Raw genomic sequence first — 57,064 nt, 5'->3', positions numbered from 1 at the left:
GGCCACGATTCCGCTTGCGGTTATTGCGCGTCAGACACGTTCGGCGATGCTGGAAGTGCTGGGTGAGGATTATGTCCGCACGGCACGCGCCAAGGGCTTGCCGCTTCGTCGCGTCATTGGTCTTCATGCGCTGCGTAATGCGATGATTCCTGTCATCACAACAATCGGCCTTCAGGTCGGTGTGTTGATGGCCGGTGCGATCCTGACAGAGACCATTTTCTCCTGGCCCGGCATTGGCAAGTGGATGCTCGATTCGATTTCGCGACGCGACTATCCGGTCGTCCAGAGCGGATTGCTGATCATTGCGTTCATTATCATGATCGTTAATTTGGTCGTCGATCTGCTTTACGGTCTGATCAATCCGCGTATCCGGCACAAGTGAGGGTATCATGACACACCCAACAAATCAGCCGGCGACAAATCAGTCGGCAGCTATCCAGCCGGAAGTGACAAACGAAGTCGGGAAACTCCGGGCTTTGAAAGATTTCTGGTTTTATTTCAGCGTCAATCGTGGCGCTGTGATCGGTCTATTTGTATTTCTTGCAATCATTCTGGTGGCGATTTTTGCACCGTTGATTGCGCCGCATAATCCGGTCGAACAATATCGTGATTTCGTGAAGGTGCCTCCGTTCTGGGAGCAGGGCGGTAGCACGCAGTTCCTTTTGGGGACGGATGCGGTTGGCCGTGATATTCTGTCTCGCCTGATCTATGGTGCTCAATATTCGCTGCTCGTGGGCTTTGTCATCGTAATTATTTCGATGTGCCTTGGCATCACGATTGGCGTTATTTCTGGCTATTTCGGCGGCGGTATTGATACGGTTTTCATGCGTATCATGGACGTTATTCTGGCGTTCCCGTCATTATTGCTGGCTCTGGTTCTGGTGGCTATTCTCGGACCAGGCCTGATCAACGCGGTGCTTGCGATTACGCTGGTTTTGCTGCCGCACTTTTCGCGTCTGACGCGTGCTGCTGTGATGGCCGAAAAAGAGCGGGAATATGTAACCGCTTCAAGGCTTGCTGGTGCAAGCAGGTTCCGTCTGATGTTCAAGACGATCCTGCCAAACTGTCTTGCGCCGCTGGTCGTTCAGGCCACCATGTCCTTCTCGAATGCGATTCTGGACGTGGCCGCACTTGGCTTCCTTGGTATGGGCGCGCAGCCGCCAACACCTGAATGGGGCACGATGCTTGCGGAAGCACGCGAGTTCATTTTGAGTGCGTGGTGGATTGTTACTTTCCCTGGTCTTGCGATCCTGATCACTGTTCTTGCGATCAATCTGGTCGGCGATGGTCTGCGCGATGCGCTTGATCCGAAACTGAAGAGGAGCTGATCGATGGCTTTGCTTGAAATCAAGAACTTGACGGTTTCGTTCGACACTTCGACTGGGCCTTTTAAAGCGGTTGATGGCATCGATATCTCGGTGGATAAAGGCGAAGTGCTGGCAATCGTGGGAGAGTCCGGTTCTGGCAAATCGGTGGGCATGCTCGCCGTGATGGGTTTGCTGCCGAAGACTGCGACTGTTACCGCCGACAGTATGACATTTGACGGGCAGGACCTGAAAGGTATGTCCGACAAGGAACGCCGCAAGATTATCGGACGCGATATTTCGATGATCTTTCAGGAGCCGGTCGCAAGTCTCAATCCGTGTTTCACGGTTGGCTATCAGCTTGAGGAAGTGCTTAAGCGCCATCTGGGGCTTAAGGGTTCCGCGAGCCGTGCCCGTGCGATTGAGCTGCTTGAACTGGTCGGTATCCGCGATGCGGCTGAACGCCTCTCCAGCTTCCCGCATCAGATGTCGGGTGGTCAGTGCCAGCGTGTGATGATAGCGATTGCGATTGCGTGTAATCCCAAACTGCTGATTGCCGACGAACCGACCACTGCGCTTGACGTGACGATCCAGAAGCAGATTCTCGATCTGCTGATGCGTCTTCAGGTCGAACATGGCATGGGTTTGATCATGATCACCCATGATATGGGTGTTGTTGCTGAAACGGCTGATCGTGTGATTGTGCAATATAAGGGGCATAAGATGGAAGACTCCGACGTGTTGTCGTTGTTTACCGCGCCTAAGCATCCTTACACCCGTGCGCTTCTTTCGGCTTTGCCGGAAAATGCGACGGGCGACCGTCTGCCCACGGTTTCCGATTTTGTCTTTGCAGATAAATCCGCAGGAGAAGCGTGATGAGCGAGATTGTTCTCGAAGCGCGCGACATCAAGCGCGATTACCATGTTGGTGGCGGTCTCTTTGGCAAGCCGAAAGTCGTCCATGCCGTGAAGGGTGTGAGCTTCAAGGTGGAGAAGGGCAAAACACTCGCAATCGTCGGTGAATCGGGTTGTGGCAAGTCGACGCTTGCCCGAATCCTCACCATGATCGATCCGCAGACATCCGGCGAATTGCTGATCGGCGGACAGGATGTGAATATTGCCCGTGATGGTCTGACACCAGAAATGCGCCAGAAGGTGCAGATCGTGTTCCAGAATCCGTATGGCTCGCTTAATCCGCGCCAGAAGATCGGTGATGTTCTGGCTGAGCCTTTGCTGCTCAACACGAATATGTCTGCTGCCGAACGTCGTGAAAAATCGATGGAAATGCTTATCAAGGTTGGCCTTGGCAAGGAACATTTCAATCGCTACCCGCATATGTTCTCTGGTGGTCAGCGGCAGCGTATTGCAATTGCACGCGCACTGATGCTCAATCCGAAGCTGCTCATTCTAGATGAGCCGGTTTCGGCGCTTGATCTTTCGGTGCAGGCACAGGTGCTGAATATTCTTGCTGATCTTCAGGAAGAGTTTGGCCTGACTTACGTGTTCATCAGCCATGATCTTTCGGTGGTTCGTTACATCGCGGATGATGTGATGGTGATGTATTTCGGTGAAGTTGTTGAATACGGCTCACGTGACGATGTGTTCAACAACCCGCAGCATGACTACACCAAGAAACTGTTTGCAGCGACGCCGCGTGCGGATGTGGATGCAATCCGCGCCCGGGTTGAAGCGCGTGCGGCAGCACGTCAGGCTGCACAAGCTTAAAGCTCTTTAAATTGAAAATGAAAACGCCGCCTTTTTTAGGCGGCGTTTTTTTTAATGCTGTCCGCGCTGCTGATGCCAGGAGAGCGCCCGAACAATGTCATCGGCGTTGATTTTTCCGATAATAGCACCATTCTCGACAATGCCCACATCGCCGCTGCTGTCCGCGACGGCATTCATCAGTTCCCGAACAAGCGTTTCTTTTCGTGTGGTTGCTGCAAATGGGCGAGGGGCTGCATTGCGGTCAAACGGGGTCATGATGTCGCCCGCTTGCAACACGCCGAGCGGGTTCATATGGGCGACGAAATCCGCCACATACTGATTGGCGGGTTGCAGGAGGATGTCCTGTGGTGTTCCGCACTGGATAATGCGCCCGCCTTCCAGAATAGCGATCCGATTGCCGATCTTCATCGCTTCGTCAAGATCATGGCTAACGAACACAATCGTTTTCTTAAGCCGGGACTGGAAGGTCAGGAGCTCGTCTTGCAAGCGTGTACGGATCAGCGGATCAAGCGCTGAGAATGGTTCATCCATCAACAGGATGGGTGCCCCTGTAGCAAACGCGCGGGCAAGGCCTACGCGCTGCTGCATGCCGCCGGAAAGCTCGCCCACCTTGCGGGTGGCCCATTCCTGCAAACCGACCAGTTCAAGCTGGGCGCGTGCGTGGTTGAGCCGTTCCTGCTTGCCCATACCGGATATTTCCAAGCCAAAGGCGACGTTTTCTTCAACCGAACGCCATGGCAGCAGGCCAAATTGCTGGAACACCATTGAGACAAGTTCCGTCCTCAGGTGACGCAGTGTCTTGCGGTCGGCATTGCCAACATCAATCGTGCGTTCGCCATCGCGGATCAGAACGCGACCACGCGAAATTGGATTGAGCCGATTAATGGCGCGCAGCAGCGTTGATTTTCCCGAACCGGACAAGCCCATCAGGACGAGAATTTCGCCTTCCTGAATATCGAGCGAGCAATCATGGACGCCTAGGACGAGATCGGTCTCAGCCTGAATTTCCGAGCGTGAGGCACCACGATCAGCCAGTTCCAGGGCGCTATCGACATGCTTGCCGAAGATGATGCTGACGTCTTCTACAGAAATGATCGTCATAACCGGCTCTCCTATTTCTCGCGCCCGGCGCGGAAGATGCGATCAAGCACGATGGCGACCACGACGATGACGAAGCCCGATTCAAAACCGAGCGATGTATTGACGGAGTTGAGCGCACGAACCACTGGCACACCCAGGCCATCTGCCCCCACAAGGGCCGCAATCACCACCATGGACAGCGAGAGCATGATTGTTTGGGTCAGCCCTGCCAGAATTTGTGGCATTGCGTAGGGCAGCTCGATTTTCCACAGAAGCTGACGACGGGATGCGCCGAAAGCTTCACCAGCTTCGATCAAGGAGGAAGGTGTCGATGAGATGCCCAGATGTGTCAGCCGCACCGGGGCTGGTAGCACGAAAATTGCTGTTGCCAGCAATCCGGGCACCATACCGATGCCGAAGAAGACAATTGCCGGAATGAGATAAACGAAGGTTGGCAGCGTCTGCATCAAATCGAGAATTGGGCGCATGACGGCATAGAGCTTTGGTCGATGCGCTGCTGTAATGCCGAGCGGAACGCCGATAGCCATGCAGAGAAAGCAAGCTGACAAAACAAGTGTCAGTGTCTTGAGCGTTGCATCCCAATAGCCTTGATTGATGATGAACAAAAAGCCGATAATCGTGAGGAAAACCACAGAAATGCGGCGCTGTATGAACCACGCAATAGCTGCAAAAATGGCGATGAGGGCCAAAGGATGCGGCAGTTGTAATAAATACAACAAACCATCGATGAGCCACTGCATCACAGATGCCAGCGCATCGAAAAAACCGCTCATATTATCGGTAAGCCAGTCGACCACCGACTTTGCGGTCGGTCCAACCGGGATTTTATAGTCCGTCAGCCAGTTCAACGATTGTGACTCCTGCTGCGTTCTTTCTGGTTTTGATTTTGTGCAAACGAGCAGGCCGCAGGATGCTGCGGCCCTGTCTTGTCAAAAATTACAGGCCGAGTTCTGCCTTGACGGCTGGGAGACCTTCCTTGCCGTCCACCGTGGTCACGCCGTCGAGCCACTTGTCGAGCACGGCAGGATTTGCCTTGAGCCATGCGGTCGCAGCTTTTGCTGGTTCTTCGCCGTCATCCAAGATCTTGCCCATGATCTCGTTTTCCATTTCAAGCTGGAATTCGAGATTGGTCAGGAACTTGCCAACATTCGGGCATTCCTGCGCATAGCCAGCGCGGATATTGGTTTCGACCGTCGCACCGCCGAGGTTCGGCCCAAAGAAATCATCGCCGCCGGTGAGATAAGCGATTTCAAAGCGCTTGTTCATCGGATGTGGCTCCCATGCGAGGAAGACAACCGGATCTTTGCTCTTAATGCTGCGAGCGACCTGCGCCAACATGCCCTGTTCCGATGATTCAGCGAGTTCGAAGGACTTGAGGCCAAAGGCATCCTTGGTGATCATGTCGAGGATCAGGCGGTTGCCGTCATTGCCTGGCTCTATGCCGTAAATCTTGCCGCCAAGCTTATCCTTGAAAGTCGCGATGTCCTTGAAATCTTTCAGGCCTTCGTCATACGCATATTTTGGAACCGCGAGTGTGTATTTCGCACCTGTCAGATTGGTGCGCAGCGTTTCCACGCTCTTGTCATCCAGATAAGGCTTGAGATCGGCGCTCATCGACGGGTTCCAATAGCCGAGGAACACATCGATGTCTTTCTTGCTCAGCGACGCATAGGTCACTGGCACAGAAAGAACCTTGATATCGGTTTTGTAGCCAAGGCCCTTGAGTATCTCTGTCGCCACAGCAGTCGTCGAGGTGATGTCGGTCCAACCGACATCGGAGAAGCGAACGGTCGAGCAGCTTTCAGCTTCGGCAGCCTGTGCCGCGGCTGGAAGGGCAAAGATGGCCGTGGTAACAGCCAGCATTTTCAGGGCGTGTTTCAGCGAAGGCGTCGATGTGGACTTCATTTTTCTCTCCATTAACCGGGCCGTTTTGACGGTTGATTGTTTTTCCGGTTCCAGCTTTTAGCAAACACCAAAGATTTCGCCGATCAAGTACCATTGCGGCGAAAATATTTCTGATTGCGACTTCCGGGGGTGTTGTACTCGTTTTTCTGGACCGACGGGCAAAAAATCGGCGCGTAAAGAATTCTGGCCGAAGCGGGGTGACTGAGTGCCATGTTACCCACCGCTTGTTTCGTTTCAACCCTCGCAACAGGAAAAGCTGCGATAATTGGCGCGAGGTGCTGCTCAATGGTTGTCGAAAAGCTCGCCACACTCTATTTGAAGAATGAGACAAGCGGCAGTATTTTCCGGCTGGTGATCGTTGCATTTCAGATGCAGTGTTGCTGGTTGAACGAGAGCGCCAGAGAGCCTGCAATTGCAGGCAGCAGGAAGGATTTTATATCGTGTGGAATGCAGTTCAGGGCTTTTTCTCCTTCCTTGGCCGTTTTATTGCAGCACTGGCGCGAGTGATTGCCGTGCCGCTTGGCGCGATGTGGCGGCTTTTTCTTAAACTCGGAAATTTGTGGAAAGTTGCAATTGCGTTGCTCGTGGTCGTCTTTGGCGGTCTTTATGTCTATTTCATCTGGCAAACGCAGGTCTGGACGAATTTCAATCCTGATTACCCCGCCAAATACAGCTATCAAGATGCTGTGACGCCCGGTGAGCAAGTGTCGACCGCGCCTGTTGCGCCGTTGGCTGCAACGCCCACTCCTTCTGACAACAGTGCAAGCGGGACTGACACGACACCTGCTGCCGGCGATGCCGATGCGACAACGCAGCAGGAGACTGAGACGCAGCCTATGCAGGCGGCGCAAATTCCGTCGACCGCGCGCAAGTGTTCGCCATCTGCTATCGCCGAAGTTGCCGCTGATCTGACTGATTTCAACGTGAATCAGAATGCATGGATTTCGTCCATGCTGCTTTACAAGCTTGGTTTCTTTGGCATCGACTGGGACCGCACGCCGTTTCTCGATAACAAAGCGTCGTTCCAGCGCGGTATCAATGCCGCTGTTAGACGCACGGCCATTGAACTCGTGGACAATATCGGGCGTCTGCGCGGCACCTCGCAGATCGACAATGATTTGCAGAAGGCACGCGGTAACCTCCAGTTTGCTGAAGATTCATGGTATTTCGGCTTGAGTCCATTTGGACCAAAGACACCGACGCCAAGCTATTATCGTTCAGCGATTAAAGATTTGCGCTCGTTCAATACACGTCTGGAAAATTGCCAGGCAACCTTTGATGCGCGTGCAGATAACCTGATCCAGTTTGTTGATCGTATCGCGAGTGATCTTGGTTCGACGTCCGCAATCCTCAAGGATCGCGCAGAGAACTATCATGCGGGATGGTTCGATACGCGTGCCGATGACCGTTTCTGGTTCGCTTATGGCCAGCTTTATGCCTATTACGGCCTGCTGCGTGCAGCCCATTCCGATTTCCGTGGCGTGCTGGCGGAAAAGCACCTCGATGGAGTCTGGGACGAAATGGAACGGCAGTTGCGTTCGGCGCTCGATATGCAGCCATTTATCGTGTCCAACGGCAATCCTGACGCGTGGTTTACGCCATCGCATCTGACAACGATGGGTTTTTACATTCTGCGCGTGCGTTCCAATCTGGTGGATATCAAGCAGGTTCTGGAGCGCTGATATAGAATGGAGTTGCCATCAAGACTGCGTCAGGCCGTCGATACTGCGCTTGAGGGCGTTGCATTGTCGGATTTGAAACGCGCATCCGAGGTTTTGTCGCGGCGTTATCGCGCGGAAACCCGCGATGGACGGCTGCATATTTCGGATGATCTTGCTGCCAAGGCCTATCTGGCGGCGCGTCTTCCTGCGACCTATGCCGCCGTGCGTGCAAGCTTGGAGAGTGTTGCGGACGTCTGCCCCGACTTCGTGCCCCAGACAATGCTTGATGTGGGGTGCGGTCCGGGGACTGCACTGTGGGCCGCCAGCGATTGCTGGCCTGATCTGCAATCCGCTACAATGATCGAAGCAAGCCCGGCAATCCGCACTGTGGGCAGCAAACTTGCAGAAAACATCGGAATTCAAACCGAATGGCGGGCCGCAGATCTGATTAAAGAAAAGCCGGATCTGCCGCAGGCTGATCTGGTGACGATTGCTTATGTGCTCGATGAACTGGCACCGCTTGACCGCAAGGCACTGGTGGAAAAGCTCTGGACTTCGGCGCAACATTTGTTTGTGATTGTGGAACCGGGAACACCAGCTGGCTGGCAGCGCATTCTTGATGCGCGTGCTGTGCTTTTGGAACAAGGCGCACATATCGCAGCCCCTTGCACCCATCAGTTTGATTGTCCGATTGTCTCACCCGACTGGTGCCACTTTTCCCGCCGTGTTGCGCGTTCGCGGATTCATCGTCTGACCAAAGATGCAGACGTGCCGTGGGAAGACGAGAAGTTCGTCTATCTCGCGGCGACGCGTGATCCTTCGCTTGCGGCATCAGCACGGGTCATCGCGCCAACACGTGTTGGCGGCGGCAAGGTGACCATCAAACTTTGCAAGGATGATGGCTCTGCCGAAGATGTGCTTCTGACCAAGCGAGACGGTGAGCTTTTCCGTTGGGCTCGTCGCGCTGATTGGGGCGATGCTCATTATGACGCTTGAAACGCTGTTTGCAATTTCGGGCGATTGATCAGGAACACCATCGCGGCAGCTGCAAAACACATCGCTCCGGCCAGAATGAGAGCTGGCGTGTAGCTGTCGTAATCCGTGCGGACGACGCCTGCAAAGGCGGCTGCTGCTGCGGCTCCCACCTGATGGCCGGTGAAGACCCAGCCAAAGACCATTCCCGCTTTTTCAGGGCCGAATTTCTCCGCTGCAAGCTTGACGGTTGGGGGTACGGTTGCAACCCAATCGAGGCCGTAGAAGACCGCAAAGAGTGCGAGTTCGTAGATCGAAAAATCAGTGAAAGTCAGATAAATTAGCGAAAGACCGCGCAACGCGTAGAACCAGAACAGAAGCCAGCGATTATCATAGCGGTCGGTAAGCCAGCCGGACGCTATGGTGCCGATCAGATCGAAAGCACCGATGACTGCCAGTATCCCGGCAGCACCGACAGGAACGATGCCATAATCGCCGCAAAGCGCTATCCAGTGTGTCTGGATCAGGCCGTTCGTCGAAAAACCGCAGACGAAAAACGTGAGAAACAAGACCCAGAAAGTGGTTGTCGATGAGGCTTCACGCAGCGTCACGAGTGGAGACAGCAGCATGGCGCCAAACTGTTTCTTTGGTTCCGGTGCAGGCATCGGCGCTGTACGGCCATAGGGCTTGAGGCCGACATCCGAAGGTTTATCCCGCATCAATACCAGCACTAGCACGAGGGCTGCCAGCAGAAATGCAATGACAATGACCAGTGACGAACGCCAGCCGATATTCTGGCTGACGCTTGCCAGAATTGGCATGAAAATAAGCTGACCTGTTGCATTGCTGGCCGTCATCATGCCCACGACGAGACCGCGACGCTTCTCAAACCAGCGCGCAGCAACTGTAGCACCAAGGACAAGCGCCGTCATGCCGGTGCCAAGACCGATGATGACACCCCAGAGTGCTACCATTTGCCATTGCTCAGTCATGAAAATTGAGCCAACAAGCCCAAATGAGATCATGAAAAGCGCCGTCATGACCACGCGGCGCAGGCCAAACTGGTTCATGAAAGCAGCAGCAAATGGACCCATCAGACCGAACAGCACGAGGCGCAGCGCCATAGCGAATGAAATATTGGCATTGGTCCAGCCAAACTCCTGTTGGAGTGGCTCAATCAATATCCCAGCGGATCCCATGGCCGCCGCCGTCGCCAGCATCGTCAGAAACGTGATACCGGCAATGACCCATCCGTAATGAATGTTTCTCTGTGCAAGAAAGCTGGCTAGGCGGGAAGAGATCATCTTCGGTACTTTCTGTTTCGGCTGGATTTCGCCCGGTAAGAAATTTCAAGGGGAAGCCGCAGGCTATTTAGAAACGTTGCAGGTTTCAGTCATTGTTTTCAATCAAGCCCAATGGGCAATCATCACAAGGCATCGAGAAGAGTTTGAAGTTGTTCGACACCTTTGGGCCCAAGTCGCACTTCAATTTCTTTTTGTGCCTGATCCCACAAAGGTTCACCTTGTTTGACCAGTCTATAGCCCTCATTGCTCAGTGCTATCGTGGTTTCACGATGATCATCGCTGGAAGCAGGCTCAATCAAGCCCAGTTTCTGCAAGACCTTTGCATTGCGTCCCATTGTCGAACGATCAAGTTCGGCAATGCCTGCCAGTTCTGTGAGCGAGATCGTTTTGGCACGCGCGATTTTTCTCAGCAGACTGAACTGCGCCACGCTGATACCAAGCGGTGCCAGTGCCTCGTCATAAATGGCCGAGGTTTTCCGTGCTGCCTGACGCAAATGAATACATATGCAGGAATTTGTCATAATGCGGGTATATACCCGTATGATACCTCTGGCAATATATCAAATTAAGTCTGTATGCCGTGTTGGGTGGTGTGCGAAGAAAGGCCGACGCTAAACTAAACCGCAATATGCGATGTTTCTTTGACTTCTTCCATCACTGCGTAGGTATGGGATTCGCGCACGCCGGGAAGGGAGAGCAGCGCTTCAGAAAGAAATCGCCGATAGTGGTCCATATCTGTAACCCGCGCTTTGATCAGATAATCGAAGCCACCTGCCACCATATGGCATTCCAGAATGTCGGGATTGCTGCGTGTGAATGTGGAGAAGGTTTCAAACACTTCCGGCGTGGTGCGGTCCAGCTTGATTTCAATGAAAACCAGCATTGAGCGATCAAGCATTTTTGGCGACAGATGCGCCGAATAGCCCAGAATATAGCCTTCACGGGTCAAGCGTTTGACGCGCTCAGCAGTTGCTGTTTGCGAAAGATTGATACGATCAGAAAGTTCAGTGTTGGTCAGTCGGCCATTTTCCTGAAGTGCAGACAGAATGCTTCTGTCCACCCCATCGAGATTCTTCATTGATGTCCCCATTTGACCGCCTGCAAGAACGGCTCTTTTTGTTTGTTTGCAAATGATCTGCGACGGAAATGAATCCGAAATTGGCGGCGGACGCAAGGCGAAAATGTTTAATCGCTCATACAAAACTCCTGATATATCATTTTTTGTTTGTTTCTTGTGAAGTGCTGATAACGTTGACAGCTCGAAATATGCGTTGCCAACGGCCGATATAAGTCTGTTGATCAATTTAATACACTTTATAGTTGCAATGAATATACAACCTATGGTAATGTCCCTGCATATTAAAAGTCATATTATACTTATACATTTGGCATTTTGGGCGGTGCCCGTTTAGGCTTGATGAAAGGTGCCTGCTAACTTTCATCATAGTTGTCCTCATTAAGGGCAAAGGGAAAATCCGGATCGCTTCATTGGATCCGGATTTTCTTTGTGCAGTCAGCGTTATGCTTAGTGTGAAGAGAGCGAACAAGGCTTGAATTTTCCAGTTGCAAGCGATGCAAGGGAAGGCTAACAGTATCGCCATGAACATTTCGCGCATTGAAACAAAAATCTGGTGGTGGGCTCGCTAAAAGCGGCCACGCAGGCGTTTGTGCATTTGCGTTTAGAAACAGGCCGCTGGGATTATCCGGGCGGCCTTTTTGTTTGGCTGTTTGAATAAGACCATCACATGTCTCCCAAAAGTGGAAACCGGTTATGGGGGAAATGCATGTGAGCATAAAAAGCCGAAGCACGGTGCGCTTTGGTTGAGGGGCCTGAGCCTTGGAAGTGCTCGATAACGAATAACACTTGGGAATTGCCAGTCATGAATGCGAAGATTGCGGATAGCGAGATATTCACGCACGAAACAGCGGGCGGCATTGTTGTCGAACGTGTGCGCCATCTGACTGCTTATAAGGGAGCCATCGAGACTTATATCGATGCTCTCAATGAGCGGCGCGGCGCGGTGTTTTCTTCCAATTACGAATATCCGGGCCGCTATACGCGATGGGATACGGCAATTGTAGATCCGCCGGTCGTAATCACGTCACGCGCGCGTCAGATGCGCATTGAAGCGCTGAACAAGCGCGGTACAATCTTGCTGCGTCCCGTCTTAAAGACGGTTCAGGCGCTGGCCGAAGTGAAGGTCGATAAGGCCGATGAAGATCGTATCGAGCTGACGATTGCTGAACCCACCGGCACATTCACCGAAGAAGAGCGTTCGCGCATACCTTCGGTTTTCACCGTATTGCGGGCAATTGTAGGCCTTTTCTTCTCCGAAGAAGATGCAAATCTCGGCCTTTATGGTGCGTTCGGCTATGATCTCGCATTCCAGTTCGATCCGATCCAGTACAAGCTGAAGCGTCCCGACGATCAGCGCGATCTGGTGCTGTTCATCCCCGACGAAATCTTTGTGGCGGATCACTACTCGGCGCGCGCCTGGGTGGATCGCTACGAGTTCAGCTGTGGCGGTTCCTCGACGCATGATCTTGCACGCGCGACGCCGGTACAGGCTTTCAAACCTGCCGAGCGTGACCTGCCACGCGGCGATCATAATCCGGGCGAATATGCCAAGCTGGTTGAACGCGCAAAGGATAGCTTCAAGCGCGGTGATCTGTTTGAAGTCGTGCCGGGACAGACTTTTTACGAGCGCTGCCATACGGCACCATCAGAGATTTTCCGTCGTCTGAAGTCGATCAATCCATCGCCTTATTCGTTCTTCATCAATCTGGGTGAAAACGAGTATCTCGTTGGCGCATCGCCGGAAATGTTCGTGCGTGTCAATGGTCGCCGTATCGAGACCTGCCCGATTTCGGGCACGATCAAGCGCGGTGAAGATGCAATTTCAGACTCCGAACAGATTTTGAAGCTGCTCAACTCCAAGAAGGACGAGTCCGAGCTGACGATGTGTTCGGATGTGGATCGTAATGATAAGAGTCGGGTCTGTGAACCGGGCTCGGTACGTGTGATCGGTCGCCGTCAGATCGAAATGTATTCGCGTCTGATCCATACAGTGGATCACATCGAAGGTCGACTGCGTGATGGCATGGATGCTTTTGATGGCTTCCTCAGCCATGCATGGGCTGTGACTGTGACTGGTGCGCCAAAACTTTGGGCCATGCGTTTCCTCGAAGAATACGAGCGCAGTCCGCGTGCATGGTATGGTGGTGCTGTCGGTATGATGCACTTCAACGGCGATATGAATACTGGCCTCACGCTGCGCACCATCCGCATCAAGGAAGGCGTGGCAGAGATTCGCGCCGGTGCAACGCTGTTGTTCGATTCCAATCCGGAAGAGGAAGAAGCAGAAACCGAACTGAAAGCATCCGCAATGATCGCTGCTGTGCGCGAAGCGCAGAAGAGCAACCAGGTTGCCGAGGAACGCGTTGCGGCAAAGGTCGGCGAGGGGATTTCGATCCTGTTGGTCGATCATGAAGATTCCTTCGTGCACACGCTCGCCAACTACTTCCGTCAGACGGGAGCAACGGTTTCGACGGTGCGCTCGCCTGTCGCAGATGAGGTGTTCGACCGCATTCAACCTGATCTGGTCGTGCTGTCGCCCGGACCGGGCACGCCGCAGGATTTCGATTGCAAAGCGACTATTGAGAAAGCACGAAAGCGTGAGCTGCCGATCTTCGGCGTCTGTCTTGGTCTTCAGGCACTCGCGGAAGCCTATGGCGGGACGCTTCGCCAGCTTCGCATTCCGATGCATGGAAAGCCGTCACGCATCCGCGTTTCAAAGCCGGAGCGTATTTTCTCAGGACTGCCAAAGGAGATAACGGTGGGTCGTTACCACTCGATCTTTGCTGATCCTGAACGGCTGCCCGATGATTTTCTGGTTACGGCAGAAACGGAAGACGGTGTCATCATGGCTTTTGAACATAAGAAAGAGCCTGTTGCGGCGGTGCAGTTCCATCCCGAATCTATCATGACGCTGGGTCATAATGCGGGTATGCGAATGATCGAAAATGTCGTCACGCATCTGGCGGGCAAGCACAAAGCGCGTCGCAGCAACTACTAACTGCGTTTTTGAGTTGCAAAACAAAAAGCCGGCCGTGGTGAAAGCTGCGGCCGGTTTTGTATTTATCTGGTTATAAAATCATGGTTTTTTAGATCTGCTTTAGCGAACCATTTGCAACTGTAATGCATTGCATTCGCAAGAGAAAATTAAATGCGTGAAGTGAAAAATCAGGGTTTCGAATTCTTGATTTTATGCGCTATAGAACGCCCATCGAAATGCTGCTTGCCGGCTTTGCCGGAGTGAATGCGCAATAGGCCTCTCGTTAGCCTGAACCCGCTTGTCGGGATAAGAATTAAAGTATCTGAAGGTTCATGATGAACGCGAATGTAAAAGTTCGGCGGCTCGCCGCTTGGTCGATTCCTGTTGCACTGGGCGTTATGGGGCTGAAATATCTGGCCTATGCGCTGACCGGCTCTGTCGCGCTTTATTCGGACGCTCTGGAATCCATCGTTAATGTCATCGCGGCCTTCGGTGCATGGTGGGCGATCAGTGTCAGTCATAAGCCTGCAGACGGTAATCACCCGTTTGGACACCACAAGGCTGAATATATTTCAGCAGTTGTCGAAGGTGTTTTGATCACGATTGCGTCTTTGCTGATTGTGAAAGAGGCATGGTCTGCGCTGCAGGCACCCCACCAAATGGATGAACCATGGCTTGGCCTTGCGATCAACATGGGCGCCGCCGCGATCAATGCTCTCTGGGCAACGCTCCTGATCCGCACGGGGCGGAGTGCGCGTTCACCTGCTCTTGAAGCAGATGGACAGCATATTATGACCGATGTTTTCACCTCGGTCGGTGTGCTTGTTGGTCTTGTCGGTGCGGTTCTTACGGGTTGGGCGATCCTTGATCCGTTGCTGGCAATTCTGGTCGCAATCAACATTCTCTGGCAGGGCTGGGGTGTTATCAATAAATCCGTACAGGGCCTGATGGATATCGGTGTCGAGCCGGCGGAAGAAATGCGCATTCGTGATGTGATTTCGGCCAATGCCGGTGGTGCGATTGAGGTGCATGATCTCAAGACCCGCATTGCGGGCCGCGTTACCTTCATTGAGTTTCATCTGGTTGTGGCCGCAGATATGAGTGTTGGTGATGCGCATGTTATCTGTGACCGAATCGAAGATGCGCTCAAAGCGCAGATCGATAGTGCGCGAATCGTGATTCACGTTGAACCGGAAGACGAGGCAAAGCTGCCGATTGGCACGAGTTCTGTGCCGTTTGCATAAGACAAATTAGCAGCTTGCACGTTTCAAACCTCAGGTGTAAAAGCATCGACATGGTTATGAAGGACGCAACATCTTTGGAACATTCTGCCGCCGCTTTCAGCGCGCGCGTGAACGTTTGCGTTCTAAACTCGCTTCTTACACTCGGCCTTAGCGGCGATCGCCGGGCTCGTTGAAAGGAGCGTCCGGCGGTCGATGAAGTCCCGCTGACGCATGCTCCTTTCCCAAAATCCGAATTTGAATTTTAAGAAGCTATGACCGGGTCGTTATGACAGTACAGAACTGTTGAGTACGCCGGGAGGATGAGATGACCATGAACCATAATCCAAATACGACTGTCTCCGCCGTGAAGACTAAAGGCATGCCTGATGCGGCTGTGAAATATACGCCATTCCCGTTCCCGAAGCTCGATGATCGCACATGGCCTGCAAAGCGCATCGAAAAGGCACCGATCTGGTGTTCAGTCGATCTGCGCGATGGCAATCAGGCGTTGATTGACCCGATGGGCCACGACCGCAAAGAACGTATGTTCCGTCTGCTGGTCGATATGGGTTTCCCGGAAATTGAAATTGGCTTCCCATCGGCTTCTCAGACCGATTTTGACTTCTGCCGCTGGGCAATTGAGCAGGGCGAAACACCCGATGAAGTCGATTTGCAGGTGCTGGTGCAGTGCCGCCCTGAATTGATCACGCGCACTTTTGAAGCGCTGGAAGGGGCCAAGACACCGATCATCCACTTCTACAATTCGACCAGTGAATTGCAGCGTCGCGTTGTTTTCAACAAGGACGTCAAGGGCATCAAGCAGATCGCGACCGATGCCGCCAAGATGATCATGGATATGGCGGCGAAAGCAGGCGGTGGCTATCGCTTCCAGTATTCGCCGGAAAGCTTTACCGGCACCGAGCTGGATGTGGCGCTGGAAATCTGCAACGCGGTGACGGAAATCGTCAAGCCAACTGCTGAAAACAAGCTGATTTTGAATTTGCCATCGACTGTCGAAATGAACACACCCAATGTTTATGCCGACCAGATTGAATGGATGTGCCGCAACCTCGACAATCGCGAAAACCTGATCATTTCGCTGCATCCGCATAATGATCGTGGCACGGGCATTGCTGCCACCGAACTGGGCCTGATGGCTGGTGCTGACCGTGTTGAAGGCACCTTGTTTGGCAATGGCGAGCGCACCGGCAATGTCGATGTGGTGACGCTGGCTCTCAATATGTACACGCAAGGAATCGATCCTGAGCTGGATTGCCGTGACATCAATCGCATGAAAGATGTCTACGAATATTCAAACCAGCTGAAGATTGCCGAGCGTCATCCTTATGTGGGCGAGCTGGTCTATACGGCTTTCTCCGGTTCGCATCAGGATGCGATCAACAAGGGCATGAAGGTTCGCAAGACCGCCAATTCGCCGATCTGGGAAGTGCCTTATCTGCCAATCGATCCGCAGGATGTTGGCCGTTCTTACGAGGCGATTATTCGCATCAATTCGCAGTCGGGCAAGGGCGGTATCGCTTATATCTTGCAGGCGGATTACGGATTGAATCTGCCGCGCAATTTGCAGGTTGAGTTCCGCGAAATCATCCAGAACATCACGGATGATGAAGGCAAGGAACTGCCGTCGAAGCGCATTCACGAAGAGTTCCAGAAGCTCTATGTGGAGCAGGCAGAAGGCCGTATCAAGTTTGTGGATCACCACACCTATCCTGATCCGGATCAGAAGGGTCGTCGTATTCTCACGGCTGAAATCACCGATAACGGCGTGACGAAGAATATCGAAGGCAAAGGCACAGGTCCGATTGATGGCTTTATCGATGCGCTGTCGAAATATCTCGGCGTGAAGATGTCGGTTATCGATTATTCCGAGCATTCACTCAAACAGGGTTCGGATGCAGCCGCTATTTCCTATGTTGAGGTCGCTTATCCAGACGGAAAATTGTTCGGTGTGGGGATCAACGACAACATTGTGAGTGCTTCGCTTGAAGCGATTGTTTCAGCGGCCAACCGCGTGGTTGCAAAGTAGTTAAACAAAGAAGGCGGCATACATGCCGCCTTCTTCATTTATACTGGCAATTTATTATTTATATTATATCTTTATATTGAAGTTATAATATTTCCATCAAAATACCATATTATTAAATATACCTAAATTATTATTTATTTTAATTTAGGTGTTCGATGAGCAAACTTATACTATTATTGTGCCCGCTATTTTTTATAAACGGATGCGCTTCGCGTGCGAGTAAGATCGAGCCAAGTTATATATCATCAGCCCCTTATGAGACGCTTTCCTGCTCCTCATTGGCTGGTGAGGGCATTCTTCTTTCCACGAGCGCAGCAAAGGCTATGGGCCGACAAAATACAGCAGCAACTGAAGATGCGATCAAGACGGGCGTTGGTTTGGTGATCTTCTGGCCAATATTGTTCTTTAATGAAGGCAATGGAATAAAGGCTGCGGAAGTTGCGCGATTAAAAGGCGAAATGGCCGCATTGCAGCGTGCCGCAAAGCTCAAGAAGTGCGATTTTTCATTTCGCGAGTATTAAAGTGTAGTGTGTGAACTGCATGAGACCGACCAAGTGGTTAGCTTGATTGATCTATAGGCATTCTGAAATACTGCCGCTATTTCAGGATGCCTTAGTACAATATTTGCTCTGAAATTTTGATGATGCGTTCGCTCTCATCTTCGATGCCGTGTTGTTTCCAGTGGCATGACCAGCCGCCTTCCGGCTTCCGGTCTATATCGAAGATGTTATAACGTGCAGGTGGTTTATGCCCGCCAAAGTTCTGACTGGCTGATGGAACACAGATAACGGGCACTTTGCCGTTTAGCCCATCAATGTCATATCGCGTTGCAAGATGTGTGTGGCCATGGATGACCAGTTCGGCACCATGCTTGGCTATGACTTTCTGAAAGCGGCGAATGCCATAGAGCCGTTTGTGCGCTGGCGTGGCGCCATGGATTGGTGGATGATGGATCATCACAACGCGGAACAGTCCGCGTGACCCCGCTTCATCCAGCGCAAGCGCAAGACGTTTGGCCTGTGCCGAGCGGAAATCGCCGCTCGCCATAAATGGCGCTGTGGCACGCGCAGATGATACACCGATCATTGCGACGGGTCCGCGTTCGCGCATATAGGGAAACAGAGGTCGCTTGCCGTGGTTATCCACGCCATCGCCACGCATCCATGGTTCCCATTTGCGGCAGGATTTATCCAGCGCACCGGGCACATAGGCATCGTGGTTGCCGGGGACGACCGAAACATTGTTCGGGTCCCCTAGTTTCAACAGCCAGTCATGTGCAATATCGATTTCGAGATTGAGGGCCAGATTGACCAGATCGCCGGTTACAGCAATATGATCTGGGTTCTGGGCCAACATATCGGCAATAAGATTATCCAAAACGGTCCCATGCATCGCACCTTTGCGATTGCGCATCCAGTTAATGTAGCCGGTGATGCGCTTTGATGCCAGCTCGCGATAGCGAATGCGGGGCAGCGGCGACAGGTGGATGTCTGAAATATGGGTGAGGCGAAACATAGTTTCGGTGTACTGTATTATTTTTTAAATCGAAACCGTATTTAGCGACTTTTTATTGATGTCTTTGGTGCAATGATGCGTGCAGGACATTTGCTCAGGATTGACGGTATGCGCTTCCGCCATTTTTTATTTCATACTTATTTTCTGCTGCGACGCCCAATGACGCTCGGTGTCAGGGCAATTGTCTTTGATGAAAAGAACAATTCCGTTTTTCTGGTGAAGCATACCTATGTTCCGGGCTGGCAATTGCCGGGCGGCGGGGTGGATAGCGGCGAGACCTTCGGGCAGGCGCTGGAAAAGGAGCTGCGTGAGGAGGGCAATATTCGCCTGACAGGACGACCTGAGCTGTTCGCGCTTTATAAGAATGCGCATGCATCCAAACGAGATCACGTGGCGCTTTATGTCTGTCGGGCTTTCGAGCAGACCGAACCAAAGCAGCGTGACAGGGAAATAGCGGAAGCAGGCTTCTTCCCGCTTGATAATTTGCCGGTAGGAACGACTTCCTCCACCAAGCGCCGTTTGCAGGAGGCATTGCATGATCTGGAGCCACTGCCAAACTGGTAAAGTGAAGGGCGCTTTCGCGCCCTTATCTCTGTTTAGAAGCGGTAGGTGATACCTGTACCGATCAGCCAAGGATTGAGCTTGGCCTTGCCGGTCATCGGTTGTCCGGCAACTGTGACATCAAACTTTGGTTCGAGGAACAGCTTTTTCACGTCGAAGTTGATACCCCAATGCTCATCAAGCATGTAGTCGAAGCCGACCTGAAGCGCGCCGCCAAAGGTGTTCTTTACTTTCAGATAATCAACGCCTGCTGCATCCTGATTATAGAAAATTGTATAGTTCACACCTGCGCCAACATAAGGCTTGAAAGCGCCAAAGTTGGTGAAGTGATACTGCATGGTCAGCGTTGGAGGCAGCATCCAGACCTTTCCGACCTTGCCGAGACCTTCGATTGAGCCGGTGCCATTGATATTGGCATAAGTGGTGCCGAGGATGAGTTCAGCAGCCAGATTGTCGGTGAAGTAGTAGGTGATGTCGAGTTCCGGTGTGATCGACTTCGAGTAATCGAGACCAGAACCATCAACGCCGTTTACGTAGCCCTTGTTTTCAGCGACAACACCAAGTGCGCGCACGCGGATCTGCCATGGTGACAGCGCCTGCGGAGCGGCAACGATTTCGGTCGCGGGCTGAGCGACAATCGCGTCAGCAGCGAACGCTGCGGGTGCTGCAAATGTCAGTGCTGTTGCTGCGAGAAGCCCTTTGGCAAAGCGGTTCATCAGTCTCTCCTGAAGTTCTGAGTCTCAAAGTCTTGGGTAGTGATGGGTGCACTCTGGACTGCACAGCAAAGCGCCCCATTGATCAGGATCAAAGAGGCGCCCAAGATTTTAGAAAACAAAGCTGTTCTGAAAGGACTGTTGCAGAAAAGGCTCAGTTAGCGAACCTGCCCCGGTCATGCGGTGCTGCAAAGTCGATCTCAGGCCCGAGCGGAACGACACCTGTCGGGTTGATCGTCTTATGGCTGCGGTAATAATGGCCCTTGATGTGCTCCATATTCACGGTTTCAGCCACACCGGGAACCTGATAAAGCGCACGCGTGTAGTTGGAGAGATTTGGATAATCGGCGATCCGGCGCAGATTGCATTTGAAATGCCCGACATAGACGGGGTCAAAGCGCACAAGCGTTGTAAACAGACGCCAGTCGGCTTCGGTAAGGTTTGAAACTGTCAGATAGCGATTCTTTGACAGCGTCTCTTCCAGCGTGTCCAGCGCGCTGAATACCTGCCCGAAGGCTTCCTCATAGGCGTCCTGTGTCGTGGCGAAGCCAGCGCGATAAACGCCGTTGTTGATATTTGGATAGATGAAGTCGTTAAGCGTATCGATTTCGCTACGTAGATCTTCCGGGTAGAAATCAAGCGATGCATCGCCGAATTGGTCAAAAGCACTGTTCAACATGCGAATGATTTCAGACGACTCGTTTGAAACTATGGTTTCTTGCTGCTTGTCCCAAAGAACAGGAACCGTCACACGGCCCGAGTACTGCGGATCAGCTTTCATGTAAATTTCGTGCAGACGTTTTGCGCCATACAATGCGTCACCCGTGCTGCCCGTTGTGCCATAGAAGGTCCAGCCTTCTTCAGCCATCAGCGCATCCACTACGGAGACAGAAATGACGTCTTCGAGCTTTTTCAAAGCGCGGAAAATCAGGGTTCTGTGCGCCCATGGGCAGGCATAAGACACGTAGAGATGATAGCGGTCAGCTTCGGCTTTAAAGCCGCCTTCGCCGCTTGGGCCTGCGCTTCCATCTGCTGTGACCCAGTTTCTGAACTGCGATTTCGAGCGCTCGAAACGGCCTTTAGTGGCTTTCGTGTCATACCAGACATCCTGCCATTTGCCGTCAACCAGAAGTCCCATGTGATTTCTCCTTTTGATAAGGAAAATAGGGCAAAAACTGCCAATTGACAGCCTAACAAGGCGTGAACAGTGCGTAACGGTGCCAAAAAGCTAAATTTAAACCGCCGTTTTGAAAGATTTTGTTTTACCTCTGATCAATTTGGTGTTAGGCAACTTTCAAATCGCGGTATCGTTTCATCACGCCGCACTGGAGAGAATAATGGCCGGAATGCGCTTCATCCGACGATGAAAGTTAGAACTGCGCTCAAACTGCGCAGATTGCATTCTATTGGGCTTTTTAGTCCGCCAGCTCTCTCTTCAGGCAAATCCACCATGCAGCAACTTGAACTGACCTACGCACAGGAAAATGCGGCGCACGACATCGAGATCGAAGCGATTAATGCCGAGGCTTTTGGTCCAGCACGTTTTACCAAAGCGGCACATTTCATTCGTGAAGGTGGTCCGCACGATCTGAACCTGTCCTTCGTCGCGCTGATGGGGGGCATCGTTGTCGGATCGGTACGACAGACGCCTGTTATGGTTGGCAAGACGCCAGCCTTGCTGCTTGGACCGCTTGCTGTGCGGCCTGAATGGAAGAAGCGGGGCATTGGCGGCAAGCTGATGCGTATGTCGATTGCGGCGGCTGAAAACGCGGGTCACAAGCTGATTGTTCTGGTGGGGGACGAACCTTACTATGCACCTTTTGGTTTCAAAATGGTGCAACCAGGTTCAATGATCATGCCTGCGCCGGTCGATCCGCGTCGGATGCTTGCCTGTGAGATTGTGCCAAATGCGCTCAATGGCGTGAGCGGCGTTGTTCAGCACGCAAACAGAGTTTGAGAGTTAAAAAGAGGGGAAGCGAGGGATCGGTTTACCGACCCTCGCGATACCACATTCCGCCAAAGATAAAGAGCAGGGCGGCCAGCGCAAACAATCCTGAAAATAGTGGCAGACGATTGACGCTTTTAAGCTGTGTGTCCGATGTTTCGCGCAATCCAATCCAGCCGCTGCCGCTTGCCGCGCGGCCTGCCGCAACAGCTGTGATCGCTGGAACCTCAACAGAACTTTCCGCACTCTCATGCACGCGATGGATCGAGCCGCCAGTGGCATCTGCCACTGGTTGCAGGCGTTCAGTGGTCGATATGCTGTCTGAAAATTCAGGCGCATCCACAGGTCCGACATGGGCAAGCGTTTCCAGATCGCCATTCTTCACACGGAAAATACCGATTTCATCGGTCTGCAATGTGCCGTCGAATAGGCCGGGTTTGCCCTGTGTGAGGTTGACCTGCAATTCTTTGCCCGATGGCGTGGTAACTGTTGCCTGACCGGGATTATCGCCCATGGTTTGGCGGTGGATTGCGAGCGTGCGGCCATTGCCGCCAGCGGTCAGCGCTTCTTCTTCCAGTTCCGGTTCCTGCATCAGCCAGTGCGCGATGCGACGATAAAGCGAGGCATAGGGACCACCACCTTCAAAGCCACGTGCCCAGAGCCAGCCCTGATCAGACAGGAACATGCCAACGCGGCCTTTGCCGACGCGGTCGAGCACCAAAAGCGGCTTACCATCAGCGCCGTTCATAACGGTTTCGCCACGTGGCTCACCAATGTCGATGGTGCGGAACCAGCGGCTCCAATGCGGTGGTTCCTGATCGCTGCCGTCAAGACCACGTGTGACCGGATGACGTTTGCCCAGCTCTGTCAGGCGCGGATAAAAGGCTTTTTCCGTGATGGTGCCGGTCGGCATGGCGGGCAGAGCACTGTAAAGCGGAGTCCGCGCGATTGACATATCGCTTGCATATTCCGGGCCTGCTGCTACCAGCAGCGCGCCGCCATTTTCAACATATTGCGCAATATAATCATAATAGAGCAACGGCAGCACATCGCGGTGCTGATAGCGGTCGAGAATGATGAGATCGAACTCATTGACCTTATCGACGAACAGTTCGCGTGTTGGGAAGGCAATCAGCGACAATTCGTTGATTGGTGTGCCATCCTGCTTTTCCGGCGGGCGCAAAATCGTGAAGTGGACGAGGTCCACGGCGGCATCGGATTTCAGCAGATTGCGCCATGTGCGTTCGCCATTATGTGGCTCGCCCGAAACCAGCAGTACGCGGAGATTTTCGCGAATTCCGTCAATGGTTGCGACTGCGCGGTTATTGGCATCGGTCACTTCGCCGGGAAGTGTTGGCGTGGTTATCTCGACAATATTGACGCCAGCGCGCGGCAGTTCAATCGTGAGCGGGGTTTCCTGCCCGACCCTTGCCTGTTCTTCGCTGACCTTCTCACCATTAACGCGAATTTCGACAGGTGCGGATTGTCCTAAGCTTTTGCCTTCATCAATGACAGTGAAAGACATTTCCAGCGGTTTGCCGCTGATGCCATAGCGCGGCGCTTTGTTGAATTTGATGCGGCGGTCGAACTCATCCGGCCTGCCTGTAATCAACGCATGAACAGGTGCGTCAAAACCGAGCGCGTTCTTACTGGCCGGAGTATCATGCACCTGACCATCTGTGATCAATATGGCGCCAGCAACGCGCGATGGCGGAACATCCAGCAAGGTGCGTGCAAGCGGTCCGAATAGCCGCGTTGCATAACCATCATCGTTCTTGCCGGGTTCCGCTGCTTCCACCACACGCGTTTCAAATTGCGGCAGGGCGGCAAGCTGATCCTGCACGCTTTTCAGCGCTGCATCTGTATCGGCGCGGCGTTCGCCCAGTTGCTGGCTCTGGCTGCGATCAACAACAACGGCCACAACGCTTTTCAGCGGTTCACGTTCTTCGCTGACGATGACAGGGTTGAGGAGTGCCAGCGCAAGAGCAATGGCGGCAAGGCCACGAATAACTCCGCCGCGCATACGTAGGAATATCGTTATCAAAACGAGTAGCGCCAGCGGTGCGAGAATGCCAATCAGCCATGGCAACGAGAGGAAGGGTTCAAACTCTATATTCATATTAGTTCCCCAGCCGTTCCAGCAGGTCGGGAACATGGACTTGATCAGATTTGTAATTGCCGGTGAGCATATACATGACGATATTGACGCCGCCACGAATGGCATAGATGCGCTGCATCGGATCATTGGGCACGGTTGGCAACATCGGGTTGCCCTGTTCGTCGACTGCCCAAGCGCCTGCAAAATCATTGGCGGTGATCATGATAGGCGAGACGCCATCGCCGGTGCGCACGGGCCGGTCGCGTGTCGCATCGGGTGATGCCGTTGCTTCAACCCAGAGCGGACTGCCTTCATAGCGACCGGGAAAATCCGGCATGATGAAGAAAGATTTGGTCAGCACATGATCGTCGGGAACAGGCTCAAGCGGCGGCACATTCATGCCGTCGAGAATCGTGCGCAGGCGCTGATTGGCGGGGGAGGCCGATGCATCAAGGCTCGCACCGGCCTGCAATTGGTCACGCGTATCAAAAAGTACGGTTCCACCCTGCTGCATATAGGCGTCCACCTTGGCGATTGCTTCAGGCGTCGGCATTGGCGCATCGGGATCAATCGGCCAATAGATCAGTGGATAGAAGGCCAGCTCGTCCTTGGCCGGATCAACGCCAATCGGATCACCCGGCTCTAACGCTGTTTTATCGCTAAGCGCAAAAGTCAGTCCGCGCAGACCAGCTTTGCTGATGTCATCGGTCGCTGCATTGCCAGTGATGATATAGGCGAGGTGGGTTTGTGAGACGGAATTGATAATGGCTTCATCGCCGGGCTTGCTGTCATCGTGGGTTTGAGCGTGTGCGGAAGGCACAGAGACCGGCATCAGGCTGATAGCAGAAGCCGCAGCGATTAGAATGGCGATGCCTGCAATTTTCGAGCGGATTTTCATGCGACGACGGAACGCGCCACGCAGCCAGAGCATTAGCAATGTGTCGAGCGCCAGAAGCATCGCGGCAATTGCGAAGAATGGCCCGCGCAGCGAAATGGACTGATCTGCACCATAGAATGCAGGCGTTAATCCAACAGAAAGCGCGGGCGGCGTAATCGGCAGCAGTTTGATGTTGCTTCCCTCAAAAATATTGAGCGCTTTCAAACCGTCTTCATTGCCGTAAAAGCCGGGTGGCGTGTTGATGCTGACATCGGGCAGTTTGTCTTTTTCAACCACAATTGGCTTTGCTTCTGATGAGGGCGGCGTTAGCTCGCCAGAGGCAGAAAGAAGCTGATACGGTGGTAACGAAACGGATTGCTGGTCGCCTTTTGCATTGGTGCGCTGCGAAAGCGATACGATGCGGCGTAGCATTTCAACAAAAGAACCGGAAATAGGCAGGCTCGACCATGTGGCATCGGGCGAACTGTGGAAGAGAACCACATTGCCACGACCTCGGCTTTCACCTGTCACAAGCGGCGTACCATCGGCAAGCGTCGCATAGGCTTTGTCGTTGAGATCAAAGGAAGGCTCGGCCAGAACCTGTCGTGAGACGGTCACATCGTCCGGGACTGTCAGCCCAGCAAATGGACCTTTGTCGGAAAATGAACGAAGCTTTTGCGGCTCGGACCAGGACAGTGTCCCGCCCAAAGCGCGTTCGCCCTTGCGCAGACGTACCGGCAGAAGCGGGTCGTTTTCGTTGGCGCCGGCAAGGCGCGGTCCGGCAAAACGCACCAGCGTGCCGCCATCTTCAACCCATTTGGAAAGCTGTTCCTCTACAGGTTGCGGCAGGGTACCAATATCGGCCATGATCAGGACGGAGGGCTTTGCATCCAGCAGCTCCGGCACAGTTTTCATGAGGTCTGCGGAACGTGGTTCGATCAGGTTTGCGTAAGGCGAAAGCGCACGCGAAATATAATGCAGCGGCGATAAAAGCGGCTGTGCAAGGTCACCATCACCACTGGCAAGAAGGCCGATATTGCGGCGCTCTGACCCTGCATCGATCAGACGTGTGGCTCCCGCTTGCTGGATGCCATCAATGCGGATGACGCGGAAGTCATTGCGCAATTCCACCGGCAGATTAAAGCGCGCTGTCGCTTCTGAATTTCCTATAGCGAAGGACAGTGGCGCTTCTGCAATGCGACGACCTTTATCGTCAAAGGCAGAAGCCGTCAGCGTGCGCGGCATGGTTATGCCTTCAGGGCGAATTGCTTTTGCTTCTAGGCTATCGACTTTGTTTTCAATGCTGGTCAGCGCCACAACGCGGTCGAGATCAGCCGCATACCAGAGCACTGAGTCCAAACGATCATCCCGATTGAGCTTTGCGAAAGCATCGTTGTCAGTCGTCTGCGACAGACCATCATTCATGAAAGCCAGCCGGATTTTTTCGCCCTGTGGCACCGTCGATGCCAGGCGATCCAGTGCTGCCTTGCGATCAACAGGGATCGGGCGTGGCTGTACGGCTTGCAAGCGTTCCAATGCGCGGCTGGCATCATAAGGGCCAATCTCGGCATTGGCAGGCTCTGCCGTGCCAAGGACGTAAATTTGCGCGTTCGAGCTTTCTGCATCGGCAATCAGTTTTTCAGCCGCCGCAACGCGCTGTGTCCAGTCTTCCGCCGAAGCCCAGCCATTATCAATGACGATGGCCAGCGGTTCATTGCCGGATAGGGCAACAGGACGCGGGTTCCAGATAGGTGACGCAAGTGCGAGTATAACAAGAGCTGCAATGAGTAGTCGCAGCAGCGTCATCCACCATGGGCTTTTGGATGGCACTTCCTCGCGTTTGAAAACCTGTGCCAGAATGCGCAATGGCGGGAAGGTTTCCTCCTGCGGGCGCGGCGGCGTCATGCGTAGTAGCCACCAGATGACCGGCAGCGCCAGAAGACCGGCCAAAATGAGGGGGGTGCCAAAAGCAAGTGGCAGAAAATTCATCAGCGGGCACTCCCGGATGATGCGCTTAGAGCGTCATGCAAGCGTGACAGAGCTTGCGTAGCCGGTGTGTCGGTGCGATGCACGGTAAAGCTCCAGCCAAGGCGGCGGCAAAGATCGGCCAGCGTATCGCGGCGCGCGATATAAAATCGGCGATAGTCTTCCGCATAGGTTTCGGCTCGGCCTGCTACAAGCGTGTTGCCTGTTTCGGGATCACGAAACTCGGTACGACCGGAATAGGGAAACGTCTCTTCTGCCGGGTCGGCCACTTCCACCAGATGCGCGCGAACACCACGGCGTGCGAGATTATCAAGCAGGTTTGTCAACTCATCGAGCGGTTGCAGGAAGTCTGACACCAGCACCACTTCAGAAAAACGTTGGATCTGATCAATATCAGGTAAGGGGCGTGAGGCGGTGTCATGCATTAAAGCGCTTGCTAAGCGTTCAGCACCATTGCGCGCTGAAAAAGGCTGCAACAGTGATGGGAATGCAATGCGCTCACCCGAACGGGAAAGAAGTTCTGCCAGTGCAAGGGTCAGTACCAAGGAACGGGCTTCTTTGGAAACGGATGAAAGCTGCGAGCGGTAAAGCATCGAGGGCGAGAAATCGCACCATAGCCAGACGGTGTGTGCGGATTCCCATTCGCGATCACGCACATAGGTATGATCGTCGCGCGCTGAGCGTCGCCAGTCGATATGGGCCAGTGTTTCGCCCTGAACATAGGGCCGGAACTGCCAGAAATTTTCACCGGGACCGCGTTTGCGACGGCCATGCCAGCCATTCATCACGGTCTTCACGACACGTTGTGCTTCGACCAGCAGATCGGGAATACTGGCTGCACGCGCTCGGGCACGCGCCAAAGTATCCTTGCGGTCTGCCGATGAAACTTCTGCGCCAATCACCATTAAGCAGCAGCCTTCACCAGATTGGCGATGATATCACGTACATGCATTCCATCGGCACGCGCTGCAAAATTAAGCGCCATACGATGTTGCAGAACTGGTTCAGCAAGCGCTTTCACATCATCGACGGATGGGGCGAGACGGCCTTCATAAAGAGCACGTGCACGCGCGCAGAGCATCAGCGCCTGACTTGCACGTGGACCCGGACCCCAGGCAATATGCTTCTTTGCATGTTCATTGTCGGCATCAGGACGCGCCGAGCGCACCAGTTTCAAAATAGCGTCAACGACGCTTTCCGAAACAGGCATACGGCGCACCAGCGCCTGCATTTGGCGTAGCCTTTCGGCATCAAGAACCGCATGCGGCTTTGCCTCAGTAACGCCTGTGGTTTCGAGCAGGATACGGCGTTCTGCATCGAGTTCAGGATAGAGAATATCGATCTGCATCAAGAAGCGATCAAGCTGTGCTTCGGGTAGCGGATAGGTGCCTTCCTGCTCCAGCGGGTTTTGGGTTGCCAGCACATGAAAGGGCGCAGGCAGATCATAGCGCTGACCGGCGACGGTCACATGATACTCCTGCATGGCCTGCAAAAGGGCTGACTGCGTGCGAGGCGAGGCGCGATTGATTTCATCGGCCATCAGAAGCTGCGTGAAAATCGGGCCTTTGAGATAGCGGAAAGAGCGGCGTCCGTCGGCATCCTGTTCCATCACTTCCGAGCCGATAATATCGGAGGGCATAAGGTCGGGCGTGAACTGAATGCGCTGACCTGAAAGGCCAAGCACTGTTCCCAGTGTTTCTACAAGTTTGGTTTTCGCAAGGCCCGGAACGCCGACGAGCAGCGCATGACCGCCAGCAAGAATCGCAACGAGCGTGCGTTCGATAACGCTTTCCTGCCCGAAAATAACCGTTCCGACATTTTCCTTGATGCGAGCGATGTCAGCGAGTGCTGCTTCTGCTTCGGCAACAATCTGGTCGGGATTGGCGATTTCGGGGCTAACAACTACGCTCATAAGGACCTCGCAAAAATATCCGCACCTGCAATATAATGTTAAAAACACTATATATGCTGACAAGCCGTGAAACGGTGACTATTTCATGACTTTAAGAGTTAAATTCACATTCGGACAGGGATAACCGAGTCGGATGATAAAAATCACCCCCGAAGGCAACGAAACGCCGCAAAGCGTTGAGCGTGATGTTGAAAATATCGGCGGATTGGAAGCGCTGATTGCGCGTGCCCAAGAAGATGCAACCCGTGGACCCGCCACCAAAGAGCGTGGGATTCCGCCGGTTGAACGCTGGAACCCCGCGTTTTGCGGTGATCTGGATATGGAAATCCGCGCCGATGGAACATGGTTTTATATGGGTACGCCGATTGGTCGCCCGCAGCTTGTGCGCCTGTTTTCGACCGTGCTGCGCAAGGATGAAGACGGCAGAACCTATCTTGTAACGCCGGTGGAAAAAATTGGTATCCGCGTTGAGAACGCCCATTTTATTGCTGTTGAAATGCAGGTCTCGGGTGAGGGAGAGGCACAGATACTGACTTTCCGCACCAATGTTGGTGACGTGGTGGAGGTGGATGCGGAGCATCCGCTACGCTTTGTTATCGATGATGAAAGCGGCGGTCTCAAACCCTATATCAATGTGCGTGGACGACTTGAGGCGCTGGTCGGACGTGCAGTGATGTACGATCTGGTGGCATTGGGTGAAGAGATTGAGGTGGATGGCGTGACGATGTTTGCGGTTCGATCGAATGGTGTGGTTTTCCCGATTATGCCTTCGGATGCGCTGGAGGCAGCACTGCATGAATGAACATGTGCAAAATTTGTTTTCGGCCAATGATTTTGCGCAACGCGTGCGTCACTGGACGCCGGATCATGATGATCTGACGGGCGATCATTCTCTCAATCCTGACTTCACGCAATCAATGGTAACGGCAAAAATGCGCGATGCGGCTGTGTTGGTTCCGGTGGTGGATCGCGGCCCGGAGGCAACTCTGCTGCTCACGCGGCGCACGGAAAAGCTGCGCAAACATTCCGGCCAGATTGCCTTTCCCGGCGGTGCCATCGATCCGGAAGACGGCACGGCTGAAAATGCAGCCTTGCGCGAGGCCAATGAGGAAATCGGACTGGTGTCTGATCGGGCCGAGATCATCGGACATATGCCGCGCTATCTTACAGGCAGCGGCTTTTCCATCACGCCGGTTCTGGCGGTGGTCAACACGCCGTTTGATGTGTACCCGAACCCGGACGAGGTTGCGGATATTTTCGAAGTGCCACTTTCTTTCCTCATGAACCCGGACAATCATCGTCGCGAAAGCCGGTTGTTTAATGGTCAGGAACGATTTTATTACGCTATGCCATATCACGAACGATTCATCTGGGGCGTGACAGCAGGCATCATTCGCGGACTTTATGAAAGGCTCTACCGTTGAGCGATACAGTGAATATTTCTGACAAGGCCAAGTGGCTGCATGCGAAGCCATTGCAGGCGCTTTTCGCCGCTTTTAATCGCGATGGCGGCGAAGTGCGTGTGGTGGGCGGTGCGGTGCGCAATACGCTGCTTGGAACAGCTGTCAGTGATATTGATCTTGCAACGACCCATCTGCCGGAAGAGACGGTGCGACTGGCCAAAGAAGCCGGTTTTAAGCCAGTGCCAACTGGCATTGAGCATGGCACTGTAACGGTGGTTGTTCACGGTCAGCCTTTTGAAGTCACGACTTTGCGCAAAGATGTTGAGACCGATGGCCGTCGTGCCAAGGTTGCTTTTGGGACAGACTGGAAAGCGGATGCCGAGCGGCGTGATTTCACCATCAATGCGCTTTATGCAACGGCGAATGGCGATGTGATCGATTATGTCGGCGGTCTTGCCGATATTGAAACGAAAACCTTGCGCTTTATCGGAGATGCGGAAGAACGCATCCGCGAAGACTATCTTCGCATTCTTCGCTTTTTCCGCTTCTTTGCCTGGTACGGAACAGGGCGTCCCGAAACAGAAGGTCTGCGTGCCAGTGCGCGGCTGAAAGACGGCCTCGATCAGCTATCCGCCGAGCGCGTCTGGTCGGAACTTAAAAAGCTTCTGGCCGCACCTGATCCCTCGCGCGCGCTGCTCTGGATGCGACAGTCCGGTGTACTGAGCGCAATTCTGCCTGAAAGCGAAAAATGGGGTATTGATGCTATTCATGGCCTCGTGCGCACCGAAGCTGATCTTGGCTGGCCGGTTGATGCGCTGTTGCGGCTTGAAAGCATTGTGCCGCCAGATGCCGCGCGGATGACGGAACTGGGCAAACGGCTCAAAATGTCAAATGCCGAGCGTGCGCGGCTTGAAGCCTGGGCGCGAGCGGACGCAGTTAAGTCGGAGACTTCTGAGCAGGCATTGAAGAAACTTATTTATCGCGGCAGCTCGCAGGCGATACAGGACCGCATCCGGCTTTCTTATGCATCGGCGCGTCAGGAAGCAGCCACCAGCGATGAAGCGATGATCCGCGCGGGTGGCTATTCACGGCTGCTGGATTTGACGCAAAAATATCAGCCGCTGGTGTTTCCGGTGACGGGCAGTGATCTTCTGGAACTTGGCATTGAAAAAGGTCCGGGGCTCGGTGAAGTGCTGCGCAACCTCGAAACTTTATGGATTGACTCCGGTTTTAGTCTTGACCGCGAAACGCTTCTGGACAAACTTGATCTCAATAAAATGAACGGCTGATGACTTGTAAAATTCAGCAATGGTTTCATTAGATTATGGCTGAACGTTTTTTAGTTTTGTTTTGAAAGTGTCTTGGCATGTCCAATCCTGATCCTTCGATTTCGCAGAATGCTTCTTCTGATCCCAAGCAAAATTTTGGCACGCAAGGCATTGCGCCAATGGAGCGGCCGGGTGCGGTAACGCGTTTCTTCATGGGCATCGTTGCATGGGCGGAGCGGCTTAATCTGAAATATGCCAAGCTCGGCAATCCGCCAGTTTATGACAATGCGACATTCCCGTGGGCGGCTGAGGTTGAGAAGGCCTATCCGGCAATCCGTGCGGAGCTGGAAAAGGTGTTGCTGCGTCAGAGCGAACTGCCATCGTTTCAGGATATTTCGTCAGATGTGAAGACGATCTCGACCGACAATCACTGGAAGACATTTTTCCTGCTGGGCTTTGGGGTGAAGTCGGAACAGAACATCAAGGCCTGTCCCAACACGTGGAATGCGGTGCAGCATATTCCGGGTCTGACGACTGCCATGTTTTCAATCTTCGAGCCGGGCAAGCATCTGCCGCCGCATCGTGGACCTTATAATGGCGTGCTCCGCCTGCATATGGGCATGATCGTACCGGAGCCGGCTGACAAGCTTGCGATCCGCGTGGATAAGCAGATTTGTCACTGGCAGGAAGGCAAGGTTTTGATTTTCGACGATGCCTATGAGCATGAAGCATGGAACCACACCGAGCATACGCGTGTGGTGTTGTTTGTCGATTTCGTGAAGCCGCTGAAATTCCCGGCCCGTTTCGTCAACTGGGCGCTGATGAATTTGGCGATCTTCACCCCCTTCATCAAAGAAGGGCTGGATAACCACAATGAATGGGAAAAGAAGTTTTATGCGCAGGCTGAGAAGCTTCGCAATCAGCCAAAAGCCTGAGCGATTTGACTTTGAACTACGCCGTTCTTAAATAATCCTCTGGAGGGTTTTCCCTCCAGTTGTCTTTGCCCCGGCGAATGGGGTCGCGCTTCGTGTTCCGAAAACCGGTTTTCATTTTTCGGGATGCGCCTTAGAAGGAATTGTTGATGCCGGAGATTGCAGGACGCCTCTGATCGTTCCGAACGGTAATTGCGCCGTTGTTACAGCGCAGATGTTTAGGGACGGAAATGGCATTGGCCGTGGACAGGCATTTCTGTCCACGTGTGCTGATGTTCGTCGTGGTTTCCATCCAGGCATAACAACAATGAATATTTCACGTATTGAACAGCGCGTACTTCACGTGCTGGCGCAGGGCGGCTACATTCGTCATCTGCGCGAAGACGGACGTATCTGCGAAATCGAGTGCTACACGCGTGAAGGCTATGTGCTTTCCGATTGCACGATGGCTGTTTTCCAGCAATTGCGGCGAAAACGGCTGATCGAATCACGTGCAGGAAGTGCCTACCGCATTTCGCTCAAAGGACGCATCAACGTCCGCGCTCAAGCCAACAACCGGTGAGGGGGGTGCTCAATGCATATCCGTGAAGAACAGCCGAAGGATTTTTCCTCGATCCGGTATGTGACTGCTGAGGCATTTCACACGATGCCATATAGTACTCAGAAAGAGGCGGAAATCATCGATGCTCTTCGTGCCGCATCGGCTTTGACCTTATCGCTGGTTGCCCTAGAAGGGGACACCGTTGTCGGGCATGTGGCATTCTCACCGGTTCTCATCGATGGCGCTGATTGTGGCTGGTATGGGCTTGGTCCGGTATCAGTGCAGCCGGAAAAGCAAGGGGAGGGGATTGGTCGTGCGCTTATCTGTGAAGGTCTGAAGCGGCTGAGGGAAGATGGCGCTTACGGCTGTGCTTTGGTTGGGGACCCGGCCTATTATCACCGGTTTGGTTTCAAAGCTGACCAGCGGCTGAAGCTTAAGGGCGTTGGAGCCGAGTATTTCCAATGCCTTTTGATGAAGGGTCATATGCCATCCGGTGAAGTGACCTTTCACGCAGCGTTCGATGTATAAAAAAGGGCGGGAAATTCCCGCCCTTTTGTCTGCTTCATCCTCCTGTTACGGCCACTTCACCACAGGCGGCATGGACGAGAGGATAGAATTCACATTGCCGCCGGTCTTAAGACCAAAGATTGTGCCACGATCATAAAGCAGGTTGAATTCGACATAGCGTCCGCGGCGGATCAGCTGTTCTTCGCGATCCTGTGGTGTCCAGTCCTTGTTGAAATTCTGGCGCACAAGATGCGGATAGACGACCGAGAAGCCACGCCCGACATCGCGGGTGAAAGCGAAGTCCTTTTCCCAGCCGCCCTGTTCTTCGGATGAGTGCAGCCAGTCATAGAAAATGCCGCCAATGCCGCGTGCTTCATCGCGATGCGGCAGATAGAAATATTCGTCGCACCATTCTTTCAGGCGCTGGTAGTCGACAATGTCTTTATGCTTTTCGCAGATGAAGCGGAAAGCCTTGTGGAAAGCGAGTGTATCTGGGTCCGCCTGCGTGCGACGACGATCAAGCACTGGGGTAAGGTCTGCACCACCACCGAACCACTGGCGCGAAGTCACGACCATGCGCGTGTTCATATGCACGGCTGGCACATTCGGGTTCTGCGGATGCGCGATCAGCGAAATGCCGCTGGCCCAATAGCGTGGGTCTTCTTCGGCACCGGGTATCTGCTTGCGAAATTCCGGGGTGAATTCGCCATGCACCGTTGAGACATGCACACCGACTTTTTCAAAGACACGGCCATGCATGATGGACATGACCCCACCGCCACCCTTGCCTTCATCCTTTTGCCAAGGTGTGCGGACGAAACGTCCTGGTTCCTGATCGGAAAGCTGGCCCTGCAGGTCGTCTTCCAGCTGCTCGAAGCTCGCGCAGATACGATCGCGCAGTTCTTCAAACCAGTTCTGCGCGGCCAGTTTTTTCTCTTCGATATCTTGCGGGATGATTGCCGGAATTTCGTCGCGCTGCATTTTTGTATCCTCTTACGCAATGTATCGTCATCGTTTTATAGAAAAGAGACTTAGCAAAGTCCTGTGCGCTGGCATAGCGCGAAGACAAGATGAGTGGCAGGGGCAATTTCCTCTCCCCAAGAAAAGACTCGTCATCAGCGTGTTGCTTGCCTATCTTAAGTCCTTACGGGATCATAACGTTCCTAACAGGGAGGCAATTGCATGAACGCATCACCGCCCAAACCGCCGCTTGAAGGCTTGCGCAAGCAGCTTGAAAAAGGCCGTGCCAATAAAAGCCGACTCCCGCGTGATGGCTTTGTCCGGGAGACATTTGCCTTGCCACGACAGGCGGCGCGCGACAAAGCACGTGAATGGTTCGAGAGTTTTCCGAAAGCTGCCTATTGGACGGAAATCGAGAGTTGGTGCGAGCGTCCCGATGATGTGATCGAATTCACAATGCGACGGTTGCCGACATCGGATTAGAGAACTGATTCAATTTCCGTCGCTAAGTCGTTGAAACAGGATTCAGAATAGCCCTTTTGCGATAGCACGCATTTTATCCGAAAACCGTTTCGCACTTTTCGGGATGCGCTCCCATAAAAGCGCCTTCCGATGTGATCGAAAGGCGCTTTGATTTTTGAGTCGTTATAGCATTACAGGCTTACTTGGCGTCAGTCTGCGGTGCCTGTTCCCAAGACTTCCAATCCTTGATGATGCTGTCAGCATAGGTCTTGCCAACGCGATAGGCATTGGTCGTTGCGAGTGGGAAACCACCCGATTTTGCAGCGAGTGACTCGGATGCTGTCTGGTCTTTACCCTGACGATCAAAGTTAGAAGAGGTGCGCAGAAGTGCAACGCGATTGAAGTCGAGCTTGCCTGCATCACCTGCGCGTTTGAGCGCGGTCAGCGTGGCATTGTCTTCCATCTGCGAAGTGCAGTATTCGCCCTTGCCATCTGTCAAGAGCTTGGTCCACTGTTCGGTTGCCTCAGCAAGCTTGGTGCCGTGCCAGTAGGTGTCAGCCGATGCGGTGTCGCAGATCGTGACTTTTGGTGCGCTGGTTGCAGCTTCTTGCGTGTAATGCTTGCGATATTCCTTCGCATCATCGCTGTCGAGAAGCTCAACGCCTTTGGTTGTTTTGAGCGCGTAATCGGCAAGCTTGCCATTGAGTTCAAAGACTTCCGTGCCAGCCGCCCATTTTGGCTTTTCACCCGGCTTCGATGCGCCAAGTCCGAAGAAGTCTGTCGGCCAGCCTTCCGGGGCTTCACGAATATCAATGCGATGGTTGAGGTTGGCGTCGACGGCGTATTTCGCCCAATGCGCAGAACCAAGTGTGCCGTGTTTTGGATCAACGCCTGCAATGCCGGCAATCAGGAAATAGGTGTGCTTGAGGTCAAGCTTATCGCTCAGCGCCATGGCAGCAACCGCGCTTGCGGCATTGGCAAAGCCCATCGCGGTGGTCATGTGGCAAAGGCCTTCCGCCGTGCAATCAATCTCAGGATATTCAGGGCTTAGACCTGCAAGCTTGATCTTTTGCGTGAACTTTTCACCCTCCAGCCATGGCTTTGCTTCTTCGCCAAACATGGTGATGACCATGACCTTTGGCGCAATGGTCTCGGAAGCTTGTGCCAATGCGGGTGTAGCGAGTGCGGTCGCAAGAATCGAAGCTGTTAGAGTAAAAGTGCGGAACGATGGTTTCACTGGAGATAGAACCTTTCTGGCCGGATATTGGAATTATTTATTCTGTGCTGCCGACAAGATTGCGGCGCATTCAAATCTGCTTCGGGAACTGATTCCGCTTCATCTTTTATGGGATTGAAAAAGAATCGCTTTCGAGATTTCGCTGGCGCATAGCTTCGCCTGCAGTGAGTGCAACAGAAACCGCAAGATTGAGGGAGCGCGCACCCGGTACCATCGGGATGATCAGCCGCGCATCCGCGATGTCCTGAATGCTGTCCGGAACGCCCGCAGACTCCCGTCCAAACAGAAGAATGTCATTCTCCTGAAACTGATAAGCCGTATAGGGAACAGCTGCCTTGGTGGATAGCAGCACCAGTCGTTTGCCTGACTGAAGGCGCCAGTCATTGAACTGCTGCCAATTGGCGTGGCGGGTGAGGGCTGCCTGTTCAAGATAATCCATGCCAGCGCGTTTCAAAGAACGGTCGGAGACGTCGAAGCCAGCAGGCTCGATCAGGTCTACCGCGAAGCCGAGGCATGCGGCCATGCGCAGAATTGTTCCGGTATTGCCGGGAATGTCGGGCTGGTAAAGAGCGATGCGCAGATCCATACAAGCCGGGTAACGCACAAATCAGCAGGCTGCAAGAGTAGAGCTCAGCCGAAACGCTCGCATCAACATATCTCTGCTCAGTAACGTGCGGGGAATACGGTCTATCCACACATCACAAAAATATTCCCTTTTTGTTCCTGTTGTTGTCTTCCATATTTTATAGGGTGCAAGTAAAAGAGGCGCCATGTTTACATGGTTTGAAAAACGACTCGACGCTTATCCCGAAGAACCGCCTCGCGAGCCTCCGCGTGGGCTTGTTGCCTTCTGCATGTATTATACCCGTGGCTCATGGCCATGGATTATCGGCATGGCAATTTTTACGACCCTAATCGCGATTATCGAAGTGTCGCTGTTTGCCTTCATGGGCAATATTGTTGACTGGCTTTCGCACCAGTCGCGCGAGACATTTCTAAGCAATGAAGGCTGGCGGCTTTCGCTGATAGCGGGCGTTGTGCTGGTTATTCTGCCGGGTGTCGTGTTGATCCACTCGCTGCTTATTCACCAGACATTGCTTGGCAATTATCCGATGCGTGTGCGCTGGCTGATGCACCGCTATCTGATCCGTCAGTCGATGTCTTTCTTTCAGGACGAGTTTGCGGGGCGTATCTCGACCAAGCTGATGCAGACAGCACTCGCCGTTCGTGAAACAGTGATGAAGCTGCTGGACGTGCTCAATTACGTGATCGTCTATTTTGCCGGTACCCTGTTTATTGCGGCATCAGCCGATATTGTTCTGATGATCCCGTTTGCGGTTTGGCTTGTGGTGTATCTGATCCTGCTTCGTTATTTCATTCCGCGGCTGCGGGTGATTTCAGAGCAGCAGGCGGATGCGCGTTCGTCCATGACGGGGCGCATTGTTGATAGCTATACCAACATAGCGACCGTAAAGCTGTTCTCGCATTCAAGCCGAGAAGAGTCATATGTCAAAGAAAGCCTTGATGGCTTTCTGGGTACTGTGCATCGCCAGATGCGCATGATTACGATGTTCCACTTCACGCTCTATCTGTCGAATTGCATTCTGCTGTTCGCGGTGGGTTTGATCGGCATCAATCTCTGGATGAACGCCTCAATCTCTGTTGGTGCTGTGGCTGTGGGTATTGGCCTTGTGCTGCGCCTGAACGGCATGTCGCAGTGGATCATGTGGGAGATGTCTGCGCTGTTTGAAAATATAGGCACGGTGGAAGACGGCATAACGACGATCTCGCGTGCTCATAATGTTGTCGATGTTCCGAACGCGCCTGTGCTGCATGTGACGAAGGGTGCACTGGATTTCGACAAGATCGGTTTCCATTACGGCAAAGGCAAAGGCGTCATCGAAGGTTTGTCCCTTGACGTTAAGGCGGGTCAGAAGATCGGACTTGTGGGGCGTTCGGGTGCGGGTAAATCGACGCTGGTCAATCTGTTGCTGCGTTTCTACGATCTGGAGAAGGGGCGTATTCTGATTGACGGTCAGGATATTTCAAAAGTGACGCAGGATTCCCTTCGCGCAAGCATCGGTATGGTGACCCAGGATACCTCGTTGCTTCATCGTTCGGTGCGCGAAAATATCATGTATGGGCGCCCGGATGCGACGGATGAAATGGTTGAGCGGGCCATTCGCTTGGCACAGGCTGACCAGTTTATTCCGTTGCTGACCGATGCCAAAGGTCGGCGCGGACTGGATGCGCATGTCGGCGAGCGCGGGGTGAAGCTTTCCGGTGGTCAGCGTCAGCGTATCGCGATTGCCCGCGTGATGCTCAAAGATGCGCCTATCCTTATTCTGGATGAGGCAACCTCTGCGCTCGACTCGGAAGTGGAGGCAGCCATTCAGGACAGTCTCAACACCTTGATGGAAGGCAAGACGGTTATCGCGATTGCGCATCGCCTTTCCACTATTGCGGCTCTTGATCGTCTCGTTGTGATGGACAAGGGCCAAATTGTCGAAGATGGCACGCATGAGGAACTTGTTGCGCTCGGCGGCATTTATGCTGGATTGTGGGCGCGTCAGTCGGGTGGCTTCCTTGGTTTTGACGACCAGAGCGAACCAGAGCTGGTAAACTGAGGAATAAGCAATTGATGAATGCGGTTTACAGCCTGTTCGAGCGCTGGGTTAACCCCTTCCGCGAACCGGAACAGCTGAGACCGCCGTCAACGACGCTGGCCTTCCTCTGGCATTATGCGCGGCAGGCCAAATGGCCGCTTGCAGCGGCACTGGCTGTGGGCGGTCTCGCGCCACTGGTTGAAGCTGGGCTGTTTTATTTCACCGGCAGGCTGGTCGATATTCTTGATCAGGCGGGGCGTGCGGGTGTCGAGCGCAGTTGGTCAGAGCTGTTTCAAGCCGCGGGCCCGGAACTGCTGTTCATGGCTGTTACGGTTCTTGTTATCCGCTTTTTGGTGACAGCGCTCACGACGATGCTCGAAGGCCAGACGCTGTCTCCGGGCTTTTACAATATGATCCGCTGGCAGGCGAATTCTTATGTCCAGCGACAGTCCTACGCATTCTTTCAGAATGATTTTGCAGGACGTATTGCCACAAAAGTCTGGCAGGCAGGCCAGTCTGCTGGCGATCTGATTGAAAGTCTCATTCAAGTCGTCTGGTTCATGGCGATTTATAGTATCACGACGCTGGTTCTGGTCGGGCAGCTCGATTGGCGCCTGGCGGCGGCAGTCATTGTCTGGATCGCAGCCTTTGGTCTGATCGCAAAGCACTATCTGCCACGCATCCGCAAGAATGCGGAAGCCTCTGCCGAAGCAGGCTCGATGATCAACGGACGTATCGTTGACAGCTATTCCAATATCCAGACAATCAAGCTGAACACTGCTGATGATGATGAGCGCTATATGCGTGATGGCTTTAAGCGCTATCTCGCGGCGGTCTTTCCATTCATGCGCTCATTGACAGGCGTGCGGCTGGCCATGACTGCGCTTTCGGGCGTGATGATTGTGGTGATTGCGGGCATTACCATTGATTTGTGGACGAAAGACGCGATCACCGTCGGGCAGGTTTCTTTCACACTGGGTTTGATCCTGCGTCTTAATATGTTGCTCGGGCGTTTAATGATGCAGTTGAACGGGATGTTGCGACAACTCGGACTGATCGAAAATTCCATGAAGCTTTTGTCGGCGCCGCTTGGTCTGGAAGACAAGCGCGGCGCAAAGCCGTTGCACATTACCGATGCGCGTATCGACATAAAAGATGTCACTTTTCATTACGGTAAAGCAGCCGGAGTTCTTGATAATATAAATTTTTCCATCAAGGGCGGCGAACGGGTGGGGTTGGTTGGACATTCGGGAGCAGGGAAGACTACGCTCGTCAATCTGATCCTGCGGCTCTACGATGTTGAGAAGGGTGCTATCCTCGTTGATGGGCAGGATGTTCGCGATGTCACGCAAGCCTCGTTGCGACGCGCCTTTGCAGTTGTCAGTCAGGAAACAGCACTGCTGCATCGCTCACTGCGTGATAATATTATGCTGGCGCGCGATGATGCGACGGATGACGATCTTGCGGATGCCGCGCGACAGGCGGAGGCGGATGAGTTTATTGCAAGGCTTGAAGATTTCAACGGACGCAAGTCGTTCGATGCTTTTGTAGGTGAGCGCGGCGTCAAGCTATCGGGTGGTCAGCGACAGCGTATTGCGATTGCTCGCGCAATTCTCAAAGATGCGCCAATCCTTATTCTGGATGAAGCAACGTCTGCGCTCGACTCAGAAATTGAAGCCTCCATTCAGGACAACCTACGTCAGCTGATGGATGGCAAAACAGTGATTGCAATCGCGCATAGGCTTTCCACTATCGCAGCGCTGGATCGTCTGATTGTTATGGATAAGGGGCGTATTGCAGAAGAAGGCACGCATGATGAGCTTATCGCGCAAGGTGGTATTTATGCTGGTCTGTGGGCGCGGCAATCCGGCGGTTTTCTGGGCATAGATAACTAATTTAAGGCTATTTTCTTCATCATAAAAACCTCCGCGCACCATGAGGTTGGCGCGGAGGTTTTTGGTTGAGAGCATTTGAAAGTTTGCCAAAAGGCTCCCTGCGACATGGTGCCGTCCTATAGGGTTGGCGTCTGGACAAGGCTTTTCAACCTGCCTACACCTTACTGTCGAGATGGAGGGAATTTCGTTCTGCAAGCATTTGTGGAACTGCCAGTTGCGTGTGAGCGCAAAGGGCGGGGCTGCTTTTGCACAAGTGCATCGCAGACGAGGGGAGTTTTCAATTGGATATCCAGGTTAAAAAGGAATTGGCACGTGAGCGAACACGACACGGCTGAGCCGACACGACGTGATTTTTTGTATATTGCGACGGGAATGGCCGGTGTCGTTGCTGTCGGTGGTTTTGCATGGCCGTTTATCGACCAGATGCGTCCTGACGCCTCGACACTCGCGGCAGCGTCTATCGAAGTTGATGTTTCTTCCCTTGAAGAAGGAGCTTCAATGACCGTTAAGTGGCGCGGCAAGCCGATCTTCATTCGCAATCGTACTGCCAAGGAAGTTGAAGACGCCAAGGTGACAGCCTTGACCGATCTCAAAGACATTGCTGCGCGTAATGCCAATCTTCCATTGGATGCAGAAGCAACGGATGTCGCGCGTTCGGCGGGTGAGGGCAAGGAAAACTGGATCGTCATGGTCGGTGTCTGCACCCATCTCGGCTGCGTGCCGCTTGGTGAGTCGGGTTCATTCGGTGGCTGGTTCTGCCCGTGCCACGGTTCGACCTATGACACTGCCGGACGCATTCGCAGCGGCCCAGCTCCGGAAAATATGTATATTCCGGAATATGCATTCACTTCCGATACGGTCATCAGGATCGGCTAAAACAGATCTTGGGGAGAGAAAATATGAGTGGTCATCACTCCACATATACGCCCTCGACCGGCATCGAAAAATGGGTCGACGAGCGGCTGCCTTTGCCACGCCTTGTCTATGATTCCTTTGTTGCCTATCCGACACCGCGTAATCTGAACTACATGTATACGTTTGGTGGCATTCTGAGCTTCATGCTGATTGCCCAGATCATTACCGGTATCGTGCTGGCAATGCATTATGCTGCAGAAACGACAATTGCGTTTAACTCGGTCGAAAAGATCATGCGCGATGTCAATTCCGGTTGGCTTCTGCGTTATATGCACGCAAACGGTGCATCCTTCTTCTTCATTGCGGTTTATCTTCATATTGCCCGCGGCCTTTACTACGGTTCCTATAAGGCCCCACGTGAGCTTTTGTGGATTCTCGGCGTGGTCATCTTTCTTCTGATGATGGCAACGGCGTTCATGGGCTATGTGCTTCCATGGGGTCAGATGTCGTTCTGGGGTGCAACGGTTATCACGGGCTTCTTTACCGCCTTTCCGGTGATAGGTGAGCCGATCCAGCAATTGCTGCTTGGTGGCTTTGCGGTCGACAATCCGACGCTCAACCGATTCTTTTCGCTGCATTATTTGCTGCCGTTCATGATTGTGGGTGTTGTTATCCTGCACGTATGGGCATTGCATGTAACTGGCCAGACCAATCCAACCGGCATTGAAGTAAAATCGAAGACCGACACGCTGCCATTCACGCCTTATGCGACGATCAAGGATGCGTTTGGTGCGCTCGTTTTCTTCGTCTTCTTTGCATATTTCGTGTTCTATATGCCGAACTTCCTGGGCCACCCGGATAACTATATTCAGGCTGACTCGCTCAAGACCCCGGCGCATATCGTGCCTGAATGGTACTTCTTGCCATTCTATGCCATGCTGCGTGCAATCACTTTCAACATTGGTCCTATCGACTCGAAGCTTGGTGGCGTCCTTGTGATGTTCGGTTCGATTGCGATCCTGTTTGTCGTGCCATGGCTCGATACATCGAAGGTTCGTTCGGCAGTTTATCGTCCGTGGTTCAAGCTGTTCTTCTGGCTGTTTGTCATTAATGCAATCTTCCTTGGCTGGTTGGGATCGCGTCCGGCGGAAGGTGTTTACACGATGATGGCGCAGTTCGGCACGCTCTACTACTTCGCTTTCTTTATCGTCATCATGCCGGTTCTTGGCCTGATTGAGACACCGAAGCGTATTCCGAATTCGATCACGGAAGCGGTTCTGGAAAAGAACGAAGGCAAGGCCGAGATTACTCCAGTAGAAATCAACGGCTGAAGCGCGAGATGAAGGACGTAAAAATGAAAAACATCCTCAAGAGTTTCGCTGTCTTCGGTATTGCTCCGCTGGTAGCGCTCGGTGTGACGATGGGCGGTGCTTTTGCCGCCGGTGGTGGCGAAGGGGAGCCTGAGCATTATCCCATCCATCATCCCAAACAGGAAAGCTGGAGCTTCGCCGGCCCCTTCGGCACTTACGACAAGGGACAGCTCCAGCGCGGTCTCAAAGTCTATAAGGAAGTCTGCTCAGCCTGCCATTCGATGAATCTGGTGGCTTTTCGTAATCTGGAAGCGCTTGGTTATTCGCCGGAACAGGTGAAAGCTTTTGCTGCGGAATATGAAGTCACAGATGGACCGAATGCGGATGGTGAAATGTTCACTCGCAAGGCCATTGCCACAGATCATTTTCCATCGCCGTTCCCGAACGTGAATGCAGCCGCTGCTGCCAATAATGGTGCTGCGCCTCCGGACTTCTCGCTGATTGCCAAGGCGCGTGCCGTTGAACGTGGTTTCCCGACCTTTATCTTCGATATATTCACGCAATATGCCGAAGCGGGTCCGGATTACATTCACTCGCTTCTGACCGGCTATGACGAGCAGCCACCAGCGGGCATGCATATTCCTGAAGGCACGCATTACAATCCGTATTTCATTGCGGGAAAATCGCTTGCCATGGCAAAGCCGCTCAGTGACGATCAGGTCACTTACGACGATGGTTCGCCGCAGACGGTTGATCAGTATGCGCGGGACGTTTCGGCGTTCCTGATGTGGTCCGCAGAGCCGCATCTGGAAGAGCGCAAGAAGCTGGGCTTCAGGGTTCTTATATTCCTGGTGCTCTTTGCTGGTCTTGTTTACATCGCCAAGCGTGCGATCTGGTCAAATGTGAAGCATTGATAAAATAACCAGAGCAATGAGAAGGGCATCGTCAGGTGCCCTTTTTTGTTGGCAGCGCATCACAAGTTGCTCAAAACAGCGCGAAGCAGCTTGGCGTGCCAGCCATATCGTGGTTGAAGGGTGGTCAATACAATTGATCGGGCTGAAGCCATAAGCTTCTGCTCTGAAAGGACTGACAATGGAATCGACGCTCAAAGCCACTTTGAAAGACTCGATCAGAACAATTCCCGATTATCCGAAGCCGGGCGTTCAGTTCCGTGATGTCACCACGCTTATGGGTGACGCGCAGGCGTTCCGCCGTGCCGTCGACGAGCTGGTTTATCCTTATGCGGGCAACAAGGTCGACAAGGTTGCTGGTATCGAGGCGCGTGGCTTCATTCTTGGTGGTGCAATCGCACATCAGCTTTCGGCTGGCTTTGTGCCGATCCGCAAGAAGGGCAAGCTGCCGCGGGATACCGTTCGCATTGCCTACAGCCTTGAATATGGCATTGATGAAATGGAAATGCACCGCGATGCGATCGAGAAGGGTGAGCGCATCATTCTGGTTGATGATCTTATCGCAACGGGCGGCACTGCAGAAGCCGCAGCCAAGCTGCTTCTCCAGATGGGAGCCAATATCGTCGCGGCCTGCTTTATTATCGACCTGCCCGACCTTGGTGGACGCAAGAAACTCGAAGCGCTTGGCGTGCCGGTCCGTACACTTGTGGAATTTGAAGGCGATTGATTCACCTCACCCTCAGATGAAAAGGCCCGGAGTTTTCCGGGCCTTTTTTGTTAAGCGGGTAGCTTCACCATAGCGGCGTTATCGAAGGATAGGACCTTGTCGCCATTTTGGTTGTAAGCGCTGCTGCTCATGTTGAGCATTGACCAGCCGGGACGCGAGCCGAGCGGACGAATGGAATGGACGGTGCGCTTATAGGTGATCGTGTCGCCAGCATAGACCGGGCGTAGCCATTTGAGGTTCTCAAAGCCGGGCGAGGGGCCGAATGTTGGCGGGACTTCACCGCTTTTCATTGCGTTTTTGGTTGCCTCGAAAATGGATGCCACGTTCAACTTCATGAAGACTGCTGTGGTATGCCAACCCGATGCGCAGAGGCCGCCCAGCACGCTGCTCTTGGCAGCTTCTGCATCAAGGTGAAATGGCTGTGGATCGAACTTTGAAGCGAAGTGGATGATTTCCTCGGCGGTAAACGTATAGCTGCCGATGGTCAGTTCTTCTCCAAGATGCTCTTCGATAAAGCTCATGTGTCGTCTCCTTCGCGCTCAGGGTTGCGAAGACCGACCATGGCCGTATGTTGAAGCTCACAAACGACCTCGCCACGCTGATTGACGATCTCGTTATAGACGGTCAGGAAACCTACATGCGGCATGGATTTTGAGCGGCGGCGATCAAGCACGGTCGAGAAGCCGCTTAGCGTGTCACCTGCCAAAACGGGACGTTTCCAGCGGTTAAATTCGATGCCCGGACTGCCCTGTGAAGTCGAATCTTTGAGATAGGCGTCCCAGACCATGCGCATGAAAAGCGACACCGTATGCCAGCCCGAAGCAGCGAGGCCACCGAGCACGCTTGCCTTGCCTGCTTCTTCATCAAGATGGAAAGGTTGTGGGTCGAATTCACGGGCGAATTCGATAATCTCTTCTTTGGTGATCGTGCGTGGACCGAAGGGAAGCTTCAGTCCTTGCGTAAAATCTTCATACGCATATTTGGGCGTCTTATCAGTCAATCCGGTCTCCTCCCACCAGAGCGGCGTTGCCGCTCTGTTTCTTTGCCTGCGCATGTCTATACCCCCAAAACCGGTTCCCACTTTTGGGAGACATGCGTAGAAAAAAGGCCGCTATTTTGTAGCGGCCTTTGTTGTATCAGGTATTGAAGCGGAACAGCATCACATCGCCGTCATGGACGATATATTCCTTGCCTTCGTCCCGTGCTTTGCCAGCTTCCTTGGCGCCGACTTCACCATTGAACTTCACATAGTCTTCATAGGCGATGGTCTGTGCACGAATGAAACCGCGCTCGAAATCCGTATGGATGACACCTGCAGCGCCCGGAGCTTTGGTGCCGCGACGGATGGTCCACGCACGGGTTTCCTTCGGCCCTGCCGTGAAATAGGTGATGAGGTCGAGAAGCTTGTAGCCTGCACGAATAAGACGGTCGAGGCCGGGCTCCTCTAAGCCCATGGCGTCGAGATATTCCTTGGCTTCTTCGTCAGCAAGCTGGGCAACTTCAGCTTCAATGGCGGCGGAAATGATGACGCTCTCAGCACCCTGTTCAGCAGCCATTTTCGCAACAGCTGCGCTATGTGCATTGCCATTGGCAGCGTCGCTTTCAGCGACGTTGCAGACATAAAGAACTGGCTTGGAGGTGAGCAGATTAAGACCCTTGAGGATCAGCAGATCATCTGGTGCAATGTCTTTGAGCATCAGACGAACCGGCTTGCCGTTTTGCAGCAGTTCCAGCGCCTGTTCCATCACTGGCAGAACAGTTGTTGCTTCCTTGTCTTTCGACGAAGCGCGCTTGCGGATTTGCACAATGCGACGCTCAATGCTTTCGAGGTCCGACAGCATCAGCTCCGTTTCAACGGTTTCAGCGTCCGACACAGGATCGATGCGGCCTTCGACATGGGTGATGTCGTCGTCTTCAAAGCAGCGCAGAACATGCACGATGGCATCGACTTCGCGAATATTGGCAAGGAACTGATTACCCAGACCTTCACCCTTGGATGCGCCGCGCACCAGACCAGCAATGTCAACGAAGTTGATGCGGGTCGGGATGATTTCCTTCGAGCCAGCGATTTTTGCAATACTGCTCTGGCGAGGATCGGGAACTGCAACTTCACCGGTATTCGGCTCGATGGTGCAGAAGGGATAGTTTGCAGCCTGTGCTGCCGCAGTCTTGGTCAGCGCGTTGAAAAGCGTGGACTTGCCGACATTAGGCAGGCCGACGATGCCGCATTTGAAACCCATGATCTTACCTGTCAGACTAGAATAGAATTAATGCCGCTAAGCGACTTGGATAAAGCTGGTGTCGCTATGCGACATGTAGCTATGAAGCGTCAAGAGTACCGCATAAAAGTCGCGGCTCAATCCTTCTTGCCCAAGAGTTTCTTGAGCATTTCAGCCATTGGGCCACTCGCCGGAATATTTGGCTTGGCAGCGTTCTGACGCGCCTGCCGGATATGGCTCTGTGCTTTTGGCGGTGCCTTTGCTGTCTGTGCAGGGTCAGCTTTGAAGCCGTTGGGCCGCTGATTGCCATCTCCCATGACAACTGCCACGCGGTTCATGAAGCTGTTGTCTTCTTTTTTGGCCAGCAGGCCAATATTGTCTGCGATAGCGCCAAACAGCTTGTCCAGCCATTCATTATCGACTTTGGCGAAGTCGCCAAGAACATGGTTGTGCACCAGTTCTTTCGCGCCTGGGTGGCCGATGCCAAGGCGCATGCGGCGATAGTCTTTACCACCGTCGAAACTCTGCACATGCGCGTCGATAGATTTGATACCGTTGTGACCGCCTGAGCCGCCGCCGGTCTTGATGCGCAGCTTTGCAGGCGCAAGATCAAGCTCGTCGTAAATCACAACGAGATCGGCAGAGGTCAGTTTGTAGAAGCGCATGGCTTCGCCAATCGACTGGCCGGAAAGGTTCATGAAGGTCATTGGCTTGATGAGAAGCACTTTTTCGCCGTCGATCACGCCATCGGCGATCTCAGCTTTGAACTTCTTCTGCCAGTTGGAAAATCTATGGCGGCGGAATATTTCATCCACCGCCATAAAACCGATATTGTGTCGGTTACGCGCATATTGAGGGCCGGGATTGCCAAGTCCTGCGATGAGCAGCATGGTTGTCTGACCCTCTTATGCAGACAGCGATTATTCGCCGTCCTTGCCTTCTTCTTCGCCGTCTGCGTTTTCTTCCGACTTGAGAGCGGCAGGCGCAGCGATTGTAGCGATTGTGAAGTCACGATCCTGAATGACAGGCGTTGCATTCTTTGGCAGCTTGATAGCCGAAATGTGCACAGAATCACCGACTTCAAGACCTGTGAGGTCAAATTCGAGTGCTTCTGGAATTGCATTCGCAGGTACAATCAGCTCAACATCGTGACGAACGATGTTCAGAACGCCGCCTTTCTTGATGCCAGGAGCTGCGTCTTCATTCTTGAAGTGAACCGGAACGTTGACAGTAACAACTGACTTCGCGGAAACGCGCAGGAAGTCAACATGCTGTGGGAAGTCACGAACTGGATCCAGCTGGTAGTCCTTAGGGAGAACCTGAATCTTCTTGCCGTCTACTTCGATCGTTGCGATCGTGGTTTTGAAACCGCCGCCGTGGATCTTGTAGAAGATTTCCTTATAGGAAACAGCAATCGAGATTGGCTCCTGCTTGTCGCCATAGATGACTGCAGGAATTAGGCCGTTGCGGCGAAGTTCGCGGGAGGACCCCTTACCAACCCGGCTGCGCAGATCGGCCTTGAGCACGTAAGTATCGCTCATGGCATTACCTTTCAAAGTTACTGGAGTGTCGTTTTTGATTTGATTCAGCAAACGACATGAAACAGTCCGCAACGCCTTTCACAAGGTGCAAGGCCGGACCGATCCATTCCGCGTTGCCTCCAAGGGTGTCTACGCGGATGGCGGTGCTATAGAACAAAGGGGCTTTTCATGCAAGGCGTTCCACAGCTTCTGTGGGCTTTTGTCTTAACGGGTGGCATTGGCCGCGTCAAAAATGTTAAGCGCATGGCAGATCGATCGTAGGTTCTGCCTGCCGAGTCGTCGCAAGATTCACAAAATAAAGGAAACGAGATGCAGGTCGGTATCGACATGGGTTCTGTTGCTGGAAGCGGTTCTGCCTCGGCAGCGGCGCTTGGTGGTGGCAAACAGGCCATGCTTGATCTTGAAGAGCTTCTCGCAACCCGCCTTCTGGTGCAGGGCAATTCAGGGTCCGGCAAGTCGCATCTGCTTCGCCGCTTGCTCGAGCAGAGCGCGCAATGGGTGCAGCAATGCATTATCGATCCCGAAGGCGATTTCGTAACATTGGCTGATCTTCACGGTCATGTGGTGGTTGATGCTGCGCGTTCGGAAGCTGAACTCACCCGCATTGCAAGCCGCATTCGCCAGCATCGTGTTTCGGTCGTTCTCAATCTTGAAGGTTTGGACGTCGAGCAGCAGATGCGTGCCGCCGCAGCCTTCCTGGGTGGCCTTTTCGATGCCGAGCGCGATTACTGGTATCCGATGCTGGTGGTGGTTGATGAGGCGCAGCTTTTTGCGCCCGCCGCTGCCGGTGAAGTGTCGGACGAGGCGCGCAAACTCTCGCTCGGTGCTATGACGAACCTCATGTGTCGTGGTCGTAAGCGAGGCCTTGCCGGTGTGATCGCTACACAGCGCCTCGCAAAGCTTGCCAAGAATGTGGCTGCTGAGGCATCCAACTTCCTGATGGGCCGTACTTTCCTTGATATTGATATGGCGCGCGCGTCTGATCTTCTGGGGATGGAACGCAAGCAGGCGGAGCAGTTTCGTGATCTGCAACGTGGTCATTTCATTGCACTTGGACCTGCTTTGTCGCGCCGCCCGTTGCCGATCAAGATCGGTAAGGTTGAAACCTCGGCGCGTTCGTCGTCACCAAAGCTCATGCCATTGCCAGATGCGCCGGAAGATGCGCGAGACCTGATCTTCACGCCCGCACCGGAAGAAATCCGTACGGTTGTGCGTCGCATACCACCACCGCCTCCGGCACCATCGACGGCAGAAATTCTGGCACAGGTGGCAAAGCCAAAGCCGGAAGCTGAGCCTGTTGAGGCGCCTTTGTTCCCCGGCATTGTGGAAGCCGAGCGCGACAGCCTGCTTGAAAAGGTGATGCGTGAGATTGTGGACGATCCCGAAGCATCGTTCCGTTCAGTTGCGGTGCTTTATCAGGATTTTCTTGTGCGTTGCCGGATTCACCGCGTTCCGGGTGAGCCACTGGCTCTGCCTGCGTTCCGTCGTCGTCTTGCTGTTGCGCAAGCCAGTATCGAGAGCGATGTGGCAACCGGTGAGACATGGCAGAAGGCACTGGCGCTGTCTGAAAGCCTCACTGATGATGTTCAGGGTGTGTTTCTGATTGTCGCACAGGCAGCGGTGACAGGCGCGGTCTGCCCGTCGGATGCAGCACTGGCGCGCGCTTATGGGACACATTCGCTAAGCCGTGCGCGTCGATTGCTGACCTATTTCGAAGAGCGTGGATTGCTGGTTGTACGCAACGATTTCAAAGGCTTGCGTATTGTCAATTTTCCTGATCTCCAATGCGAGACGGCACCGGGCGATCCAAATGCGCCGGATGATCAGGTCGATGAAGCGACGGCTGCGGAATAAAGCGGTTCTGTGCAAACTGTCATGAAGCTGTAATGATCCTCGGCAACTGCTGGGAGGACCATACAGAGAGCAACAATGACAACAGAGCTACAGCCTGATTTCAGAGAGTTATTTACCACCTTTGGTAAAATCGGGCTGTTGTCGTTCGGCGGGCCTGCTGCGCAGATTGCTATGCTGCAACGTGTGTTGGTCGATGAGAAGCGCTGGGTGGATCAGGAGCGACTGATTCATGCGCTGAATTTCTGCATGTTATTGCCGGGGCCGGAGGCCATGCAGCTTGCGACCTATGCAGGCTGGGCTGTCAAAGGCTGGCGCGGCGGATTGCTGGCTGGGCTTTTGTTCGTGCTGCCCGGTGCTGTGGTTATGCTGGCCTTGTCAGCGCTTTATGTTGCCTTTGGCCATGTTGATATTGTTGCGGGACTTTTGTTCGGCCTCAAAGCTGCTGTGCTGGCGATTGTATTTGAAGCACTTTACCGGATGGCCAAGCGCACACTGGTTTCCGGTTTTTCCTATGCGGTGACGATTGCCGCTTTCGTTGCTATTGCTTTTCTGAAATTGCCTTTTCCTATTGTTGTGGTGCTGGCGGCACTTGCGGGCGGCGCGCGTCATTGGCTGCGAGGTGGAGGCGTGGGAAGCAGCGTGATGCACGCTGAGCCTAATGCATTTCGTGAATTTCTGCTGCAAACTCTGATATGGGGTGGATTGTGGCTTGTGCCACTTATCGCGCTTTATCTGGTGTTTGGCGGGCAGCATGTGTTCACAGCGGAGGCCGCATTTTTCTCAAAGCTTGCAGCAGTAACATTCGGTGGTGCCTATGCAGCGCTTTCCTATACCGCACAGCAAGCGGTGGATCATTTTGGATGGATGCAACCCGGCGAGATGCTGACCGGACTGGGACTGGCTGAAACCACACCGGGGCCGCTGATGCTCGTGTTGGTGTTTGTTGGCTTTGTGGGCGCTGCCAATCTGTCGGGACTGCCGCCGTTGGTGGGAGGCTTGTTCGGAGGGCTGATCGCGCTGTGGTTTACCTTTGTCCCGTGCTTTCTCTGGATACTCTCTGGTGCGTCGTTTGTTGAGCGCTTGCGCCAATTGCGCTGGCTCTCCGCCATGCTTGGTGGGATCACGGCTGCAGTTGTTGGGGTTATCGCCAATCTGGCGCTCTGGTTCTCATTGCATGTGCTGTTCGGTAAAGTGGTCGATTATCAGATTGGCGTTTTCAGCCTGCCGGTGCCAGATGTCAGCACAATAGACAATGCCGCCGTCCTGATTGCAGGCGCGGCGGCATTATTGCTTATCGTTTTGAAGTTCAACATGCCGCTGGTGCTACTGCTTGCGGCATGTCTCGGCATTCTGATTAGATTAATCGAACAAGCTTGAAACTGACTCTTCAGCCGCGGTGCGCGCAATCGCTTCACCAATCAGGCTGGAGATCGACAGAACGCGGATATTCGGTGCGTCGTTGATCGCGGTCGTTGGCTGGATCGAGTCGGTGATCACCAGCTCTTTCAGCTTCGACGAAGCGATACGAGCAACCGCGCCACCCGACAGAACGCCGTGGGTGATGTAAGCGGTAACGCTTTTTGCGCCCTTGGAAAGCAGCGCTTCGGCTGCATTGCAGAGCGTGCCGCCGGAATCAACGATGTCGTCGAACAGCAGGCAGTCTTTGCCGGTTACGTCACCGATAACGTTCATGACTTCCGATTCACCCGGACGCTCACGACGCTTATCAACGATTGCGAGCTGCGCATCGATGCGCTTTGCCAGCGAACGGGCGCGAACCACACCGCCAACGTCTGGCGAAACGACCATGCAATTGCCGGTCGGGTAGTTGGCCTTCACATCGCGCGCGATAACCGGAACCGCATAGAGGTTGTCGGTTGGAATATCGAAGAAGCCCTGAATCTGACCCGCATGCAGATCAAGGGTCAAAACGCGGTTTGCACCGGCTTCGGTGATGAGGTTGGCAACCAGCTTTGCCGAGATCGGCGTGCGTGGGCCGGGCTTACGATCCTGACGGGCATAGCCGAAGTAAGGAAGAACGGCTGTGATGCGGCGTGCTGAGGAACGACGGAAGGCGTCGATCATGATCAGCAGTTCCATCAGATTATCGTTTGCCGGGTAGGAGGTCGATTGCAGAACGAATACGTCTTCGCCGCGCACGTTTTCCTGAATCTCAACGAAGATTTCCTGATCGGCGAAACGGCGAACAGTCGCCTTGCCAAGCGGAATGTCGAGATGTTTAGCAACGGATTCGGCAAGAACCCGGTTGGAGTTGCCTGCGAATAGTTTCATTCTTTTTGCCTCTGAAGCCGGAGCAGTTACGTTCTGTTGCAAAAAGTCCGTGAAACGGACGTAATTTCTGAATTCAAGTGATGCCAAGACAAATTCGACTTCGCTTGATCATTCTTTAAAAACTTTAAAACCGCGTACTTTTTCACAGGGTGTCAAGTGCCGCAGTTTTCAAGGTTTTCTCGAATGAGCGGCCTATTGCAAAGAGTCACTGTCATTGCAAGTCCTGTGAGGTCACAATTGCAGTAAAAAGGCCCGTCACAGTTCTTTCCCACAGGGCTGCGCCCATGATTCAGCAAAAGATTTCAGTCTTTTGCCGCATAACTGATTTTTCATGCGCGATTTGCCGCAAGCCAGCTCGAATATTCCTGCATGGTCTTATCGGCAATAGATTGCATGGCAGAAGGAGGAACAACGCTCCATGAGTCTGCCGCAGCCCCCGGCACTTTTTCCTGCCCCTGAATGCGATGAAGACGATTGCCAGAGGCATCCATAACGTCCCAGACATAGAGAATTGTGGTCTGGTTGTTTTCGGAAAGAACCGAGAAATAACCCTTCATAACATAGGCGGCATCGGTTCCGCCATTGCCAGCAAGCTCAACACCTTTGGCGCGCGCATCGTCATTGATGCGATGGGTGAGCGGTGTCACAACATTCACCGGCGCGCCGATGATGGGCGCAATGTAAAGCTTGCCCGGCTTCAAAGACGCTGTGCGTGCTGGAGGGGTGGACGGTGTAGTTGTTTGTGCTGGCGTCGTCGCCGCTGGTTGTTCAGTTGTTGTCGGTGTGGTTTGTGCGGTTTGCTGATTGGAGCCCTGCACATTCAATGCGGATTCCGTGCTGTTGCACGCAGTTAGAAGTCCTGTCAGTAACAGTAATATTGAAATATGAGCCTTGTTCATGTTCAGCTTCATGCTCCAGAAAGCGCAAACCACTCCTGCACTGTGAATGAAGTTTATGGCTCATCTCGGCTCACTTGACAATCATCTCTAGAGAATGACGCGACAGAGCCACTGCTGCGCCGTTTGTTGTGAGATATGTCTGGCCCAGCGTCATGGCGGTTTCTGTGTCTGAATCCATGATGATCATATGGGCAAACAGCGTCATATCCGGTTGAATACTCTCGGGATTGCCGGAATAGAACATTTGCGGGTCCATCCAAGATGGTGTGAAGCGCGCACCAACCGAGTAGCCACAGGCGTTCAGGCGATGGCGGGTGAGACCGTGCGCTTCCATAATGCGGGAATGCGCGTCAAACACATCGCCAAATGTAGAAGCTGGTGTCATGGCCTGTTCGACAGCTTCCAGCGCTTCGCGTGCTGCATTGTAAAGTTGATGGTGTTCTGGTTTCGGCTCACCAATAATGATGGTGCGCATCATGGGCGCATGATAATGGCGGAAAACGCCGGACCATTCGAGCGTCAGCTGATCATTGACGGAAAGTGTGCGACGACCGGATTTATAACGGCACAAAAGCGCATCAGCACCGGAACCGATAATATATTCATTGGCAGGATAATCGCCATCGCCTGCAAAGTTGGCGCTCATCATTGCTGCGAGAATGTCAGCTTCGCTGGCGCCACCTTTTGTGAGCTTAAGGGCGGCATCCAGTGCGTCATCGCTCAGTTCTGCTGCACGTTTGATGAGGGCGATTTCAGCCGGACTTTTTAAGAGGCGCAACCGGTCCACCATGCCAGAGGCGTCATAAAGCTTGGCGAAGCTCTGCAACTGTTCGTCGAGCTTGCGGGCATTGGCTCCCGTCAGGCCATGCGTTTGATATTCGATACCGATGCGTGTGCCGAGCAGATCAAGCTCAGTGAGAATATTGCGCAGATCGATTGCCGGGTTGGCATTGTCGCGATCCGTCCAGACCACGATATTCTCGATGTTTGATGTATGGCGTGCTTGACGAAGATCGGCAGAGCGCGTCATCAAAACGGTAGACCCATCGGCCTTGACCACGAGACATTGGAAAAAGCAGAAGCCGAACGTGTCGTAGCCTGTGAGCCAGTACATGCTTTCCTGTGCAAACAGCAGGACTGCATCCAGCTTTTCTTCCTCCATCTTCAGGATCAGGCGGTCGCGACGTGCGGCAAATTCTTCCGGCTCGAAGTGAAGGGCCATACAGATCTCCTAATCTTTGATAATGGCGATGGCCGCAATCTGGCGACCGTAATCCGGCTCACCGCGATGCGTCGTGCGTCGGTAGGAATAAAACTGGTCTTCATCGGCATAGGTGCACTCACGCAGCGCATCAGCCTTAACGCCTGCGGCAGCCAGACGGTCGGTGATAAAGGCCCATAGATCGAAAAGCTTGTGGTCTTCCTTGTCGGAAGGCTGAAAATACGTGGCAAAAGATGCATCTTTGCCGGTGAATTCTGCGTAGAATTCGGGTCCGACTTCGTAATTATCAGGGCCGATCGTCGGTCCAAGTACGGCGATGATGTTCTCTCGCTTCGCACCAAGCTTAATCATCGCTTCAATGGTGTTTTCGAGTACGCCGGTAAAAGCCCCGCGCCAGCCAGCATGGGCCGAACCGATAACGCCTGCTTGATGATCTGCAAACAGAACAGGGCCGCAATCTGCTGACAATGCACCAATTGCAATGCCCGGAATGTTTGTGACCATGGCATCGGCCTTGGGGCGTGGAGTGCTTAATGGTTCGGTCACGTAAACCACATCAGGCGAGTGGACCTGATGAACTGTGATCAGGTGATCGGGCGCAACGCCCAGTGTCTCAGCTACACGGCGACGATTCTCTGTAACCAGTTCTGGCACATCATTGGAGCCGCTGCCGACATTCAGACCCGCATAAATGCCGTCTGAGACGCCGCCCTTGCGTGTGAAAAAACCATGCGCAATGCGCTTGCCGTTTGTTCCGGCAGGGCCATCCAGCAAAGGGGAGCGAAGCGGTTGCGGCTTATCGGTCATGGGTTTTCTCTTTTCAAAACGGCTGGATGGTGGGGGAGGCTGGTTGGCTTGTCAATCGCAGCTTTTTGACAGTTGGTTTAATGAGGAGCTTGCGAATGGGAAGATTGCTGTTGCGGGATCGCTGATGGCCAACACTTTGAACAGGGTTCCCATCTGATCGGGTGACGCCAATCGCTCGACATCTTCGCGAATTTTATTCTGAAAGGCAGCATCGCGTCCTGCGCCCAAACGACCGGCACGGTCGATCAGCCCCATAGCGAGCAGAAAATCGCCTTGCGTCATGGTGGCAGTTTTGCAGCCGCAATTGTGCGCGGTTTTTTCCAGCATGTCGAAATCAACGTGGCTGGTCAGGTCTGCTTCTCCGGGATGGGCAAACACGTCATCATAGGCATGTTTCAGTATGGCTTGCAGTGTGTCGCCGAAGCCCGATTGCAGATGGCCGTAATCGATGGATAGGGCTGCACCACGCGTCGCAGTAATGCGCTGCGCGATTTCCTGCATCAGTGCGGTGCGCGCGGGAGCTGCTTCAAAAATGGTGCCTTCAGGTGCTATTTGATGACCTTCGGGCAGGAGGGCTGCATCAATGCCAGCGGCGCCGCTGACGAACTGAAATTCGTCGTGTTCGTTGAGGGCGATGAGCCGTTCGACAAAGCGGCCATTGGTTTTCACGAATTGCCTGAAAGGAATTGCGTCGAACAATTCGTTGGAAACGAGGATCAGTGGCGTGTTTGGAATATCCGCGAAGCGTTCGAACCATTCGATGGAAGCATTGAGAGGCGCGAGCTTTTCTTTCTGTTTTTCGACCAGGCGCGGGCTGGTTTCGACCATAGCAATACGGATGGAAGCAGCCATTTGTGGCGCAAGCTTGCCAATCGTACGCAGCATGTCGCTCATCAATGTGCCGCGGCCGGGACCAATTTCGCAGAGCACAGCGTTATCGGGACGGCCGAGGACATCCCAAACGCCGATACACCAGATACCGATGAGTTCACCAAACATCTGGCTGACTTCCGGGGCCGTGATGAAATCGCCGTCGCGCCCGAAGGGTTCACGCGTTGTGTAATAGCCTTGTTCCCGGTCGCCAAGGCAAGCGGCCATATAGTCGGCCACGCTGATCGGCCCTGTCGTGCCGATCAATCGCTTCAACCAGTCTTTCAGTGTTGCCTCAGGCATGTTTTGCTGCGGCCCTGTTTGCGCGCCACATTGCCCAAAGACCAATGAGCACCATTGGCAGCGACAGGATCATGCCCATGGTGAGCCAGCCGCCGAATAGATAACCAAGCTGCGCATCGGGTTCGCGGAAGAACTCGACAATGATGCGGCTGATGCCATAGCCCAGAACAAAGGTGCCCGCGATAAAGCCCGGCGCTTTCAGCTTCTTGCCGACCCATACAAGCAGGAACAGGACAAAGAACAGAACGAAGCCTTCAAGGAACGCTTCATAGAGCTGGCTTGGATGACGTGGCAGACCGCCACCATTCGGGAAGCGCACTGCCCACGCCACATCGCTGACGCGGCCCCAGAGCTCGTCGTTGATGAAGTTCGCCACACGCACGACACCGAGGCCAACAGGCACGCCAGCCGCAACGGTATCGAACATGCTCCAGACTTTGATGCCGCGTGAGCGTGCAAACCAGATCATTGCAATCGTGGTGCCTAAGATGCCGCCGTGGAACGACATGCCGCCGTCCCATACAGCTGGAATGGCTAGCG

At 53.5% G+C, this 57,064-nt stretch carries 54 protein-coding genes (2 of these 54 only partly in view); 27 read left to right on the top strand and 27 right to left on the bottom strand.

All coding sequences use genetic code 11. The features are described 5' to 3' along the window. The 4 genes in view from U2P60_RS17715 to U2P60_RS17700 are tightly spaced (at most 7 nt apart) and all read left to right on the top strand, a layout consistent with a single transcriptional unit that may run on beyond the window. Positions 1-382, top strand: the final stretch of a protein-coding gene (locus U2P60_RS17715; RefSeq protein WP_413573533.1) for an ABC transporter permease subunit. It extends 626 nt beyond the left edge of the window; only the last 382 of its 1,008 coding nucleotides appear in the window; the start codon falls outside the window, past its left edge; it ends in the stop codon at positions 380-382. Positions 383-389: 7 nt separating this feature from the next. Beyond that, positions 390-1,328 (top strand): ABC transporter permease subunit, encoded by a 939-nt coding sequence (locus U2P60_RS17710; protein ID WP_413573532.1) that lies wholly within the window; start codon positions 390-392, stop codon positions 1,326-1,328. Between the two features lie 3 nt (positions 1,329-1,331). Beyond that, positions 1,332-2,180, top strand: coding sequence for an ABC transporter ATP-binding protein (locus U2P60_RS17705; RefSeq protein ID WP_413573531.1), 849 nt, complete (start codon positions 1,332-1,334; stop codon positions 2,178-2,180). Then, positions 2,180-3,028 carry a dipeptide ABC transporter ATP-binding protein gene (locus tag U2P60_RS17700; protein WP_313826898.1) on the top strand — a complete coding sequence of 283 codons (849 nt, stop codon included), beginning with the start codon at positions 2,180-2,182 and terminating at the stop codon, positions 3,026-3,028. Before U2P60_RS17705 ends, U2P60_RS17700 begins: the two co-directional genes overlap by 1 nt. A 51-nt stretch (positions 3,029-3,079) precedes the next feature. Here the strand turns inward: U2P60_RS17700 and choV are convergent, their stop codons facing one another. The 3 genes from choV to U2P60_RS17685 form a co-directional block, all read right to left on the bottom strand. Continuing rightward, entirely contained in the window at positions 3,080-4,129 is a 1,050-nt protein-coding gene (choV, locus tag U2P60_RS17695) for a choline ABC transporter ATP-binding protein (protein WP_413573530.1), read from the bottom strand. Between the two features lie 11 nt (positions 4,130-4,140). After that, on the bottom strand, positions 4,141-4,977 hold the full coding sequence (gene choW / locus U2P60_RS17690; protein ID WP_313826896.1) for a choline ABC transporter permease subunit: 837 nt from the start codon (positions 4,975-4,977) through the stop codon (positions 4,141-4,143). Positions 4,978-5,065: 88 nt separating this feature from the next. Continuing rightward, entirely contained in the window at positions 5,066-6,034 is a 969-nt protein-coding gene (locus U2P60_RS17685) for a choline ABC transporter substrate-binding protein (protein WP_409558610.1), read from the bottom strand. A gap of 440 nt (positions 6,035-6,474) precedes the next feature. Here U2P60_RS17685 and U2P60_RS17680 point away from each other — a divergent pair, with 440 nt between their 5' ends. Further along, entirely contained in the window at positions 6,475-7,716 is a 1,242-nt protein-coding gene (locus tag U2P60_RS17680; RefSeq protein ID WP_413573529.1) for a DUF2333 family protein, read from the top strand. A gap of 6 nt (positions 7,717-7,722) precedes the next feature. Continuing rightward, positions 7,723-8,691 (top strand): small ribosomal subunit Rsm22 family protein, encoded by a 969-nt coding sequence (locus U2P60_RS17675; RefSeq protein WP_413573528.1) that lies wholly within the window; start codon positions 7,723-7,725, stop codon positions 8,689-8,691. Here U2P60_RS17675 and U2P60_RS17670 read toward each other — a convergent pair. From U2P60_RS17670 to U2P60_RS17660, 3 genes are all read right to left on the bottom strand, one after another. After that, positions 8,679-9,971 (bottom strand): MFS transporter, encoded by a 1,293-nt coding sequence (locus U2P60_RS17670; RefSeq protein ID WP_313826893.1) that lies wholly within the window; start codon positions 9,969-9,971, stop codon positions 8,679-8,681. The genes U2P60_RS17675 and U2P60_RS17670 overlap by 13 nt on opposite strands. A gap of 122 nt (positions 9,972-10,093) precedes the next feature. Continuing rightward, positions 10,094-10,492 (bottom strand): MarR family winged helix-turn-helix transcriptional regulator, encoded by a 399-nt coding sequence (locus U2P60_RS17665; protein ID WP_313826892.1) that lies wholly within the window; start codon positions 10,490-10,492, stop codon positions 10,094-10,096. Between the two features lie 95 nt (positions 10,493-10,587). Further along, positions 10,588-11,049: an Lrp/AsnC ligand binding domain-containing protein gene (locus tag U2P60_RS17660; RefSeq protein ID WP_313826891.1), complete on the bottom strand. Its 462-nt coding sequence runs from the start codon at positions 11,047-11,049 to the stop codon at positions 10,588-10,590. Between the two features lie 802 nt (positions 11,050-11,851). Between U2P60_RS17660 and U2P60_RS17655 the strand changes: the two genes are divergently transcribed. From U2P60_RS17655 to U2P60_RS17640, 4 genes are all read left to right on the top strand, one after another. Continuing rightward, positions 11,852-14,047: an anthranilate synthase component I gene (locus tag U2P60_RS17655; RefSeq protein ID WP_413573527.1), complete on the top strand. Its 2,196-nt coding sequence runs from the start codon at positions 11,852-11,854 to the stop codon at positions 14,045-14,047. A gap of 314 nt (positions 14,048-14,361) precedes the next feature. Then, the gene (locus U2P60_RS17650) at positions 14,362-15,270 is read left to right on the top strand and encodes a cation diffusion facilitator family transporter (protein ID WP_413573859.1); all 909 of its coding nucleotides are present in this window, start codon (positions 14,362-14,364) and stop codon (positions 15,268-15,270) included. A 304-nt stretch (positions 15,271-15,574) separates the two neighbouring features. After that, positions 15,575-17,296 (top strand): 2-isopropylmalate synthase, encoded by a 1,722-nt coding sequence (gene leuA, locus U2P60_RS17645; protein WP_413573526.1) that lies wholly within the window; start codon positions 15,575-15,577, stop codon positions 17,294-17,296. Positions 17,297-17,619: 323 nt separating this feature from the next. Further along, complete coding sequence (locus U2P60_RS17640) at positions 17,620-17,817, top strand: hypothetical protein (RefSeq protein WP_313826888.1); 198 nt, start codon at positions 17,620-17,622, stop codon at positions 17,815-17,817. A gap of 91 nt (positions 17,818-17,908) precedes the next feature. Here the strand turns inward: U2P60_RS17640 and U2P60_RS17635 are convergent, their stop codons facing one another. After that, entirely contained in the window at positions 17,909-18,811 is a 903-nt protein-coding gene (locus U2P60_RS17635; RefSeq protein ID WP_413573525.1) for a metallophosphoesterase family protein, read from the bottom strand. Between the two features lie 108 nt (positions 18,812-18,919). Between U2P60_RS17635 and U2P60_RS17630 the strand changes: the two genes are divergently transcribed. After that, positions 18,920-19,375, top strand: a complete 456-nt coding sequence (locus U2P60_RS17630) for an NUDIX domain-containing protein (protein WP_313826886.1) — start codon at positions 18,920-18,922, stop codon at positions 19,373-19,375. 32 nt (positions 19,376-19,407) lie between these two features. On the opposite strand, the gene U2P60_RS17625 is transcribed toward U2P60_RS17630, so the two are convergent. Both U2P60_RS17625 and U2P60_RS17620 read right to left on the bottom strand, forming a co-directional pair. Beyond that, a complete protein-coding gene (locus tag U2P60_RS17625) occupies positions 19,408-20,088 on the bottom strand; it encodes an OmpW/AlkL family protein (RefSeq protein WP_413573524.1) in 681 nt (226 codons plus the stop codon). Positions 20,089-20,239: 151 nt separating this feature from the next. Further along, positions 20,240-21,223, bottom strand: a complete 984-nt coding sequence (locus U2P60_RS17620) for a glutathione S-transferase family protein (RefSeq protein ID WP_413573523.1) — start codon at positions 21,221-21,223, stop codon at positions 20,240-20,242. A 312-nt stretch (positions 21,224-21,535) separates the two neighbouring features. Here U2P60_RS17620 and U2P60_RS17615 point away from each other — a divergent pair, with 312 nt between their 5' ends. Beyond that, on the top strand, positions 21,536-22,042 hold the full coding sequence (locus U2P60_RS17615; protein WP_413573522.1) for a GNAT family N-acetyltransferase: 507 nt from the start codon (positions 21,536-21,538) through the stop codon (positions 22,040-22,042). A 31-nt stretch (positions 22,043-22,073) separates the two neighbouring features. Here the strand turns inward: U2P60_RS17615 and U2P60_RS17610 are convergent, their stop codons facing one another. From U2P60_RS17610 to U2P60_RS17595, 4 genes are read right to left on the bottom strand one after another with little or no spacing between them, the layout of a single operon-like run. Then, complete coding sequence (locus U2P60_RS17610) at positions 22,074-24,149, bottom strand: hypothetical protein (protein WP_413573521.1); 2,076 nt, start codon at positions 24,147-24,149, stop codon at positions 22,074-22,076. 1 nt (position 24,150) lies between these two features. After that, entirely contained in the window at positions 24,151-26,994 is a 2,844-nt protein-coding gene (locus U2P60_RS17605; RefSeq protein WP_413573520.1) for a DUF4159 domain-containing protein, read from the bottom strand. Then, positions 26,994-27,896, bottom strand: a complete 903-nt coding sequence (locus tag U2P60_RS17600) for a DUF58 domain-containing protein (protein ID WP_413573519.1) — start codon at positions 27,894-27,896, stop codon at positions 26,994-26,996. Before U2P60_RS17600 ends, U2P60_RS17605 begins: the two co-directional genes overlap by 1 nt. Beyond that, a complete protein-coding gene (locus U2P60_RS17595) occupies positions 27,896-28,903 on the bottom strand; it encodes a MoxR family ATPase (RefSeq protein WP_313826880.1) in 1,008 nt (335 codons plus the stop codon). The genes U2P60_RS17600 and U2P60_RS17595 overlap by 1 nt, the downstream gene beginning before the upstream one ends. Before the next feature lie 133 nt (positions 28,904-29,036). Here U2P60_RS17595 and U2P60_RS17590 point away from each other — a divergent pair, with 133 nt between their 5' ends. From U2P60_RS17590 to U2P60_RS17565, 6 genes are all read left to right on the top strand, one after another. Then, positions 29,037-29,705: a DUF1285 domain-containing protein gene (locus U2P60_RS17590; protein ID WP_413573518.1), complete on the top strand. Its 669-nt coding sequence runs from the start codon at positions 29,037-29,039 to the stop codon at positions 29,703-29,705. Then, the gene (locus U2P60_RS17585; RefSeq protein ID WP_413573517.1) at positions 29,698-30,327 is read left to right on the top strand and encodes a CoA pyrophosphatase; all 630 of its coding nucleotides are present in this window, start codon (positions 29,698-29,700) and stop codon (positions 30,325-30,327) included. Before U2P60_RS17590 ends, U2P60_RS17585 begins: the two co-directional genes overlap by 8 nt. Further along, on the top strand, positions 30,324-31,595 hold the full coding sequence (locus tag U2P60_RS17580; protein WP_413573516.1) for a CCA tRNA nucleotidyltransferase: 1,272 nt from the start codon (positions 30,324-30,326) through the stop codon (positions 31,593-31,595). Before U2P60_RS17585 ends, U2P60_RS17580 begins: the two co-directional genes overlap by 4 nt. A gap of 77 nt (positions 31,596-31,672) precedes the next feature. Further along, positions 31,673-32,509, top strand: coding sequence for an aspartyl/asparaginyl beta-hydroxylase domain-containing protein (locus U2P60_RS17575; protein WP_313826876.1), 837 nt, complete (start codon positions 31,673-31,675; stop codon positions 32,507-32,509). A 304-nt stretch (positions 32,510-32,813) separates the two neighbouring features. Then, a complete protein-coding gene (locus U2P60_RS17570; RefSeq protein ID WP_273726623.1) occupies positions 32,814-33,068 on the top strand; it encodes a YjhX family toxin in 255 nt (84 codons plus the stop codon). Between the two features lie 12 nt (positions 33,069-33,080). Beyond that, positions 33,081-33,575 carry a GNAT family N-acetyltransferase gene (locus U2P60_RS17565; RefSeq protein ID WP_413573515.1) on the top strand — a complete coding sequence of 165 codons (495 nt, stop codon included), beginning with the start codon at positions 33,081-33,083 and terminating at the stop codon, positions 33,573-33,575. 45 nt (positions 33,576-33,620) lie between these two features. Here the strand turns inward: U2P60_RS17565 and hemF are convergent, their stop codons facing one another. Beyond that, a complete protein-coding gene (gene hemF / locus U2P60_RS17560) occupies positions 33,621-34,535 on the bottom strand; it encodes an oxygen-dependent coproporphyrinogen oxidase (RefSeq protein ID WP_313826875.1) in 915 nt (304 codons plus the stop codon). 201 nt (positions 34,536-34,736) lie between these two features. On the opposite strand from hemF, the gene U2P60_RS17555 reads away from it, so the two are divergent. Continuing rightward, entirely contained in the window at positions 34,737-34,997 is a 261-nt protein-coding gene (locus U2P60_RS17555) for a hypothetical protein (protein ID WP_250038759.1), read from the top strand. Positions 34,998-35,175: 178 nt separating this feature from the next. On the opposite strand, the gene U2P60_RS17550 is transcribed toward U2P60_RS17555, so the two are convergent. Both U2P60_RS17550 and U2P60_RS17545 read right to left on the bottom strand, forming a co-directional pair. Continuing rightward, positions 35,176-36,174 (bottom strand): purine-nucleoside phosphorylase, encoded by a 999-nt coding sequence (locus tag U2P60_RS17550; protein ID WP_413573857.1) that lies wholly within the window; start codon positions 36,172-36,174, stop codon positions 35,176-35,178. A gap of 145 nt (positions 36,175-36,319) precedes the next feature. Continuing rightward, the gene (locus tag U2P60_RS17545) at positions 36,320-36,799 is read right to left on the bottom strand and encodes a tRNA (cytidine(34)-2'-O)-methyltransferase (protein WP_413573514.1); all 480 of its coding nucleotides are present in this window, start codon (positions 36,797-36,799) and stop codon (positions 36,320-36,322) included. A 184-nt stretch (positions 36,800-36,983) separates the two neighbouring features. Here U2P60_RS17545 and U2P60_RS17540 point away from each other — a divergent pair, with 184 nt between their 5' ends. From U2P60_RS17540 to U2P60_RS17515, 6 genes are all read left to right on the top strand, one after another. Then, complete coding sequence (locus U2P60_RS17540; protein WP_313826872.1) at positions 36,984-38,840, top strand: ABC transporter ATP-binding protein; 1,857 nt, start codon at positions 36,984-36,986, stop codon at positions 38,838-38,840. 14 nt (positions 38,841-38,854) lie between these two features. Next, on the top strand, positions 38,855-40,714 hold the full coding sequence (locus U2P60_RS17535; RefSeq protein ID WP_413573855.1) for an ABC transporter ATP-binding protein: 1,860 nt from the start codon (positions 38,855-38,857) through the stop codon (positions 40,712-40,714). 312 nt (positions 40,715-41,026) lie between these two features. Then, positions 41,027-41,590 carry a ubiquinol-cytochrome c reductase iron-sulfur subunit gene (gene petA / locus U2P60_RS17530; RefSeq protein WP_313826870.1) on the top strand — a complete coding sequence of 188 codons (564 nt, stop codon included), beginning with the start codon at positions 41,027-41,029 and terminating at the stop codon, positions 41,588-41,590. A 23-nt stretch (positions 41,591-41,613) separates the two neighbouring features. After that, a complete protein-coding gene (locus tag U2P60_RS17525) occupies positions 41,614-42,900 on the top strand; it encodes a cytochrome b (RefSeq protein WP_313826869.1) in 1,287 nt (428 codons plus the stop codon). Positions 42,901-42,923: 23 nt separating this feature from the next. Continuing rightward, complete coding sequence (locus tag U2P60_RS17520; RefSeq protein WP_313826868.1) at positions 42,924-43,793, top strand: cytochrome c1; 870 nt, start codon at positions 42,924-42,926, stop codon at positions 43,791-43,793. 178 nt (positions 43,794-43,971) lie between these two features. Continuing rightward, positions 43,972-44,517, top strand: coding sequence for an adenine phosphoribosyltransferase (locus tag U2P60_RS17515; protein WP_313826867.1), 546 nt, complete (start codon positions 43,972-43,974; stop codon positions 44,515-44,517). 50 nt (positions 44,518-44,567) lie between these two features. On the opposite strand, the gene U2P60_RS17510 is transcribed toward U2P60_RS17515, so the two are convergent. The 5 genes from U2P60_RS17510 to U2P60_RS17490 form a co-directional block, all read right to left on the bottom strand. Next, positions 44,568-45,038 carry a MaoC family dehydratase gene (locus U2P60_RS17510; RefSeq protein WP_313826866.1) on the bottom strand — a complete coding sequence of 157 codons (471 nt, stop codon included), beginning with the start codon at positions 45,036-45,038 and terminating at the stop codon, positions 44,568-44,570. Continuing rightward, positions 45,035-45,517 carry a MaoC family dehydratase gene (locus U2P60_RS17505; RefSeq protein WP_313826865.1) on the bottom strand — a complete coding sequence of 161 codons (483 nt, stop codon included), beginning with the start codon at positions 45,515-45,517 and terminating at the stop codon, positions 45,035-45,037. The genes U2P60_RS17510 and U2P60_RS17505 overlap by 4 nt, the downstream gene beginning before the upstream one ends. 136 nt (positions 45,518-45,653) lie before the next feature. Beyond that, positions 45,654-46,757, bottom strand: coding sequence for a redox-regulated ATPase YchF (gene ychF, locus U2P60_RS17500; protein WP_313826864.1), 1,104 nt, complete (start codon positions 46,755-46,757; stop codon positions 45,654-45,656). 116 nt (positions 46,758-46,873) lie between these two features. Next, positions 46,874-47,626: an aminoacyl-tRNA hydrolase gene (gene pth / locus U2P60_RS17495; protein ID WP_413573513.1), complete on the bottom strand. Its 753-nt coding sequence runs from the start codon at positions 47,624-47,626 to the stop codon at positions 46,874-46,876. Positions 47,627-47,656: 30 nt separating this feature from the next. After that, entirely contained in the window at positions 47,657-48,277 is a 621-nt protein-coding gene (locus U2P60_RS17490) for a 50S ribosomal protein L25/general stress protein Ctc (RefSeq protein ID WP_313826862.1), read from the bottom strand. Between the two features lie 309 nt (positions 48,278-48,586). Between U2P60_RS17490 and U2P60_RS17485 the strand changes: the two genes are divergently transcribed. Further along, positions 48,587-50,131 carry a helicase HerA domain-containing protein gene (locus U2P60_RS17485; protein ID WP_413573512.1) on the top strand — a complete coding sequence of 515 codons (1,545 nt, stop codon included), beginning with the start codon at positions 48,587-48,589 and terminating at the stop codon, positions 50,129-50,131. Positions 50,132-50,206: 75 nt separating this feature from the next. Then, the gene (gene chrA, locus U2P60_RS17480; RefSeq protein ID WP_413573511.1) at positions 50,207-51,508 is read left to right on the top strand and encodes a chromate efflux transporter; all 1,302 of its coding nucleotides are present in this window, start codon (positions 50,207-50,209) and stop codon (positions 51,506-51,508) included. Here chrA and U2P60_RS17475 read toward each other — a convergent pair. From U2P60_RS17475 to lgt, 6 genes are all read right to left on the bottom strand, one after another. Then, positions 51,491-52,423, bottom strand: a complete 933-nt coding sequence (locus tag U2P60_RS17475) for a ribose-phosphate pyrophosphokinase (protein WP_250038773.1) — start codon at positions 52,421-52,423, stop codon at positions 51,491-51,493. The genes chrA and U2P60_RS17475 overlap by 18 nt on opposite strands. A gap of 329 nt (positions 52,424-52,752) precedes the next feature. Beyond that, a complete protein-coding gene (locus U2P60_RS17470; RefSeq protein ID WP_413573510.1) occupies positions 52,753-53,334 on the bottom strand; it encodes a hypothetical protein in 582 nt (193 codons plus the stop codon). A gap of 58 nt (positions 53,335-53,392) precedes the next feature. Continuing rightward, a complete protein-coding gene (locus U2P60_RS17465) occupies positions 53,393-54,544 on the bottom strand; it encodes a M24 family metallopeptidase (protein WP_413573509.1) in 1,152 nt (383 codons plus the stop codon). Positions 54,545-54,553: 9 nt separating this feature from the next. Next, positions 54,554-55,351 (bottom strand): peptidoglycan editing factor PgeF, encoded by a 798-nt coding sequence (gene pgeF / locus U2P60_RS17460; RefSeq protein ID WP_413573508.1) that lies wholly within the window; start codon positions 55,349-55,351, stop codon positions 54,554-54,556. 51 nt (positions 55,352-55,402) lie between these two features. After that, on the bottom strand, positions 55,403-56,524 hold the full coding sequence (locus U2P60_RS17455; RefSeq protein WP_413573507.1) for a class I SAM-dependent methyltransferase: 1,122 nt from the start codon (positions 56,522-56,524) through the stop codon (positions 55,403-55,405). Continuing rightward, a protein-coding gene (gene lgt / locus U2P60_RS17450) for a prolipoprotein diacylglyceryl transferase (RefSeq protein ID WP_413573853.1) crosses the window boundary here: on the bottom strand, positions 56,517-57,064 show its 3' portion. It continues 298 nt past the right edge of the window; only the last 548 of its 846 coding nucleotides appear in the window; its start codon lies beyond the right edge, outside the window — the gene reads right to left on this strand; it ends in the stop codon at positions 56,517-56,519. The genes U2P60_RS17455 and lgt overlap by 8 nt, the downstream gene beginning before the upstream one ends.

The organism is Brucella sp. H1_1004 (genome assembly GCF_047308065.1).
GTDB lineage: Bacteria > Pseudomonadota > Alphaproteobacteria > Rhizobiales > Rhizobiaceae > Brucella > Brucella pseudogrignonensis_B.
Note: the sequence above shows the minus strand (reverse complement) of the source record. Positions and strands in the feature narration are given on the sequence as shown.

Coding starts and splice junctions, on each gene's coding strand:
- U2P60_RS17660 (WP_313826891.1), bottom strand. CDS start 11,049: ATGAAGAATCTCGATGGGGTGGACAGAAGCATTCTGTCTGCACTTCAG.
- U2P60_RS17565 (WP_413573515.1), top strand. CDS start 33,081: ATGCATATCCGTGAAGAACAGCCGAAGGATTTTTCCTCGATCCGGTAT.
- U2P60_RS17630 (WP_313826886.1), top strand. CDS start 18,920: ATGCGCTTCCGCCATTTTTTATTTCATACTTATTTTCTGCTGCGACGC.
- choV (WP_413573530.1), bottom strand. CDS start 4,129: ATGACGATCATTTCTGTAGAAGACGTCAGCATCATCTTCGGCAAGCAT.
- pgeF (WP_413573508.1), bottom strand. CDS start 55,351: ATGACCGATAAGCCGCAACCGCTTCGCTCCCCTTTGCTGGATGGCCCT.
- U2P60_RS17685 (WP_409558610.1), bottom strand. CDS start 6,034: ATGAAGTCCACATCGACGCCTTCGCTGAAACACGCCCTGAAAATGCTG.
- U2P60_RS17670 (WP_313826893.1), bottom strand. CDS start 9,971: ATGATCTCTTCCCGCCTAGCCAGCTTTCTTGCACAGAGAAACATTCAT.
- U2P60_RS17665 (WP_313826892.1), bottom strand. CDS start 10,492: ATGACAAATTCCTGCATATGTATTCATTTGCGTCAGGCAGCACGGAAA.
- U2P60_RS17535 (WP_413573855.1), top strand. CDS start 38,855: ATGAATGCGGTTTACAGCCTGTTCGAGCGCTGGGTTAACCCCTTCCGC.
- U2P60_RS17655 (WP_413573527.1), top strand. CDS start 11,852: ATGAATGCGAAGATTGCGGATAGCGAGATATTCACGCACGAAACAGCG.
- U2P60_RS17710 (WP_413573532.1), top strand. CDS start 390: ATGACACACCCAACAAATCAGCCGGCGACAAATCAGTCGGCAGCTATC.
- U2P60_RS17600 (WP_413573519.1), bottom strand. CDS start 27,896: ATGGTGATTGGCGCAGAAGTTTCATCGGCAGACCGCAAGGATACTTTG.
- U2P60_RS17640 (WP_313826888.1), top strand. CDS start 17,620: ATGGGCCGACAAAATACAGCAGCAACTGAAGATGCGATCAAGACGGGC.
- U2P60_RS17675 (WP_413573528.1), top strand. CDS start 7,723: ATGGAGTTGCCATCAAGACTGCGTCAGGCCGTCGATACTGCGCTTGAG.
- U2P60_RS17475 (WP_250038773.1), bottom strand. CDS start 52,423: ATGAAACTATTCGCAGGCAACTCCAACCGGGTTCTTGCCGAATCCGTT.
- U2P60_RS17520 (WP_313826868.1), top strand. CDS start 42,924: ATGAAAAACATCCTCAAGAGTTTCGCTGTCTTCGGTATTGCTCCGCTG.
- U2P60_RS17570 (WP_273726623.1), top strand. CDS start 32,814: ATGAATATTTCACGTATTGAACAGCGCGTACTTCACGTGCTGGCGCAG.
- U2P60_RS17585 (WP_413573517.1), top strand. CDS start 29,698: ATGAATGAACATGTGCAAAATTTGTTTTCGGCCAATGATTTTGCGCAA.
- U2P60_RS17485 (WP_413573512.1), top strand. CDS start 48,587: ATGCAGGTCGGTATCGACATGGGTTCTGTTGCTGGAAGCGGTTCTGCC.
- U2P60_RS17610 (WP_413573521.1), bottom strand. CDS start 24,149: ATGAATATAGAGTTTGAACCCTTCCTCTCGTTGCCATGGCTGATTGGC.
- U2P60_RS17525 (WP_313826869.1), top strand. CDS start 41,614: ATGAGTGGTCATCACTCCACATATACGCCCTCGACCGGCATCGAAAAA.
- U2P60_RS17555 (WP_250038759.1), top strand. CDS start 34,737: ATGAACGCATCACCGCCCAAACCGCCGCTTGAAGGCTTGCGCAAGCAG.
- U2P60_RS17540 (WP_313826872.1), top strand. CDS start 36,984: ATGTTTACATGGTTTGAAAAACGACTCGACGCTTATCCCGAAGAACCG.
- U2P60_RS17590 (WP_413573518.1), top strand. CDS start 29,037: ATGATAAAAATCACCCCCGAAGGCAACGAAACGCCGCAAAGCGTTGAG.
- chrA (WP_413573511.1), top strand. CDS start 50,207: ATGACAACAGAGCTACAGCCTGATTTCAGAGAGTTATTTACCACCTTT.
- U2P60_RS17625 (WP_413573524.1), bottom strand. CDS start 20,088: ATGAACCGCTTTGCCAAAGGGCTTCTCGCAGCAACAGCACTGACATTT.
- U2P60_RS17615 (WP_413573522.1), top strand. CDS start 21,536: ATGCAGCAACTTGAACTGACCTACGCACAGGAAAATGCGGCGCACGAC.
- U2P60_RS17620 (WP_413573523.1), bottom strand. CDS start 21,223: ATGGGACTTCTGGTTGACGGCAAATGGCAGGATGTCTGGTATGACACG.
- U2P60_RS17595 (WP_313826880.1), bottom strand. CDS start 28,903: ATGAGCGTAGTTGTTAGCCCCGAAATCGCCAATCCCGACCAGATTGTT.
- hemF (WP_313826875.1), bottom strand. CDS start 34,535: ATGCAGCGCGACGAAATTCCGGCAATCATCCCGCAAGATATCGAAGAG.
- U2P60_RS17490 (WP_313826862.1), bottom strand. CDS start 48,277: ATGAGCGATACTTACGTGCTCAAGGCCGATCTGCGCAGCCGGGTTGGT.
- U2P60_RS17650 (WP_413573859.1), top strand. CDS start 14,362: ATGAACGCGAATGTAAAAGTTCGGCGGCTCGCCGCTTGGTCGATTCCT.
- U2P60_RS17605 (WP_413573520.1), bottom strand. CDS start 26,994: ATGAATTTTCTGCCACTTGCTTTTGGCACCCCCCTCATTTTGGCCGGT.
- U2P60_RS17575 (WP_313826876.1), top strand. CDS start 31,673: ATGTCCAATCCTGATCCTTCGATTTCGCAGAATGCTTCTTCTGATCCC.
- pth (WP_413573513.1), bottom strand. CDS start 47,626: ATGCTGCTCATCGCAGGACTTGGCAATCCCGGCCCTCAATATGCGCGT.
- U2P60_RS17515 (WP_313826867.1), top strand. CDS start 43,972: ATGGAATCGACGCTCAAAGCCACTTTGAAAGACTCGATCAGAACAATT.
- U2P60_RS17470 (WP_413573510.1), bottom strand. CDS start 53,334: ATGAAGCTGAACATGAACAAGGCTCATATTTCAATATTACTGTTACTG.
- U2P60_RS17465 (WP_413573509.1), bottom strand. CDS start 54,544: ATGGCCCTTCACTTCGAGCCGGAAGAATTTGCCGCACGTCGCGACCGC.
- U2P60_RS17705 (WP_413573531.1), top strand. CDS start 1,332: ATGGCTTTGCTTGAAATCAAGAACTTGACGGTTTCGTTCGACACTTCG.
- U2P60_RS17455 (WP_413573507.1), bottom strand. CDS start 56,524: ATGCCTGAGGCAACACTGAAAGACTGGTTGAAGCGATTGATCGGCACG.
- ychF (WP_313826864.1), bottom strand. CDS start 46,757: ATGGGTTTCAAATGCGGCATCGTCGGCCTGCCTAATGTCGGCAAGTCC.
- U2P60_RS17635 (WP_413573525.1), bottom strand. CDS start 18,811: ATGTTTCGCCTCACCCATATTTCAGACATCCACCTGTCGCCGCTGCCC.
- U2P60_RS17545 (WP_413573514.1), bottom strand. CDS start 36,799: ATGGATCTGCGCATCGCTCTTTACCAGCCCGACATTCCCGGCAATACC.
- leuA (WP_413573526.1), top strand. CDS start 15,575: ATGACCATGAACCATAATCCAAATACGACTGTCTCCGCCGTGAAGACT.
- U2P60_RS17510 (WP_313826866.1), bottom strand. CDS start 45,038: ATGAGCTTTATCGAAGAGCATCTTGGAGAAGAACTGACCATCGGCAGC.
- U2P60_RS17700 (WP_313826898.1), top strand. CDS start 2,180: ATGAGCGAGATTGTTCTCGAAGCGCGCGACATCAAGCGCGATTACCAT.